Raw genomic sequence first — 51,173 nt, forward strand, 5'->3', positions numbered from 1 at the left:
GGTCTCCGTGAAGCCTCCATCCGCGCGCTGCTCTATGTCGGCTCCGCGCGCGGCATGGTGGACGAGCGCAGCATCGAGGCGCTCCGTCAGGTCAGGCGCGACCATGCCGGCCCCCGGATGACGCTGTCCGAATTCAAGATGCTGGTGCGCGAGCAGTTCTTCATGCTGCTGCTGGACCGGGAGGGCGCGTTGGCGGCCATCCCAAGCCTGTTGCCCGCCGATATGAACCAGCGGCGCGCGGCCTTCGCGGCGATGCGCGAGGTGTTGTCGGCGAGCGAGGAGATCACGGGCGAGCGCGCCAATCGCTTGAGCCGTGTTGCCGGGCTGTTTGGCCTCGACGGGGAGGGCGAGACAATGTCGAACGTCGCCCCTTTCGACTCGCAGGCCCGGGCGTCGTAGCGCGGATTGGCGGAAACGGGAGCGACATGATGTCGGCCAATACGATGCACAAGACCGGCAGCAAGTACGACCGGCTGATCGCGGCGGCGCAGGCGGTGCCGGCGACACCGACCATCGTCGTGCACCCCTGCGACGAGACCTCGCTCCGCGGTGCCGTCGACAGCGCCAGCGCGGGCATCATCCGGCCGATCCTGGTCGGGCCCGAAAAGAAGATCAGGGACACGGCCGCAAAATTCGACCTCGACGTGTCCGGATTCGAGATCGTCGACGCCGCGCACAGCGAGGATGCGGCGGCCAAGGGTGTCGAGCTGATCCATGCCGCCAGGGGCGAGCTGCTGATGAAGGGCAGCCTGCATACGGACGAACTGATGCGCGCCGTCACGGCGAAGACGGGCGGCCTGCGCACCGACAGGCGCATCAGCCATGTCTTCGTCATGGACGTGCCTGCCTACGCCGAGACGATTTTCGTGACCGATGCCGCGATCAACATCTTCCCCGATCTCGATGCCAAGCGCGACATCATCCAGAACGCGATCGATCTCTACAACCAGGCCGGCTTCGGCAAGACGCCGCGGGTTGCAATCCTGTCGGCAGTCGAAACGGTCACCTCGAAGATCCCGTCCACGATCGAGGCCGCGGCGCTCTGCAAGATGGCCGATCGTGGCCAGATCACCGACGGCATGCTCGACGGCCCGCTGGCATTCGACAACGCCATCGACCCGGAGGCGGCGCGGATCAAGGGCATCGTCTCCGAGGTCGCGGGACGAGCCCAGATCCTGATGGTTCCGGACCTCGAAGCCGGCAACATGCTGGCCAAGAACCTCGCTTATTTCGCCAAGGCCGATGGCGCCGGCATCGTGCTGGGCGCACGGGTGCCGGTCGTACTGACCTCGCGCGCGGACTCGCCGCGCGCGCGCATGGCGTCCTGCGCGGTCGCAGCGCTTTACGCATCAGCCCGGCGCCAGCACGCGCCGACAGTCGCCGCGTGACCGCCATGGACACCATCCTCGTCGTCAATGCCGGCTCCTCAAGCGTCAAGTTTCAGGTCTACTCGATCGAAGGCGAGGCCAGGCTGCGCCGGCAGATCAAGGGGCAGATGGACGGCATCGGCAGCCGGCCACGCCTGCGCGCCGGCGACGCCGGCGGGCAGTCCCTGGCCGATCGCGCCTATCCGATCGAGGCCGTGCCCGATGTTCCCTCGGCAATGGCCGTTGCCGGAGACTGGCTGCGCAACGAGCTCCAGGTCACGCCCATCGCGGTCGGTCACCGCGTCGTGCATGGCGGCCCGGACTATTCAAAGCCGGTCCTGATCGACCATGGCGTCGTGTCCCGTCTCGAACGATTTGTTTCTCTGGCGCCGCTGCACCAGCCGCACAATCTCGCACCGATCCGCTCATTGCTGGCGAATTTTCCGGAGCTGCCGCAGGTGGCATGCTTCGACACCGCCTTTCACCGCAACCATGATGCCGTCGCAGATCACTATGCCATTCCGCATCAGCTTCACGCCGAGGGCGTCAGGCGCTACGGATTCCACGGCCTGTCCTACGAGTACATCGCCCGAACGCTGCCGAATGTCGCGCCCGCGATCGCCAAGCAGCGCGTGATCGTCGCCCATCTCGGCAGCGGCGCCTCGATGTGCGCGCTCAAGGAGGGCCGCAGCGTCGAGAGCACCATGGGCTTCACGGCGCTGGACGGCCTGCCGATGGGAACGCGACCCGGACAGATCGATCCCGGCGTGCTGCTTTATCTGATCTCCGAGAAGGGCATGCCGCCAGCGAAAGTGCAGGACTTCCTCTACCGCGAATGTGGCCTGAAGGGCCTTTCCGGCATCAGCAACGACATGCGCGAGCTGGAGGCCAGCAACGATTCGCAAGCAAGGCTCGCGATCGACTATTTCGTCTACCGCATCGCCCTCAACACAGGAATGCTTGCCGCGGCGCTGCAAGGGCTCGATGCCTTCGTGTTCACCGCCGGTATCGGCGAGAACTCCGCATCGATCCGCGCGCGCGTTGCTGCCAGGCTCGAATGGCTCGGCGCGGTGCTCGATGCAGGCGAGAATGCCCGCCATGCGCGCCTCATCTCCCATGCCGACAGCCGCATTCCCGTCTATGTCGTTCCGACCGACGAGGAGCTGATGATCGCCCAGCACACGCTGTCGCTGCTGATGAACGGCCAATCGCACAACACAAGATCTGAGAGGGTGTCATGATCCCCGTATTTCCGGACAGCAAGGTGGCGCTCAAGGGGAAGAAGGGGCTGATCGTCGGCATCGCCAACGACCAGTCGATCGCCTGGGGATGCGCGCGAGCGTTCCGCGCGCTCGGTGCGGATCTCGCCGTGACTTATTTGAACGACCGCGCCAAGAAGCATGTCGAGCCGCTGGCCCAGGCGCTGGAGGCGCCGATCTTCATGCCGATGGACGTGATGGTCGAGGGCCAGACCGAGGCGGTATTCGAGCGCATCGCGACCGAGTGGGGCCAGCTCGATTTCCTGCTCCATTCCATCGCCTTCTCGCCCAAGGAGGCGCTGCATGGCCGCGTCGTCGACGTCGGTCGCGACGGCTTCCTCAAGACCATGGACGTCTCGTGCTGGTCGTTCATGCGGATGGCCCATCTCGCCGAACCCTTGATGAAGAACGGCGGCACGCTGTTCACCATGACCTATTACGGCAGCCAGATGGTGGTGGAGAATTACAACGTGATGGGCGTCGCCAAAGCCGCGCTCGAAGCCTCCGTCCGCTACATCGCGGCCGAGCTGGGTCCGAAGGGCATCCGCGTCCACGCAATCTCGCCGGGACCGCTGGCGACCCGTGCTGCCTCCGGCATTCCTGAATTCGACGAGCTGATGGACAAGGCGCAGTCAAAGGCGCCATCGCGCAGCCTCGTCAGCATCGACGATGTCGGCAATGCCACCGCTTTCCTCGCGCTCGACGGCGCCAAGCTGATCACCGGCGGGGTGCTCTATATCGATGGTGGCTATCACATCATCGATTGAACGCGCTCAACGATAATGCAAGGCGATGAGCTCAGCGACGCAGGCGGGCCTCTTGCCGCCCGCGATCTCAATGACGAGGTGATAGTTGACGCGCAGGCCGTCCGGCGGCACGTCCTCGGCTTCCGCAACGGTGACGCGGCCGCGCAGCTTTGAGCCGGCCGGAACCGGTGCCAGATAACGGATGCGATCGGCGCCGTAATTCAGCGTGTTGCGCAAGCCTTTCAGGCCGATCACGGAGCGGATGAAGAGGGGCGCGAGCGCCAGCGAGAGCAGGCCGTGGGCGATGGTCTTGCCGCCAGGCATTTCCTTAGCCGCGCGTTCCTGATCGACATGGATCCACTGCTCGTCGCAGGTCGCCGCCGCGAACTGGTTGATGCGATCCTGCGACACCTCGACCCAGTCGCTGACGCCGATCTCGGTGCCGACGGCGGATTTGATGTCGTCGAAATCGCTGAATATCCGCATGGCCTGGCCTCGTCAGATCTTCATTTCCGGCACGGTTTCAGGGATCGCCAGCTCGGCTTCGGTCACCGCCAGGACCTCACCGACGGTGACGCCGGGCGCGGTTTCCAGCAGAGTGGCCTTGCCGCCGGGAAAGCCGATCACCGCCATGTCGGTGACGACCAGATCCACGGGCCGCGCCGAGGTCAGCGGCAGCGTGCATTTGGCGACGATCTTGGACTTGCCCTTGGCCGCATGCTGCATGGCGACGACGACGCGCTTGGCACCCGTCACGAGATCCATCGCGCCGCCCATGCCGGGCACCATCTTGCCCGGGATCATCCAGTTGGCGAGATGGCCGGAGCTATCTACCTGGAGGCCTCCGAGCACGGTCACGTCGACATGGCCGCCGCGGATCAGCCCGAACGACATCGCGCTGTCGAAGGTGGCCGCGCCCGGCAGCGCACTGATCGGACGGCCGCCGGCATCGGTGAGCGTCGGGTGCTCCATGCCTTGCTCCGGAATTGGGCCGGTGCCGATCAACCCGTTCTCTGATTGGAAGAAGACTTTGAGATCGGATGGGACGTAGTTTGCGACCAGGGTCGGGATTCCGATGCCGAGATTGACGAGATTGCCGCTTCTCAGTTCCTTGGCGACGCGCCGGGCGATGATGATCTGCGGGTCCATGTGTCACCCGTTGGTGATGAGGTAGTCGACGAGCGGTGCCGGCGTCACGACGTGATCGGGTGCGATGACGCCGACGGGCACGATGTTCTCCGCGGTGACGATGACCGTGTCGGCGGCCATCGCCATGACGGGATTGAAATTGCGCGACGTCAGCGCGTAGGCGAGGTTGCCGAGATAGTCGGCGAGGAATGCATGCACCAGCGCGAACTGCGCTCGCAGCGCGGTCTCCAGCAGGAATGGCTTACCGTGGACCTCGATCTCACGCTTGCCTTCAGCAACCAACGTGCCGACCCCCGTGGGGGTCAGAACCCCGCCGAGACCGCATCCGCCTGCGCGAATGCGCTCGACGAAGGTACCCTGCGGGACGAGATCGACGGCAATCTGGTTCGCCAGCATCTGTTGCTGCGCCTTGGGATTGAGGCCGATATGGGTGGCGGTCAAGCGAGCGACCAGCGCCGCATCGAACAGCTTGCCGACACCCTTTCCCGGGGTGGCTGCATCATTGCAAATCAGGGTCAGCCCGGTCTTCTTCTGCCGCACGAGTTCGTCGAGCAGGCGTTCCGGCGTTCCAACACCCATGAATCCTCCGACCATGAGGCTTGCACCGGCGGGGATCATCGCAACTGCTTCTTCGATGGAAACGGCCTTCATCGATGGAACTCCGATCGGCGGAAGCGGACATGGTGATGGACTGATGTTCCGGGACGACAGATTGCCATCGTTGATCTGCGTCAAGGCTTCCGATCATTCGCGTGGGTCGATGCCGATGCTTGCCAGCATCTCGCGCCAGAGCCTGCGCACCTCATTGTGCCGCTGCTCCAGCGCCGCGCTGACGGCATCGCGGAAGGGCAAGAGCTCAGGCCCTTTCAGGAACAGGATTTGCGCCTGGAGCAAACGACCGCTCTCGAACTCGATGCGCCGCAGCGCCAGGACGAAGGGATCGGCCGGACTGGCCTCGGTCGGCAGCAGCGCTGCCGGGCGAATGGCGGCGTGAACGGCGTGCGCAAGCGTGGCGAGATTGACTGATGGCGCAAGGCTGCGATCCCCAGTCAATCCGGTTGGTGGAGGAAGCCAGGCCGCCTCCCACGAAGCGGCCATGTAGCCCAGGGCGATATCCGGCACCCAAATGGTCGCGCGCTGCAGCAACGAGACGATCTCGGACTCGCGATAGAACTGCGCGTTCAATTCGGTCTGCCAGGCAGCCTCGATCCGCAACGGCAGCGCCAGAGCAAACTGCCGCGCGAGCGCTCCATGCGCCGAGATCAGGAAGGCAGCCACGCGCGTCTGCTGCTGCGGCGGCACCCGACCGTCAGCATCGAGCGGGCCGAGGAAGCCGCTCATGGCGAGGGCCTCTGCACGGGAATCGCGCGCAGGTGGTCGTAGCCGGCCGGAAACGGCGAGAGCTCGCCGCCGGGCTCGCCGGCCGCGATCAAGACGGCCTTGTTGCCCTGCCAGCGCCCGGCCAGCACGTCCTCGGCAAAGCGCGCGAGCAGGTCTGCGGTGAGCGCCCCCTTCTCGAGGGTGAAGGCGTGATAGGCCTCCGGAATGATCACCAGCGCACTGTCGGGGATTTCGACGCGGAGCGTCTCGTGCAGGCAGCGGGGAGTCAGGAAGTCGAATTCGCCATTCAGGATCATGGTCGGGACGGCGATGGACGAGAGCTGCGAGGTGATCGGATGGAAGTCCAGAAAGGACTCCATCAGGTTTTGCAGGGCATAGACGTCGTTGACGAGCCAACCCTGTCGCTTGACGCCGTCGAGCTTGTCCAGCAGCGGCTTCAGCCACCGGTCAGACAGGTTCATTGGCAACAGCAGGTCCTGCAGGTAGCTGGTGCCGCCGAGGATGAGACCGGTACGCAGCGCGTTGCCGATCAAGAGCAGCTGCGGCGACAGCTCGGCAAAACAGCTCATCGGCACCAGCCCGGAGAGACGCTTGCCGTGTTCGATGGCATAGCGCAGCGCAATCAGACCGCCGAAGCTGATACCGCTGAGGAACACGGGTCCGTCGCCGAGCGTGCCGATCAGTCGGTGGAGCACGGCGACATGATCGTCCTGATTGATGAATAGCGCCGGCTTGTCCGAGACGCCCTGGCCGAGCAGGTCGAATGTGGCGACGCGAAAATGCCGGGCCAGCAGCGCATCACGGTAGGCCGCCCACAGCTCGGCATATTGCGTAAGCCCATTCACCAGCACATAGGCGGGGGCGTCTGCCGGTCCGTCAATCTCATAGCGGATCCGGTACGAGCCATGACTGAGGAAGGGCATTGCGTTCGCCAGCAGTTTTCGACTGCGCGATCCTTCATCCGACGGGCCGCATTCCATTGAGTTAGATCAAAGCTCGCCCGATCGAGCTGTCTAGCGTCCCGTCAAAATGCAAGGGAGGCTCCATCATGATCGGGACTGGATTCGTAAGGCGCAGCCTCGTCGGCCTCATCCTGCTGCTCGTCGGCACATCGCTCGCAGTTGCACAACCTTTCACGCGGCGTTCGTCGCAAGTGCAACATGATGGTTTGAAAAAGACCTACGAGATCGCCAACTTCAAGATTGGCGGCAAGTATGATCTGTCCGATCCCTCGAAATTTGAGCTCGGCGGCGAGGGCGGCGTCACGCTGGAATCGCTCGGTGCGGGCAAGCTGCACACCAGCTACATCGCGATCGGCAACGCGCGGCGCAATGCGCAGGGCGAAATCACCAATGCCGTCGTCGTCAATTCCTACTATTCCGGCGACTCCACCGACATGTATGAGCAGTGGGTCAAAGGGGCGCCACTCTCGGGCGGCGTCCCGATCATCGGACCGGGCCGGCCGATCGACACCGATCGCTATTACGTCATTATGGTCGATCCGCTCGGCACCTGGGGCGCCAGCAAGCCGTCCGAGGGTCTCGGCATCAAGTTTCCGCAATACAGCTACTACGACATGGTGCAGGCAAACTATCGCCTGCTCCGCGACGAGCTGAAGGTCGCGCGCGTTGCGCTCGTGACCGGTGTCTCCATGGGCGGCACGCAGACCTATGTCTGGGGCGTGATGCATCCGGAATATGTCAGCGCGATCATGCCGATCGGCGGCACCACGCAGTCCGATGGCGACGACCCCGTCGGCAACTGGACCTTCCAGATGATGACTGCCGCGATCCAGGGCGATCCGGTCTGGCAGGCGACCAAGGGCGACTATTACAACCTGCCCAAGGAGAAACATCCGGTGCCGGGCGTCGCTTTCGGCTGGTCGATCCTCGGCATGACGGGTTACGATTTTGCCTATCGCACGACCCAGAACTGGGCCGCGGTACAGCCTGAAATCTTCTACTGGGATCCGCCGAACGAGAAGGCGGGCCTGAACGTCACCAATCGTGCCAAGCTCTATGACGCCGTCGATCTCGTCTTGCGCAACCGGGTCGGCGAGACCCACAACATCAATCCGTATCTCGGCCGTATTCAGGCGCGCACGCTGGTGATGCACATCACCAATGACCTCTGGCTGAATTTCAAGCTGGCTCAGAAGGCGGTCGATCGCGTGCCGGGCGCGGACCTGATCGCGCAGGAAAGTCCGGTCGCCCATTACGGCGTATTTCCGATCATCAACCAGCGCAAGAACGATCCGAAATTCGTCGCCTTCATGGACGACGTGGCGGCGCTCGATCGTGCCCAGCTGTTCGTCGACAAGAATTATCGTGTTCCTGGAGTCGCCGAGAAGATCGATCCGGGCAAATCCTTCTGGAAGGACTTCGTCACCTATCCCTATCCGGTCAAATACGCCAACGCCAAGGACAAGATCGGCAATACCTGGCAGATCGGCTACATGGATGAGTATGCCGGCACCGACAAGGACCCGAAGGTCCTCGTCATCATCCATGGCAAGGGCGCCTTCGGCGGGCACTACGGCAACATCATGCAATACGCGCTGCGAAGCGGCCTGCGCGTGATCGTGCCTGACTTGCCGGGCTACGGCATGTCGGGGCCGGGCAATCTCGACAAGAGCCCGGCGCGCACCATGCAGGACATGCGCGAGACCATCTACGATCTGGTCGTCAACCAGCTCGGCGTCAAGAAGGCCTATTATCTCGGCCACTCGCTCGGGGGCCAGTTCGTCGTGGGCTATGCGCTGACCTGGCCGGACGCGGTGCAGGGCCTGGCGCTCGAAGCGCCGTCGGGCCTCGAGGAATATCCGCGCGACATCACGATCGCGAAGGACAAGAAGGCACCTTTGTTCCAGGCTGGTCTCGGCCGCGATTTCGACAAATGGAAGCAGATCTGGGACCAGACCGGAATTCTGGCCGCGGAGAAGGCCCGTGACGAGCAGGGCATTCGCGACTTCTTCTACTTCAAGAAGCGTGATCCCGACACCGGCGTGGTGTCGGCGGCGAAGAGTGGCTACTTCTTCAGCGACAGCGAATATGCCCGCTTCCACACCGAACAGCGCGTCGGGCTCACCAAGGGCAATCCGAAAGAGCTCGAGCAATGGTGCAACGTCTTCATCTTCGATATCTACACGATCGGATCAGAGCTCCAGCAGGATGATCCGAAGAACCTTTACGAGCGGGTCACGCAGATCAAGGCGCCGATTTTCCTGGCGTTCGGCGACAAGGAGCCGTTCATCCCGACGCCCGCTTTCAACGGGCTGACCGATCTCGGACGCGACGTCATCACGCCCTTCATGACGCGCATGACCAATGTCGGAAACCGGCCGATGCTCAAGATCTACCCGGAGACCGGACACTTCATCCACACCGACAATCCGGTGGAGTATTCGGCCGATGTCGTCGACTTCGTGACCAGGGGACGAGTGGATACGTCATCGCCACTCGGCACCGACCGCATGATCAAGGGCGCCGTCGCCTCGGCCATCCCCGTGGCGCCGACCCCGCCTGGCGCGGCGCCGACGGCAGGGTTGAACAAATAGGATGATCTGATGCCGCGGGTGCAGGCGGGTGCAGTCCAGCTTGGCTGGCGGGAGTGGGGGCAGGGCGACGTCACCGTCGTCTTCATCCACGGCAATCTCGCCAGCAAGGACTGGATCGAGCTCGCCGCGCCGCTGTTTCCATCGGGTCTTCGCGTCATCGGCATCGACTGGCGCGGCTGCGGCGACAGCGACCGTCCCAGGGCCACGGCGGATTATTCCAATTACTCCATGCAGCAGCATGCCGACGACATGCTCGCCGCGCTCGATACGCTGGGCATCGGCTATTGCCATCTTGCCACGCATTCGACCGGCGGCATCATTGCCGCGCGCATGCTGCTGGCCCAGCCGCAGCGCTTTGGCCGCGTGTTCGCGCTCGATCCGGTGACGCCGCTCGGCATGGCCTTCAATGCCGATCAGATCGGCCTGTTTCGGGCGATGATGGCGAGCAAGGAATTGACGCGGACGATCATGGCGACCGCGGCTTCCTCGCTGTTCGTGCCGGAGAGTATGGCGCCAAACATGATCCCGCAATTTCGCCAAGGTCTGGGAGACATCCAGGCGCTGTTCGATCGCATCATCGAGCAGACCTTCAGCGTCTCCGAAGGCATCTGGATTGGAACGCCGGTGAATCTGACGCGGGAAAAAGAGAGCCGCGAGCTGGAGCGGCGCATGCCGGAGCTGCGCCACCCGCATCTGGTGTTGTGGGGCGAGCGGGACGGCTGGATCGCGCCGGCCGATCTTCGTGCCATGACTGCGGCGATGCCGGATTGCCGTCTCGTGATCGTGCCCGGCGTCGGGCATTCGATGAACCTCGAGGTCCCCGCGCTCTATGCCGGCTATTTCGGCGCCTGCTTCGGCGGACTTGCCGCATAACCAAGGGAGTGACGCATGGCTGACTTCAACCCGTCCGCAGAAACAATCCGAACGATGCTCGGAGAGACGCTCGGACGCTTGCGCAAGGCGAATGCGGAATATTTCGATCTGCTGGAGAAGGGGCTCAGCTCTTCGCCCCTGTCGATTTCGGGCCAGGCAAAAGAGATCTGCGCCCGGATGCAGCATAACGTCTCCGCGACGTTCGATCTCGGCGAGAAGCTGATCCAGGTCCAGGACGTGCAGGAAGCCCTCAAGATTCAGTCCGACTTCTTCCAGGACCAGATGCGCACGCTCACCGACCAGGCCAAGACCATGGGCGAGTCCGCGATGAAGGCGGCGAGTGCCATGTTCGGCACAAAAATCTGAGCTGCATCGCCGGATGGAGAAAGTCATGGCTGAAATCAACAAACTCTCGGTCGAAAAGACGATCGAGAAGCTGCGCGGCGCCGATCAGCGAGTATCCAGGGATCAGCGGCTCGAGGCAAAGACCGACGAGCTGAACGAGGAGATCAGGCGCATGAGGGCTCAGCGAAAACGCCTCGATCGGCGCAGGCAGGATTGAGCTGGCAGCGCCGGGGCGATCAGCTGACATCACCGAAGCGGGGATGTCCTCCGGGGTCACCGGGGTATTGACTGCGCGGGCCGCCGGTCCGCGGCGCCGTTGCGGACCACGGACGGACCCCGTTCCACCGCAGCTACCGGCCGGGGCACCGACAGCGAGAAGCTCTCGAATCCCGACCTTCCGTTTTGGGAAATCGTGGCTAAAAGAAGAAGTTGAATTCGGTAAGCCGCTGAGATCGCGTGGCTATTTGACACTGTCGCGTCTCAGCAACAATGTGGTAGGAATACATCAGTCTCCGCCCAGAGCGGACCCACGTTTTCAGCACCATTGCCGGAATGACCAGCGCAGACACCTCGGCCGCATCCTTTGACACGGCCCCAGCCGAAGAGCCCCGGCGCTGGTCTGCGCGACGCTGGCTGGCACCATTTGCGGTGGCCCTGGCGCTGCTCTCGGCGCTCCTGACTTTCCTGGTCCTGACCGGTCTGGCCAAGATCGAGCCGACGCCGGAAGTGGTGCGCTCGTTCTACCTGATCAATGCCGGCACGATTTTGCTGCTGGTCGGCATCATCGTCCGCGAGCTCTGGCAGCTGATCCTGGCCCGGCGGCGGGGACGGGCGGCGGCGCGCCTTCATGTCCAGATCGTCAGCCTGTTCTCGATCGTTGCCGTGCTGCCGGCGGTGCTGGTCGCCGTCGTCGCCAACGTCACCATCGAGCGCGGTCTCGACCGGCTGTTCTCGGGGCCCACCAAGGAAGTGATCCAGAACTCGCTGACGATCGCGCGGGCCTACATGAACGACCATGCCCAGCTGATCCAGGGCGACATTCTTGGAATGGCCAACGACATAGCTCACGCGCGGCCGCTCTATGATCAGGATCGGCGGTCGTTCCGCGAAATTCTGACGGCCAGCGCCGCGTCCCGCAACTTGCCGGGCGCGATGATCATCGACAAGAGCACCAACATCCTGGAGTCCGCCGACACCGGCATGCGGCTGACCTATTCGCCGCCCGCGCCGGAATTCCTCAGCAACGTCAAAGAGACCGAGCCGGAAATCGCGATCCTTCCGGACGCGAGCTCCGTCGCTGCCGTGATCCGCCTGCGCGCCTTCAACGATACGTTCCTGTATGTCGCCCGTCCGCTCGACCCGAACGTGGTCAGTCAGGTCAACCAGACGGAGATCAGCGTCGCCGAATATGCCCAGATCGAGTCGCGCCGGCTCGGCATCCAGGTCGCGTTCGCGCTGATGTTCGCGGTGATCGCGCTGACCATCCTGATGGCTTCCGTGCTGATCGGCCTCAACTTCGCCAACTCGCTGGTGGCACCGATCAGGCGGCTGATGAATGCGGCTCACACCGTGTCGACCGGCGATCTCCATGTGAAGGTGCCCGTGCATCAATCGGAAGGCGATCTCGCCCAGCTTGGTGAGACGTTCAACAAGATGACGCAGGAATTGCGCAGCCAGCGCGACGAGCTCGTCAATGCCAGCGACCTCATCGACAGCCGCCGCCGCTTCATCGAGGCGGTGCTGTCCTCGGCCAGCGCCGGCATCATCGGCGTCGACACCTCGGGCAGCGTCGGCATCCTCAACCGCTCCGCCGAGAAGCTGATCGGGCATTCCGAGGCCGAGACGCTCGGCCATCCGCTCTCCGACGTGCTGCCCGAGCTCGACGAGATGATGAAGGCGTCGCGGGAAGGCACCCAGCGCCTGGTGCAGGGCCAGATCACGATCACGCGCGACGGCACCGAGCGCAATCTCTCGGTCCGAGTCAGCGCCGAGAAGAACCAGCCGCACGACAGCTACATCATCACGCTCGACGACATCACCGAGCTGGTCTCGGCGCAGCGCACCTCGGCCTGGGGCGATGTCGCCCGCCGCATCGCCCACGAGATCAAGAACCCGCTGACACCGATCCAGCTCTCGGCCGAGCGCATCCGCCGCAAGTTCGGCAAGGACATCACCGAGGCCAAGGACAAGCAGATCTTCGACCAATGCACCGACACCATCGTGCGCCAGGTCGACGACATCAGGCGCATGGTCGACGAATTCTCGCGCTTTGCGCGGATGCCAAAACCCGTGATGGAAGGCGAGGATGTCGCCGACACCGTGCGGCAGGCCGTGTTCCTGATGAAGGTCGCCCATCCCGAGCTCGATATCGAGGCCGAGTTCAAAGAAGATCCGCTGCGCGCCCAGTTCGACCGCCGGCTGATCTCGCAGGCGGTCACCAACATCGTCAAAAACGCCACCGAGGCGATCGAGCAGGTCCCGCCGGAAGAGCTCGGCAAAGGCCGCATCGACGTCGTGGTGTCGCGCGAGGGCGACGACGTCTTGATCGACGTCATCGACAACGGCATTGGCCTGCCCAAGGTTGCGCGCTCGCGGCTGCTCGAGCCCTATGTGACGACGCGCGCCAAGGGCACCGGCCTTGGCCTTGCCATCGTCGGCCGCGTGCTGGAAGACCATGGCGGCCGCATCGAGCTGAAGGACGCCTCCGACTTCCGCGAAGGCCAGCGCGGCGCCTGGATGCGCATGCGCTTTGCGATCTCCGGACAGGCCAAGAAGGCCGAAGGTGCCGAGCCCGGGGCAGCGGTGACGGACACCGCCAAGGGCGCAACCACGCCCGAAATCAGGGAAACGGCCCCAAATTCCGCCAAGGACTCTGCTACGGCGCAGGCAACAAAAGAGCCGGCGGCCGAAACCAAAGAGCCGGCTGAAAAGACCAATGATTCAACGAAAATCGAAGCCTCAACAGGCAGCTGAGAAGACAGGCGCGACCCATGGCAAGTGAAATTCTGATTGTCGATGATGAGGCCGATATTCGGGATCTCGTTGCGGGAATCCTCGAAGACGAGGGTTTTGTCACGCGGACCGCGCGCGACAGCGACTCGGCGCTGGCCGAGATCGCCAACCGGCGGCCGCATCTGGTGTTCCTCGACATCTGGCTGCAGGGCTCCAAGCTCGACGGCTTGCAGCTCCTGGAGCAGGTCAAGAAGGACAATGCCGATCTGCCAGTGGTGATGATCTCCGGTCACGGCAACATCGAGACCGCCGTCGCCGCAATCAAGCGCGGCGCCTATGATTTCATCGAGAAGCCTTTCAAGGCCGACCGTCTCATTCTGGTCGCCACCAGGGCGCTGGAAAACTCGCGCCTCAAGCGCGAGGTCAAGGAGCTGAAGCAGCTCGCGCCGAGCGCAAGCTCGCTGGTCGGCCGCTCGCCGAGCATGAACCAGCTGCGCCAGACCATCGAGCGCGCCGCCAAGGCCAACAGCCGCATCCTGATCGTCGGCCCCGCCGGCGCCGGCAAGGAATTGACCGCGCGCACGCTGCATATGGCCTCGGGCCGCGCCGACGGCCCCTTCGTGGTCATCAACGCCGCGGCGATCACGCCGGAGCGCATGGAGCACGAGCTGTTCGGCGTCGAACAGTCCAACGGCGAGCATCCGCGCAAGCCCGGTGCGCTGGAAGAGGCCCATGGCGGCACGCTGTTCATCGACGAGATCGCGGACATGCCGCGCGAGACCCAGAACAAGATTCTGCGCGTGCTGGTCGAGCAGTCGTTCCAGCGCGTCGGCGGCACCGCCAAGGTGCAGGTCGACGTCCGCATCATCTCCTCGACCGCGCGCAACCTCGAAGAGGAGATCGCGGCCGGCCATTTCCGCGAGGACCTCTATCACCGGCTCTCGGTGGTGCCGATTCGCGTGCCCGCGCTGTCGGAACGGCGCGAGGACATTCCTGAATTGATCGACTATTTCATGGAGCAGATCTCGGCCGGCAGCGGCCTGCCGAAACGGCAGATCGGCCAGGACGCGATGGCGGTGCTGCAATCGCATGTCTGGCCGGGCAATGTGCGTCAGCTCCGCAACAACGTTGAGCGAGTCATGATTCTGGCCGCGGGCGGGCCGGAGGTGATCATCACCGCCGACATGCTGCCCCAGGACGTTGGCTCGATGGTGCCGGCGATGCCGACCAGCAACAATGGCGAGCACATCATGGGCCTGCCGCTGCGCGAGGCACGTGAAGTGTTCGAGCGCGACTATTTGATTGCCCAGATCAGCCGTTTCTCAGGAAATATTTCTCGCACGGCCGAGTTTGTTGGCATGGAACGGTCGGCGCTACACCGGAAGTTGAAGGCGCTCGGGGTCGGCTAAGCTCGACGCCGCGGCCGATATCTGGGAAAAATCATCTATTTCCGTAGTTTTTCGGAGAAATAGGGCGCGTCGTGCCGCGTGAAGCGGCTTGCCTAAAATGTCCACCTGTCCTCTAATCGACCAGCCGTTCCTCCGAGGGGGATCTCATGAGGAGCGGCAACCGGAGGAAGGCCCAATTTGAAAACAGGGTCGCTTCCGGTGCAATAAAAAGAAACTCAAAGCGAGAAAAAAACAATGGCGGCAGACCGCGCACAAAACCTACAGGACACCTTCCTCAATCACGTTCGCAAAACCAAAACGCCACTGACGATCTTTCTGGTCAACGGAGTGAAGCTCCAGGGCATCGTGACCTGGTTCGACAATTTCTGTTTGCTGCTTCGGCGCGACGGTCATTCGCAGCTGGTCTACAAGCACGCGATCTCGACCATCATGCCAGGCGCTCCGATCCAGCTGTTCGAAGGCGGCGAGGATCAGCCGGCTTGAGAGTGATCTGATTGGAACCCCGCAATTTTGACGGGGAGGCCGACCGTCCGCGGTCAGCCGGGGCTAAACAAACGGGGCGGGTGCTTGTCGTCGGCCCCTATTTGCGAGCGCGCGCGGGAAGTGCCGACGCGCAATCGGAGAGTCATGTTCAGCGTGACGCGGAGGCCCGGCTCGACGAAGCCGCAGGCCTCGCGCGCGCGATCGACCTCGTCATTGCCGATGCCATCATCGCGCCGATCAGCCAGATCCGGCCTGCGACCTATATCGGCAAGGGCAAGGTCGAGGAGATCGCCGCGCTCGCCAAGAGCCTTGACGTCGAACTCGTGGTGATGGATTGCGCGCTGGCACCGATCCAGCAGCGCAATCTCGAGAAGGAATTGCAGGCCAAGGTGCTCGATCGCACCGGGCTCATTCTCGAAATCTTCGGCCGCCGCGCCAAGACCAAGGAGGGCGCACTCCAGGTCGAGCTCGCCCATCTCAATTATCAGCGCTCGCGCCTGGTGCGATCCTGGACCCATCTCGAACGCCAGCGTGGCGGCTTCGGCTTCATGGGCGGCCCCGGCGAGACCCAGATCGAGGCCGACCGCCGCCTGATCCAGGAGCGCATCACCAAGCTCGAAAACGAGCTGAAGAAGGTGCAGGCGACGCGCCGCTTGCATCGCGCCGGCCGCCAGCGCGTGCCGTATCGGGTCGTTGCGCTGGTCGGCTACACCAATGCCGGCAAGTCGACGCTGTTCAACCGCCTGACGCGTGCCGACGTGCAGGCGGCCGACATGCTGTTCGCCACGCTCGATCCGACCCTGCGTGCGCTCAACCTGCCGCATGGCGGCAAGGCCATGCTGTCGGACACGGTCGGCTTCATCTCCAATTTGCCGACGCAGCTCGTCGCCGCCTTCCGCGCCACGCTGGAGGAGGTGCTGGAGGCCGATGTCATCCTGCACGTCCGCGACATCTCGCATGAAGACGCCGAGGCCCAGCAGAGCGACGTCGACGCGGTGCTGCGCCAGCTCGGCATCAATCCTGATGACTCAGGCCGCATCATCGAGGTCTGGAACAAGATCGACCGCTACGACGCAGAGCAGCGGGAAGAGCTTCTGAATATCGCCGCGCGCCGGCCGGAAGATCATCCCGCGATGCTGGTCTCGGCCGTGTCAGGCGAGGGGATCGACGCGCTGCTCGCCGCGATCGAAGAACGGCTCGCCGCCAAGCGCACCACGCTCGATCTCTCCATCGACGCCGCCGACGGCGCCGGAATCAGCTGGCTGCACCGCAATTCCGAGGTGCTGGCCAAGGAGCTGCACGACGGCCGCTTCGACATGACCGTGCGCGTGGATGAGACGAAGCGCGACATCGTGGTGAACAGGTTTGATGCGGTGCCACGCCTGTCGGCGTGAGTCGGACGTAGCCCGGATGGAGCGCAGCGAAATCCGGGATATCACCACACGGAGAGACCCCGGATTGCGCTGCGCTCCATCCGGGCTACGCACCGAACATCACCTCGACAGGTCGAGGCTCATGAACTGGTTGTGCGGGCTCGCCTGATAGTCGGCGAACGGCGCACACGAGACGAAGCCGGCGCTGCGGTAAAGCGCGACGGCGGGCGCGTGCAGCGGCGCCGTGCCCGTCTCCAGGCTGAGACGCGCATATCCGCGCTTGCGGGCTTCGGCAATGATGTGGTTCAGAATCGAGCGCCCGGCTCCGGTCCGGCGTGCGGCAGGCGCGGCACGCATCGACTTCACTTCGCCGTGCCTCGCGTCCAGCTGCTTCAGAGCCCCGAAGCCGGCCAGCACGTCGCCTTGCCAGGCCGTCCAGAACGTCACTGATGGAGCCGAGAGACCGCTCGCGTCGAGCGCCTGCGCATGCTCGCCCATGACGCTGCGCAGCTCTTCCAGATGATGCGCCAACAAGTCAGCAACGTGAGGTGCCTTCGGATTGTCCTGTCTGATCTCCACTTGATGTCCTCGCGTCAGGTAGCCATCTTCGCCGCATTCCACAGCGCATCCATCTCCGCCAGCGATGCCTGCTCCAGCGTGCGCCCCTGCGCTTCGAGCGCCCGCTCGATATAGGCAAAGCGCTTTTCGAATTTCGCATTGGTCGCGCGCAGCGCGGCTTCCGGATCGGCGTCGACGTGGCGGGCGAGGTTGACGAGGGCGAACATGAGGTCGCCGGTCTCTTCCGCGATCTCCTGCTTGTCGTTGCGATCGAGAGCGGCCTCGATCTCGTCCGCTTCCTCGCGAATCTTTTGCAGCACCGCGCGCGGATCGTTCCAGTCGAAGCCGACCGTGGAGGCCTTGCGCTGCAGCTCCATGGCGCGGGTCAAGGCCGGCTGGCCGGCTTTCACGCCCGAGAGCAGCGGTTTGTGTTTCGGCGCAGCTTCCGGCGGCCGGCGCGCGGCGCGCTCGGCTTTCTCCTCGGCCTTGATGCGGTCCCAGACTTCCTTGACGTGATGCGGGGCGAGATTGCCGTCCTTGTCGGCGAACACATGGGGATGGCGCCGGATCATTTTTCGCGTGATGGCCTCGACGACGTCTCCAAAGGAGAACGCGTTCTGCTCAGAGGCCATCTGGGCGTGGAACACCACCTGCAACAGGAGGTCGCCGAGCTCCTCGCGGAGATCGTCGAGATCGTTGCGCTCGATGGCGTCGACCACCTCATAGGCTTCCTCGATCGTGTAGGGCGCGATCGTCGAAAAATCCTGCTCGAGGTCCCAGGGGCAGCCGGTCACCGGCGTGCGCAGCGCCGCCATGATCTCGATCAGGCGGGAAATGTCGCGGGAAGGGGTCATTGCGGGGGCAGTCTCCTGGGTCCAAATCCTTATGCCAAAAGCGCGCCGCCGTTCCCAGCGCGGCGGGGCGGAACAGGCCGATTTCCACCGATTGGCTGACACGCCCCGCAAGTGCTAAAGCGCGGCCCATGAGCGACACATTTTCATCCCAAACCGCCCTTGTGCTGTTCTCCGGCGGCCAGGATTCCACCACCTGCCTTGCCTGGGCGCTGAGCCGCTTTGCGCGGGTGGAAACGCTGGGGTTCGAGTACGGTCAGCGCCACGCCGTCGAGCTCGACTGCCGTGACCGGCTATTCGAGGGCATCAACGGCCTTCGCGCCGATTGGGCGGCAAAACTGGGCGAGAGCCACACCCTGTCGATCCCGACGCTGGCGGCCGTGTCCGAGACCGCGCTGACCCGGGACGTTGCGATCGCGATGGGCGCCGACGGCCTGCCCAACACCTTTGTGCCCGGCCGCAACCTGGTGTTTCTGACCTTCGCCGCGGCGCTGGCCTATCGGCGCGGCATCACCCACATCGTCGGCGGCATGTGCGAGACAGACTATTCCGGCTATCCCGACTGCCGCGACGAGACCATTCGGGCCATGCAATCAGCGCTCTCGCTCGGCATGGCGCGTGCCTTCGAGCTGCACACGCCGCTGATGTGGATCGACAAGGCCGCGACGTGGAAGCTCGCGCATGACCTCGGCGGCGACGCGCTGGTCGATCTGATCCGCGAGCAGTCGCACACCTGCTATCTCGGCGAACGCGGCGCCCAGCACGATTGGGGGTACGGCTGCGGCGAGTGCCCGGCGTGCAGCCTGCGGGCGAAGGGTTGGCGCGAGTTCGTGGCAAGCAAGTAGTGGTCTCACTCCGCCGTCATCGCCCGCGAAGGCGGGCGATCCAGTATTCCAGAGGCGGTGCTTGAGCCGAGCGATCGCGGCGTACTGGATTCCCCGCCTGCGCGGGGAATGACAGCGGAGGGCTTGGCGCGAGCGTGCCAATCGCAGCTAGCCGAAATCCTCCGGCCTCAGCTCGATCGGCCTACCATGCGGCGTGCGATCCGCGGCGTGATCCCACGCGTCGCGATAGCGGTGCAGTGTGTCCATCGACGCGACGCCCTTGCTCGCGACGAGGCCCTCCAGCGTGGCGAGCCAGTGCAGATAGTAGGTCTCGCCCGTATCAGGGTCGCCCGCTTCCTGCGCGCGCTTGATCTCGGAGGCCAAGGCCGCAGCCCATTCGGGCCAGGTGAACACGCCGCGGTCGTGCAGCGTCAAGGCCATGGCAAAGGCCTGCGCTTCCCAGGGCGCGCGGAACACCGGGCCGTCGTCGTCACGCGGAATGCTTGGAATCGCCGCGGTCGCGGCGGCAGCAGCTTCACTGCTCATCAGGCCGCCGGGTCCAGATAGGGCTCGAACGCGTCGATCGAGACCTTCAGGGTCGGATCGCCGTCCTCCCCCCAGAGATCATGGCCGTCGAACACGACGGTGTAGAGCCATTGCGGGTTCTCGCCGCGCTCCATCGCCGCCGTATCAGGGAACACGTGGCAGCCGTGGTTGAGCTCGACCACGCCGACATGACCGCGGACATAGCGCGGCAGCCGCGTATGCGTGGTCGGATGAATGTTCTTGGCACGCACGCGGTCGCCGATGTTGAATTTGGCGGGCGCAGGCGCTGGGCGGGCAAACTTGCCGCGTACCATGATGCGCTCGACCTGACCGAGATCGAACTTGCCGTGCTTGAGCGCCTTGCCGGGCTGCATCGCATGGCCGGCGGCGACCTCCTCGCGGGTGAGGTAGCCCTTCTCGATCAGCATCTCCTCGAGGCCGAGGAACCACTTCTTGTAGTAGGAGCTGGAGAGGTAGACATGCGGCGGGATCGTCTCGCGATAGAACCGCGAGGTGTCGATGTTGAAGGCGCCGGCCGCGCCCATCGCGCGCACCATCGCCAGCACCCGGGACTCCCATTCTTCATGGAAGACAGGCTCGTTCGGCTCGGGCTCGACCTTTCCAAAGCCGTCCATGCCGCCCATGTCGTGCACGCCGTTCACGACGGAGCTCCCGGCGTCCTGGGGAAGCCGGTGCCGATCATGGAGTCGCGGGTCACGAGCTCGGCAAGCTGCTCCTCGCTCCAGCCTTCCGTGCCCACGGGGCGCATCGGCAGCACCAGGAAGCGCGTCTCGGCGGTGGAATCCCACACCCGGATCTCAATCTCCTTGGGCACACTCACGCCGAAATCGGCGAGCACGCCGCGCGGATCCTTCACGGCGCGCGAGCGGTAGGGCGAAGCCTTGTACCAGACCGGCGGCAACCCCAGCATTTCCCAGGGGTAGCAGGAGCACAGCGTGCACACGACCATGTTGTGGCGCGTCGGGGTATTCTCGACCACGACGAGATGATCGCCGACGCGACTGACATGGCCGAGCGTGCCGATCGCCTTGCTGCCATCCTCCAGCAGCGCCTGTTTGAACGCCGGATCGGTCCAGGCCTTGGCGACGACGCGTGCACCATTATGCGGGCCGATCTTGGTCTCGTAGGCCTGTATGATGGCGTCGAGCGCAGCCGGCTCGACATAGCCTTTCTCGGTCAGAACAGTCTCGAGCGCGCGCACGCGCAGCTCGGTCTCGGACAGTTCCGAATGGTCGTGATCGTGATCGTGATGATGCTCGCTCATGGCGCGAAGATAGTCCCAGAATCCGGACCTTGTCGAGGCGAAGACTCTGCTAACATCGCACCATGGGCTGGGTTGCACGAACTGGAGAAACCGCCGCAATTGCGGCTCTTGTCGCATTCGGCGCGCAGGATGCGCGCGCGGCGAATGGCGCCTATGCGGTGGATGCCGCCGACATCTCCGAGGTCGGCTCCTGCAAGGTGGAAAGCTGGATGTCGGCCGCCGCCAACACCGATTTCCTGGCGGTCGCCAATCCCTCCTGCGTCGTCGATCCCTTCAGGCCGATTGAGCTGAGCATGCAGACCGTCCGGGCCCGCAGCGATGGCGACTGGAGCACGACGGTTGCGCCGAAAGCCAAGACGAACTTCATCCCGACCGGGATCGGGCGGTGGGGACTGTCGGCCTATGGCGGTGGATCGTTCGATGCGGCGACCGGTGAGGCCCTGTCCGCCTTTGCCGTCATCCCCGCGACTTATCGTCTGTCGGAGACGATGCGCATCAACGTCACCGGCGGCTGGCTCTGGGATCGCACGGTCGATCGCCACTATCTGACCTACGGCATCGGCTTCGACTGGAAGTTCACCGACACGCTGCAGTGGACGATCGAGGCCTTTGGCCAGGCCGGCGCCGCCGATACCGCGAGCGTGGTGCAGCCGCGCTTTCAGACCGGCGTGCGCTACCGGCCCAACGAGATATTCTCCGTCGACGTGATCTACGGCCGCAACATCACCGGCGAGAACGCCAACTGGATCACGATCGGGACCACCATCCGCTTTCCGGTCCGCGACGGTGCGCCGGAGCACCGGCGCACCGGGCATTTGTGAGGCCCGCTGGCAAAATCGGGCACCCGGCCGCAGAACTCGCGTCAGGCCATTGATCATGCCGCAGACAGTCCGTATACGCCGCGCAGGGACCAAAAGCGGCCCTGCCAATGGGCCGGCACACGCGACGAAATGACAGGGGAGGGCTCATGACCGCGGACACGCAGGCACCTGGGACGAAAAGCTTTCGCTGGAAGTTGATCGTACCGCTGGTGGTCTGGCTGGCGATCTATCTGTGGCCGGTGCCAGCGGGTCTCAACGTCAATCAGTGGCACTATTTTGCGATCTTCGCCGCTGTCATCACCGGGCTGATCCTGGAATCGATGCCGGTTGGCGCAGTCGGCCTGATCGGGCTGACGGTCGCGGGTGTCGCCGGCTATATCGATCCCGATCCCGGCAAATCGCTGCGTTGGATGCTGGCGGGCTTTGCCGAGAGCACGGTGTGGCTGATCGTCGGCGCCTTCGTGTTCTCGATCGGCTATCGCAAGAGCCAGCTCGGCCGGCGCATCGCGCTGGTGCTGGTGCGGCGCCTCGGCACCAACACGCTCGGGCTCGGTTATGCGGTTGCGATGTCGGACTTCCTGCTGGCACCGGCAACGCCCTCCAACACCGCACGCAGCGGCGGCATCGTCTATCCCATCATCAGCAACATCCCGCGCATCTATGGTTCCGAGCCGGGGCCGACCGCCGGCAAGATCGGCACGTATGTGATGTGGACCGCGTTCGCGGCAACCGCGATCACGAGTTCGCTGTTCTTCACGGCGCTGGCGCCGAACGCGGCCGCACTGGCGATCGCCAAGAAGACCGTCGGCGTCGACGTGAGCTGGGGCCAATGGTTCATCGGCTTTGCGCCGCTCGGCATTCTCTTGATGGTCCTCGTTCCGCTGCTCAGCTATCTGATCTGCCGTCCGGAGGTGAAGCGCAGTCCCGAGATCTCGGAATGGGCCGCGAAAGAGCTCGCAGAGATGGGCCCGATGTCGCGCAACGAGTGGATCATGCTGGTGCTGATCGTGCTCGCGATGTTCCTGTGGATCGCAGGCTCCAGCCCGGACATTCACATCCCGGTGCTCGGCTCGAACTTCGTCAATGCCACGACCGTCGTGTTCATCGTGATCTCGCTGATGCTGGTCACCGGCGTGATCGAATTTGCCGACATCGCCAGCGAGAAGAGCGTATGGGAGGTGTTCTTCTATTTCACCTCGCTATTGACGCTGGCCTCGGGCCTCAACGAGATCGGCTTCATCAAATGGTTCGCCAATGAATTCGCAAAGCCGCTCATAGGGCTCTCGCCGTCGACCGCGATGATCCTGCTGGTCGCGCTATTCTTCTGGATCCACTATTTCTTCTCGAGCATCACCTCGCACGCGGCGGCGGTGCTGCCCGTCGTGCTCGCGGTCGGCACCGGCATTCCCGGTCTGCCGGTGACGACGCTGGCCATGCTCTGCATGTATTCACTCGGCCTCATGGGCGTGATCTCGCCCTACGCCACCGGGCCGGCGCCGATGTATTACGGCAGCGGCTATATCGGGAAGGGCCAGTTCTGGGGCTTTGGCCTGATCTTCGGGGTGCTCTATTTCGCCGGGCTATTGGTCATCGTCCTGCCCTGGCTGGCCATGGTCCGGTGAGCTTCCTCGCAGACTGATACCCCGCGGCAGGAGAATTTTCTTCCCCGGCGGGGGATTGGGAAAACTTCGCCCAATCCCCCGCAAATATCTGAAATTGCAAGAAAGACTGGAAAAGGCGATGGTCTGCTGCAATGCAGCGTCGCCACCGGGCGCCTGCTTTGGTTCCACCCATGTCGCTCGGATCGCGACTTGGCCCCGCGTGCGCCTTTCGGGCGGGCGGACGGGCTAAATATCCTTCCATGAAAGCCGCTTCCATGAATGCGCACCCATCGCTGCTGATCGGCGAACCGGTCAAAATCCAAGATGGCTCAGCTCAGCCGGACGCGATGGTCCGCTTCGAGACCGTCGCGAAGACCTATCCGGCCTATCGCGGCAAGCCCGGCGTCGTCGCGCTGCAGGGCATCGATTTTTCCATCGCGCGCGGCTCCGTCACCGGGGTGATCGGTCGCTCCGGCGCCGGCAAGTCGAGCCTGGTGCGGCTCATCAACGGGCTGGAGAAGCCGAGCACGGGCCGCGTCGTGGTCGACAACAGAGACATCTCCGCGCTCATGGGCCGCGAGCTGCGGCTGGCGCAGCGCTCGATCGGCATGATCTTCCAGCACTTCAATCTGCTGTCCTCGCGCACCGCCGCGGACAACATCGCGCTGCCGCTGGAGATCGCCGGCTGGTCCAAAGCCGACATCAGGGCACGCGTGACCGAATTGCTCGCGCTGGTCGGCATCGCCGACAAGCACGACCGCTATCCGTCAGAGCTGTCAGGCGGCCAGAAGCAGCGTGTCGGTATTGCCCGCGCATTGGCGACGCGGCCGAGCGTGCTGCTGTCTGATGAGGCGACCTCGGTGCTCGATCCGCAGACCACGCGCGCGATCCTCGATCTGCTCGCAAATATCAACCGCGAGCTCGGGGTGACCATCGTGCTGATCACCCATGAAATGTCCGTGGTGCGTCAGCTCGCCAGGGACGTCGTCGTCCTCGATGCCGGCCGCGTGGTCGAGAGCGGCCATGTCGCCGACATCTTCACCCATCCCAAGCATCCGATCACGCAATCATTCCTGGCTGAGGTCACCGGCGACAGCCTGCCGGTCTCGCTGGCCAGCCGGATCGTGCAGGAGCCGGGGAGCCACGCCGTGATCCGCGTTCAGGTGCGCGGGGCAGGGGCCGGCGATACGCTGATCGCGCGGCTTGCCCGCGAGCTCGGTCTCGACGTCTCCCTGCTGTCGGCGCGTATCGATGAGATCGGCGGCCAGCATGTCGGCTCGCTCGTTCTGGGCATTCCTGTCAGTGATTCCGGCGGCGAGGGCGCGACGACGCGCACGCTGGCCTGGCTGTCTCAATATCAAGTCTCGGCGGAGCGTCTCGGCTATGTCGCCTGAACTCATCAACCTGATCATCCAGGCCACCTTCGAAACCCTGTTCATGGTTGGAATCGCGGCGGCGCTCGGCACTCTGTTCGGCTTGCCGCTGGGCGTATTCCTGGCGACCAGCCGCAAGGGCGAGCTGTTTGCGGCCCCTGCCGTCAACGCAGCCCTTGGCATGGTCGTCAACGCGACCCGCTCCACGCCCTTCATCATCCTGGTCGTGGCCATCATCCCGTTCACGCGTCTCATCGCCGGCACCTCGATCGGATCAACGGCCGCGATCGTGCCGCTGACGATCGCCTCGACGCCGTTCATCGCGCGCCTGGTCGAGGCTGCGATCCGTGAAGTCGATGGCGGCCTGATCGAAACCGCGTCCTCGTTCGGCGCGTCACCGATCCAGATCGTGTTCAAGGTGCTGATCCCCGAGGCGCTGCCCGGCCTGCTGCTGGCGCTCACCCTCGCAGTGGTCAGCCTGCTCGGCTACTCCGCCATGGTCGGCGCGGTCGGTGGCGGGGGTTTGGGCGATCTCGGCATCCGCTACGGCTACCAGCGCTTCATGCCGGAGATGATGCTGGCTGTGGTCGTCGTGCTGGTCGCGCTGGTACAGCTGGTGCAAAGCGCAGGCGACTATCTGGCGCGGCGGGTCAACCGCCGGCTGCGGCACCGCTGATCCAAACACCCTGAAACTGGAGAGATCGATGCGTTTTCTTGCAACCCTTGCGGCTGCAGCCTTGCTTGCGACCGCGGCGAGAGCCGAAACCATCCGCGTCGGCGTGACCGCCGGCCCCCATGCCGAGATCATGGACGTCGTGAAGAAGGTCGGTGCCGAGCGTGGCCTCGACATCAAGGTCGTCGAATTCACCGACTACGTGATTCCGAACCAGGCGCTGGCCTTGAAGGACCTCGAGGCCAACTCGTTCCAGCACGAGCCTTATCTGAAGAACCAGATTGCCAAGACCGGCTGGAAGATCGTCAAGGTCGCCAACACCATCGGCTCGCCCCAGGGCGTCTACTCGCAGAAATACAAGAAACTCGCCGACCTGCCGGAAGGCGCGCGTGTCGCGATCGCCAACGATCCCTCCAATGGCGCGCGCGGCTTGATGATTCTGGCGCTGCACGGCCTGATCAAGCTGAAGGACCCGAACGACGTGTCCTCGACGATCGCAGACATCACCGACAACCCGAAGAAACTGCGCTTTGTCGAACTCGACGCCGCGCAGCTGCCGCGCGCGCTCCAGGACGTTGATCTTGTCTCGATCAACAACAATTACGCCGTTCAGGCCGGTCTCAATCCCGCAACCGACGCGATCGCCCGCGAAAATCCTGATGGACCATGGGTCAACATCCTCGCCGTGCGCGAAGAGGACAAGGACAAGCCCTGGGTGAAGCAGCTGATCGAGGCCTACCACTCAGACCAGGTGAAGGCGTTCCTGGAGACGCGCTTCAAGGGCACCTACCTGCCGACCTGGTAACCAGTGCGAGCGCGTCGGGCAGTCAACCTGGCACGCTTCAGAGCAGGGGTCGGCGCCCTATCAGCCGGCCGCCAGTTCGACGTCGTCAATCGGCGCCGGGCCGGCGACGAGACTGCCGAGGTCAACCAAGAACAGATCAGCCATGTGGGTCAGCTGGTGGAGCGGGATGCTGACGTCGCCGCGCTCGGCGGATGCGACAAATTCGGGCGAGACGCCGACGAGGTTCGCAACCTGGGCCTCGGTGTAGCCACGCGCCTCGCGCGCGCCTTTGACCTGCGCGCCGATGTATCGCCTGTGCAGCGCCTGCTCCTCCTCGGTCATCATCAGGGCCTGCTCGTCCAGGCTCGCGATGCCGTCGGCGAACGCGACGCCGAGCAGCCGTCGTTTCTGCCAGGCCACCCGGCAGGCCTTGCGCAAGCCGTCGGCGAAGATCAGCGTGGCCTCTTTCGGAAACGCCAGCGACCAATCGAGCTTCAGCCGCGCGCCGGTGCCGGAGACGTCCGCGATGGTGCAGGGGATGCTCACGGTTCCCCTGGCGCCTTCGAACTCGATGATCCCGGTTCTCGCCGTGGATTGCCTGGCCGCAGCGCGCAAGTCACTCATCAAGTCGCTCATGGAGCCCCCGAAAGCATTGCAGCGGATTTTACCGCCCGCCTTCCCCGCGCTCAATCGAACCCGCCCGCCATGGTGAAGGATTGGTTCTCCGCCGGAGCAGGGCACGCCGGCACGGATGAACCTTCCGGGCCAACCCGGTCACCAAGACTGAAGATCGCCCTTCAGCCTTCTGGATAATTCGATGAGATCACTTGCCTTGCTCTGCCTGCTTGCCCTCGCCACGCCGGCCCACGCAGCCTCTTCCGAGCAGCACTATCTCGATCTGCGCGACCGCTACATCGCGAAGTTTTCGAAGGCCAAGGAGAGCGAGGAGACCAGCAGGCAACACGATGTGGCGCTGGGCGAACTGACCGGCGTGCTGCGCGGCCTGATCGGACCAGTCACGATCAAGGGGCTGCCCGCGGAGGGCAAGTCGAACGTCGACACGCTGTTCAAGGACGACATCGGCTTTGGCCATCTTGACGGGCTCGCCTTCGCCACAGCGGGCGACAAGCAACAGGCCGTGGTGACGACGACCACGCTGCTCAAGCGCTGGCTTGCCGACCACCGCAAGGATCCGATGCCGCAAGAGATCGACGCGGCGTTCAGGTCCGACACCTTCTACTATGCCGCCATCCAGGACGCCGCCTTCGCCAAATATGCCGAGTTGCCCATCATCAAGCCGGCATCCGCGAGCATCGCGGTCGCGGTGCTCGGCGTGCGCGGCAATGGCGATTTGAAGGGTCCGCCGCACGAGATCGACGTGGTCGCGATCCGTGGCGAGAAGGTGTTCTTCCTCGCCGCGAGCGAGGCTATCAAGACGGCCGAGATTCCGGCCTGCGAGAAGGTCTGGAAGCAGATGATGGCCAGGAAGACGCCGGAGGATGCCATGGCCCGGGAAGACCAGGCGATGGCGGCCTATACCAAGTGCTTCGCCAAAGAGGCGCCCAGCCAGAGCTGGTTCACCGCGGCGGTCAAGACGGCGCAGGGCCAACTGGAATTGCTGCCGTTGCGCTAGCCGCATCGGCTGCAGATCGCAGCCTCGTGCGAGCATGGTGCCGCCCGGACAGGTGGGCGCATTTCAGCGCCGCTGGTCAGCTCGCAATGTCTCCAGATAGGCCACGACGGCTTCGACCTGGGACTCGGTGAGCCTCGGATTCGGCATGGCTTGGTCTGGTCCCAGTCGCCGATGGCCCGACGTCAGGAAATGCCGCAGGCCGTCCGCGGAGAAGGAGGGGCGGCTGATAATCTCCGGGAAAGCTGGTGGGGACGGGCGAAACGCCGGTGCTTCCTTGGCAGCGTCGGCGACGACGTGGCACGTCCCGCAAGTGGCGTTGACAATCGCGCGCCCCTCGGACACCTGGTCGACAAACAATTGATTGGGAACGGGCAGGGTGAGCGGGATCTGCATGACGATCCAGGCATACCCGCTGCTCCGGTGGCAACCGTTGCATTCGTTTGTCAGCCGGGCATACGATGCCATGAACGCGGGGACGTCCTTCGATTGGAGCGCCTGGCGTACCGCCCGAATCTGCTCCCTGGCGCGATCGGCTTGTGACGGGTTCGCGAGCAACCTGCCGGTGGCATCAAGATTGGCCTCGATCTGTTGAATCTCGTAATTCGCCAGACTCCAATTGCTGAGCTTGCCCGCAAACCAAAGCTTTGCGTGCTGAAGTTGAAGTCTGGTCATGAGGTCGGACAGCGCCGCCGACACATCCGAAGGCGCCGCGACGCTGGAGGCGGACAGCGCGACGATGATCGCACCCAACAGAACCGTTCGTAAGCGCATGTTCGAAATGTTCCGATGTCGGTGTTCAGGATGGCATCACGGACCGGACGGGCGTTGATCCGGATCAAGACGTGGTTTGTCACGGCAAATACCTCTTTGTCTTTCGGAGGACGACATGCGCGCGCACCAGATCATGTCCAGACGCGTTGTGACGATACGGCCGGACGCGCCGGTCGCCGATGCCATCAAGGTGATGCTTGCCCATCACATCAGCGGCCTGCCGGTGGTGGATCCGGCCGGGACGCTCGTCGGCATCCTGTGCGAAAGCGATTTCCTCAGGCGGCCTGAAATCGGCACCGCGCACGAACGCAACCGTTTGCTCACGATGTTGCGCGGAGCCGATCGCACTGCAGCCGAATTCGTCAAGGAGCACGGGCGCACGGTCGAACAGGTGATGACCCGCCAGCCGGTGTCGACCACCGAGCAGGCGCCGCTTGTGGAAGTTGCCGACATGATGGAGCGACGGCATCTCAATCACGTTCCGGTCATGCGTGGCGAGCGCATCGTCGGGATCATCACCCGATCCGACTTCCTGTCCGCGGTTGCCGGCCCGCTGACCAGCGCTTCCGGCTACTCCGGGGATGACGGCCAGATTCGTCGCTCCGTCCTCGCAGCGCTGGCCGGGACACCGTGGCAGCCGGTCTGCTTGAACGTCAGCGTGAAGGACGGCACGGTCACGCTGCGTGGCGTGGTCAGGGGGGAAAACGCGCATCGGGCGGTCATCGTGGCCTGCGAGAACGTTGCAGGCGTTCGCGCGGTGGAGGACCGGCTTTATCTCCAGTCCGACCGACCGGATCCCGAGGACGATTACGGCGGAGGCGATTTCGTGTCGCTGCAGGTGGAGCCATCCACGCTGGACGACGAGCCATTGTAGTCAAAGCGCGCACCCGGCAATCGCCGGGTGCCTCCTCATGAATTTACCTGCCGCGCACGCGGCGGTTTCCGGATGGCACGATACGCTTGGCCAATCTGCCGATCGACGAGGAGACGAGTGCGGTCTCAAGCACTCCGTAGAGCGCGAGCACCATCAATGCCTTGATCGCTTCGTTGGTCATTCGGTGCCCTGCGTCAAATGATCTAGATCGGATGCTTCTCTGGTCGGGTCAGTACGGTCAGCGTGTGGTCGGGATAAGGCTTGTAAACGGTCCGGGTCGCCGTCGCTCGGGCACTGACTTCCGGACGAGCCAGGCGCGCAGTCAGCGTGATCGCCATCATGGCGATGCTGCCGACGAGCACCAGGACGACCACCTTCAGATGGGTCGTCTTATCGACGGTGTAGATCGAGTGGTTCACTGCAGGCTCCATCGTCAACGAGCCGAATTCGTGCTGCTGATGAACCTTTAACGCATCCGTCGGAAGGCCGAAATTCGGGCGGTTCACCTAAGGAAATATCCGTAAGGCCGCATGGAAGAGGGCGCTGGGGCTCGCGGCTGCCCGGCGTTGGCGTCGAGCGTGACACTCGGCATCGTGTCAGCCTTGCATCGGTCGGCCCGGGCATCGCCACGGCGACCTGATCCAATCGGATGTTCGCATCGGCGAGGGGCGGTCAGGAGACTGTTTGTGGCCGCTCAGTAGGAGACCTCACTCAGCGATCACGCAGGTTTTAAACGGGTGGGTTGGTTTCAAGGCGGTCTATCGCTTGCGAATGCCGCCGCGCGAGATTTACCTTTGTGATCCAAGACGCTAGCCGGCAACCCATGGGCGTGTATGATGCCTTGCGGCATCCGGTCTGGCGCCAGTTGGGCCGTGCTTGCTGTTTGGCAACGAGCCGGCCTTGACAGCGATGATCACGCAGACCCGCGACCTGAAAGGCGAACGTCATCGACTGACGGTGCTTTTCTCCGACCTCGTCGGGTCCACCGCGCTGGGCCGGGATATCGAATCGGAACACCTCTCCGAACTGTTGGGCCAGCTCAGGGCCATCTGGCATCGCGCCGTGGCCAAGCATGGCGGCCGCGTTATCAGGACCCAGGGAGATGGTGTCCTCGCCGTGTTCGGCTATCCGCGCTCGGGTGAGGACGACGGTCGTCGTGCAGCCGAAGCCGCCATCGATATTCACCGGTGGGTCGGGCTGTTGCGCCACGATAGCGTGCCGCCGGCCCTGATGCCGCTTCGCATGCATTCGGGCATCCACGCCGGCACCTTGCTCTTGATGGAGGGGGATATCGAGTCCGGCCGATATGACCTGGTCGGCGATGTCGTGAACACGGCGGCGCATCTGTCGCGTCGGGCTGCGCCGGGCGAGATCCTCGCCAGTCTTGATTCCCTCGGGCCGCATGCGAATTTTTTCGAGCTCGGCGGCCCGATTCAGGTGCCTGACGCGGGGCCGGAGATGCCCCAGGCGCGCGCGGTGCTGCGACGAAGCATGGTGACCCGGCGGTTTGACGCAACGTCCCTGCGCGGCTTGACGCCCTTCGTTGGGCGCGACGAAGTATTCGATTTTCTGACCGGCTTTCTCAGCGAACCACACCCGGCCTCGCGACGTTGTGCGGTCGTCGTCGGCGGTCCTGGGCTTGGCAAGACGCGGCTGCTGGAGGAGGTGCTGCGAGACTGCGATACCGACCAGTTCAAGCTGCTGCGGGGCAGTTGCGAGAGCTATGTCGGCGCCGAGGTGCTGCAACCGTTTCTGCAGATGCTGCGCGCCTCATTGGGGATACGACCGGACGCATCGATCGCCGATGCAGACGAGACGGCCCGGGACGCCCTGCAGCCATGGCTCGCCCAACTCGGTCCACGCGCGGAGACGATCATCGCACTGGCCTCGACCGGGGCTGATGCGCGCGGCGGCCAGATGACCGTCGATGGCGTGGTCGGTGACCTGCTCGGGTTCTTTACCGTCTTGTCCGCGCAGGGACCATTGGTGCTGGTGATCGACGATTGGCAATGGTCCGACGACGCGAGCCGGCAGTTGCTGGAGAAACTCCTGCAATTGCCCAATGGACCGCGCTTCATCCTCGCCACCCGGCCGCGCGACGACGGCACCGAGTGGATTTCCGGCGCGCCGCACTTGCTGCTGAGGCCGTTTGCGGGAGGAGAAACCGACATCGCCGTACGACGCTGGGTGCCGCAAGCCGACCCCTTCCTCGTGGCCCGTGTTCACGCCTATGCCGGCGGGGTGCCACTGTTCATCGAAGAGCTGTGCCATTCCATAGCTGCCAACGACAATGATTCGTTCGAAATGCGCAGCAAGCAAGGCGGATGGATCGCCACCCTGGTCGCTTCGCGCCTGGCGCGCCTGCCGCCCGATCAGGTGAAGGTGGTCCGCGCCGCCGCGGTGATCGGAAACACGGTACCGAAAAGTCTGCTCATTGCGGCTTGCGGCAGCGAGCCCGACCCGGCGACGTTGCGGGGATTGGCCGACGCAGATTTTCTCTTCGCCGATCCGGCCGGCGACGCCCTTCGCTTCAAGCACGGCATCACGCGGGACGCTGTCTACGACACCATCACCCTGCACGAGCGTCAGGCCTTGCACCGGCGCATTGAAGCCAGTTTGCTGGCACGGTCCGAGCAGGCCGACCGCGAAGACACGCTGGAAGCCCTGGCCTACCATTCGCGCGGCGCAGGCCATTGGGAAAACGCGGCCCATTATGCCGAACGCGCCGGCGACAAGGCCATGGCGGCCTTCGCCTTGGACCTTGCCGGGTCCCAGTACAAGGCTGCTATGGATGCGCTGGATCGCGTGCCGGATCGCTCGCGCGAGCAATCCCTGCGCTGGTGCTTGCTGGCGAATAAGCTCGGCATGGCCAACATCTTCGATCCGCTGTCGTTGACCGACGATACCAGCGTGTTCGAACAGGCGGTCGCCATCGCGTCATCGCTCGGTGACACCGGCGCGACGGCCAACGCCTATCAGTGGCTTGGCTACATGTGTTACGGCTTTGGCCGCTTTCGCGAGGGTGTGACACACACACGAACGGGACTGGAATGGGCACGCAGGCTCGGCGACCCCCGCCTGATCGCCCGGACCGAAGCCGTGCTGGGCCAGATTCTCGCTGCAAGTTGTCAATACGACCAAGCCACCGCCTTGATCGACGCTGCCATCTCGACCACGCGCAGCCGCCGCCATGGCGCCATCGCCGTCGGCTCGGCCTATTCGCTGTCGTGCAAGGGTAGCATCCTGGCCGATCGGGGCGATTTCGAGGGTGCCCACGAGTGCTTCAACGAAGCGATGAGCCTGGTCGAAGGGTCGACCCATCCGGTCGTCAGCTCGGTGCGCAATTGGGTCTCGGTCGCGTTGGTCTGGCAAGGCCGCTGGCAGGAGGCGGAGCAACTGGCCGTGGAGGGCGCCCGCGCCGCCGGGACCATGCGCAGCCTTTTGATGCTGACGGCGTGCCGCGCGGCGTCCGGCTTTGCCCGCTGGTCCATGACCGGCGATGCCGATGGCTTGCAGCAGCTGCGAAACGCCGCGCAATGGATGGAGCGACGCAACTTCCACTTCTACACCTCGGTTCAATATAGCTGGCTGGTCGAAGCGGCGGCGGCCGAAGGCGACGTCGAGACAGCACGACGGTACGCAGCCCATGTGCTGGGCCGCGCGCGCGAGGGCGAGCGGCTGGGCGAGGCGATGGCCTGCCGCGCGCTTGCGAAGCTCGCGGCGCGACGCGGGGATTTTGGACGTAGCCGGCGCTGGTTGCTGCGCGCCGAAACCTCCGCAGGCTGGCGCGGCTCGCTGCGCGATGCCGCTCTGAATCTGGCTGCGCACGCCGAGCTTCTCGCACTGCAAGGGCAGGGCGAGGCGGCGCGAAAGACTGCAACTGAGGCTGCCGAAAAGCTCCGCGCGCTTGGCATGCGCTGGCACGCGGACCAGACGATCCGCGCCTTGGCCGGCGCGCCTTAAGCGTCCTGCATCTCGGGTTCAGCCCTGCTGCTGGGGCGGCACCCTTCCAGTCATGCTCACAGACAGTGGAATAGGGCCGGGGCGCAACGGCAGCGTCGTTTCCACCAGCGCGCTGAAGAAACCGAGCATCACCGCCAGTGCCGGATCTGCTCCGGGACAGGAATGCGTTGGGTGACCTGCGACCCTGCGGTTGCCGCCGAAGGCGTGATAGATGTCCTGACGGCCTTCGACGAGGTTCTGCTGGGTGGCGGAGACCGCGCCGGCGACGACGATGTCCCCGGGCCTGACCTCGACCTGGTGCCCGTCCTTTCCTCGCATGTGCGTGACGATCGCGGTGCGCCAGATCAATTCGGGCACGGCGCGCAGCTGCATGGCCGGGATGAAGTCGTCTCTCAGCCGGTTGAGAGCATCGGTATAGTCGGCCGCCACGGTGCCGGCGTAGCGCGCACGCAAGGCCCACAAATTTCCTTCGCGCAGCCATTCGTTCAATATCCTGCGCATGTTGCCGTCGGTGGTCGGAATGAAGCCCATCATGGCGCCGGCGATCGTGCGCGCCACGAACGGGACGTCGCCCGCAGCGCGCGGGGAATCGAGGACTGCTCGGGTCACGGGAGCCGTGATCGTCGACTTGAACTTGTCGAGAAAATCGATCATGGCGCTGCGTACGGCGGTGCCATGCGCGGCACCGACCGCTTCCACTTCCTTGTTCGGATGGGGCTGGAAGATGTAGCGCGATGGCGACAGGAAATGGCCGGGATAGAAGGGGGGATCGCCCGGCTTCCAGTCCCAGCGGTAGCCGCCGCGACGGAAGTAGCCGCCATTCTCGCTCAAGCCGAACCACTCCTCGCAGAAGGCGCCCAGCAGCGGATTCACGAGTTCGTGCCCCTCGACGGTCAGGTCCCAGCTCGATGCGCCGTCGGCAGCGGCATAGGCAATCGTCTGCTTGACCATGAAGCCAAGCACCTGCTGCGTGACCTTGCGCGCCATCTCGAATGCGCTCCGCTGGTCGAGGGCCATGATCGCGGCGTTGCAGATCTCGGATTCCTGCTCATAGGCATGATCTTCCTGTCCGGCGTCGCGGCCGAGATACAGAATGCCGAATGACCGCTGCATGCGGGGCAGGTAGCCGGTGATCGTCAGCTTGGTGCCTGAATCGGCAAAGACTTGCTGAACCTCCTCCCGGTCGGCCACGAGGACCCCGAACGGCGTGCGGAGGACGCCGCCGTGGCGCTCGCGGATTGCAGCCCAGATCGATGCGTTGACGAAATGCGAGGCCGAATCCGGATCTTCCAGCGCCGTTTTCCATGCCGCCATCGCCGCGGCTTCGCCTAGCTGGCTCTCGATCTCACGCAGCCGTGCGATCGCTTTTTCGCCGTCGTCCACGCTCCACGTCACCAGCGGCTTGCGGCCTTGGGCCGCCGCCCATTGCTGCAGGCTGGCGAGCGCCTTCTTCGATGGCGCGAACAGATAGGTTCCCCATTCCAGGCGGACGAACGGGCGAGGCTCGTCGTGGAGTCGATCGGACCCGTCGAGCGGCATGTGAACCGTCTTGCCGCCATGCTCGAAACGGAAATGTCGGAGCCGGCCCGGCTCGGCAAGGCCGAGGAACGGATCGCTCTCCCCGGAAAAGGCGCCCGAGCTGTTGCCTGCGACGAGCCAGCTCTGCACCACCTCGAACTGCTCGCCGAGGCTGGCGTTGTAGGCCATGAAGACCAGCCCGCGTTCCTGCTGTAGCGCATCCTTGGCGGCTTGCGGGTCATCGCGCTTGATGGGCGGTCCGTAGGACATGCCGCGCCTGACGATGCGGGGCGGCCGGGCGCCGGCATCCGCCGGGGTGATCGTGACCCGGGGATTGGCACGGCGTATATGGGCGTGATAGGGGCACGATTGGGCCTGCGTGTCGCCATCATAGTTGAAGTCATTGCCCTGCGGGTTGGTTGGCGGATTCGGGATGAGGGGCTGGCCAGCCTTTTGATGGCCGGTGGGCCAGCGCCCCATCATCTTGGCGAGAAGCATCTCGCGCGTCAGGGGCGGGGCGGAGCCACCGGCAACAGCCTCGGTTGCCTGGCGCGCGTCGCGAAGGACCTGCTCGAGCTGTTCCACGTCCTGCCGCAGCTTGCGCAGCGCCAGGAAGCTGCCGTCGCGAAGGAACGCATGAATTCGATTGGTTTCGTCGCCGAACGGGGCCTTCTCGTCGGCCAGGTTCGGGTAGCCACACAGGATTTCGCCGAGATGCACCTGGTTGGAATAACGCGAGCCGGCATCGCTTTGCCGCAGCACAGGGTTCGACGTGCCGTCGGTGAAACCGAAATGGTCCTGCACGTTGCCCGCCGCATCGCGCTGGCGCTGCATCCACTGGATCGAGAGCGGCTTGACGCCGGGATCCACGTCGACCAGACGCTTCATCTCGGCCATCAGCGCTGCTCTGGTCTCCGCCATCGGCGTCGCCGTGGACAAGTGGCGCAGCTGGAGCACCGCATGGACGGCGCTCATGTTGATGCGCGGCGCCGGGTCATCCTCGCGCAGGTCCGGCGCCTCAATGCCGAGCGCCCAGTTGCTTGCCGGCAGGCGCCATCGCTGGGGATGATTCCAGCGCACGTCGCCGAGCAAACCGGCGCGTCGTTCCATGCCCTGCACGAATTCCTCGGGCAGTGAGCGGACCTCATCATCGGACAGTCCGGCGTGACGCAGTCCCTCGACCGTGAAGGCGATATTGGTGACGATCTGCCCTGCGGTCGGAACATCCGCTTCGGAGGTCACCTGAAGCACGTTCAGAAACGCCGCCAATGCGGCCGGACTAGCGAACTGCAACAGCAGCAGGCAGCCGTGATCGGAATCGGGGTAGGCGGTCAGGATCCCGCCCTGCACGTTGCCCCGATCCTGCAACGGCGGCTCGGCCGGCAGCGCGAGGGGAAGGTTGCGCCGCGGCGCCGCGACGTTGGGCGGGGTCATCAGCCAGCGCACGGCCTCTTCATAACGCAGGAGGGCGCGCTTGATGCCGTCGCCGTAGGTGGCGCTGTCGTTCAGCATCAGCACCAGTTCCGGCAGCAGCTCATGCGCCGCGCGGTGCAGGGTCTGCCCATCGTGCGTGCCGGGCGGATAGAAATCGGCCAGATGGTACAGCGCGGCCAGCGCGCGTATGCCGTGATAGAAAGCGGGCCGACCGGCAGCCGCAATCGTGAGCGGCTTGCTGAAGCCGGCATTGGTGGGATCAACGCCGATCGCGCCGTCGACCTCGAATATGGAGCGCCGCGCAATGTCTTCAGGGGAGGGAATTCTGATCCGGGTGACGATCTGGTCTGCATCAGTGCCCGATACGCGCCGATAGACGCGCTCCTCCATCCGCAGAAACCGCGTGTCGTCCACGGTCAGGTCGGGCGTGGCGTAGAGGAAGTAGGCCTCCGACTGCCTGCTCTTCAGCCAAATGCCCCAGTCCTCATAGGTGTTCTCATAACCGAGCACATAGCCCTCGGTGTTGCAGAAGATAAGGTCGAGCAGCCGCGCGGCCTTCTGCCAGATGACGCGGACATAGGCTTCCCAGGAGCCGTCGAATGTCGCGGTCAGAAGCACATAGTCGACTGCGTCCACTGCGTCGTCCTCCGGCTCGAGCACTGCGACTCCCACCGAGTGGATGCGCCCGACACGATCCACTGAATCGGACAGGACGCGGGCGAGTTCGTATTCAAACGCGCTTGCCCGGCCGCCATTCAGCGCGCGCAGGACATATTTGGCGCGTGTCTTGTACGTCGTCGCGTCCAGGGACGACACGAACCCCTTCTTGATCGGAGCCAGCACCCTGAAGTCCGAAGTGCCGCTCATGCTGCCGGTCTTGATCGTCAAATCGCGCCGCATGTCCTGCCTCCCTTGGTGGCCAGCGGCCGAACTGTCGGCGGCGGCCGCGCCCAAAAACAATTTTGCGAACTATTTCAGTCGGTACAGCTTGAGATCGCCGTGTCGATGAGATCGCCCGGCCAAGACAACTTGCCCCACGCCTACGGTCGCAAAATCGGCGGCACCTCAACCCAAAGTCGTCTCCCAAATTCCAACTCTGCTGTTCCCGCGCCGACGCTTCTATGAACTGGCCCACACTTTCGAACTTTTGTTGCGGCACGCCGATCCGATCACGTCGTCTCGACGAACCATCTGGTGTCGGGAGTGATGAGGGTGACGTTGCAGTGTGACCGCGTTTGGCTGGCGTGACCTCGGCGGGCGGTCATCATTTTAATAAATAGCTCGGATTTCAAAGATCAATTTTACGAATGACTGGAGCTCGCGGAATATGACGCCATTCCGACGGTCGATGGCGCGTCGGCACGAATGAATGAGCTTGGGGATGACGCCCGCGACCTCGCTTGCGAGGACGATCGCGCATGGGGGGACTATGAAGCAAGTACTGAAGCTTTCCGCAATGATGCTCCTGGTCGGAGCTGCCAACGGGGCAATGGCCGCAGAGAACGGCGTGACCAACTACCCAGCCGGTTCGCCGGGCGTTTTCGTCGGCGCCTTTCCGCCGATCCCGGGTCTCTTTGCGATCAGCCAGACCAGCTACACGAGCGCGAACGGTCTCTACGATGGAAGCGGCAACAAGCTGCCCATTCCATTCCAGCTTTCGGCGGTTTCGGAAACGGCCAGGTTTCTCGCCAGCTATCCCGGCGAGTTCTTTGGCGCTCACGTCTATTCTCAGCTTGTTGTCCCATACGTCCACATCGAGAATTCGAACCCGGGGGGCACGTTCCAGGCCAACGGATTTGCGAACCTGACGATCTCGCCGGTGATCCTGAACTGGGCGCTCTCGCCGCTGCAGAGCGTCACGCTCGGGCTCGACATCATGCCGAACACCGGCACCTACTCTCCCAGCAAGCCCCTCAATGTGGGCACCAACTACACCACGATCTCGCCCGTGTTCGCGTATCGCTACGCCGATCCCAAGGGGTTCGAGTTCGCGATCTCGCCGCGCTTGTTGCTCAACGGAACCAACACGGAATCGGTCAACGTCTTCACGGGAGGCCTGCAGCAGTACAGGAGTGGCGACGCTTTGGCAGTCGACTTCACCTCGGGCTACAATGTCGGCGCTTGGAAACTGGGCGTGGTCGGCGGTTACATTCAGCAATATGCAGATGACACCGTGAACGGGATCAAGGCCTTCAATGCGGCAGGCGTTCAGGATGGCAACCGTCTTCGGTCGCTGAATTTCGGCCCCTCGGTCACCTACAACGCAGGTCCCGTTCAAATCAACCTGAACTACCAGCACACGTTCTACGTGGAGAACGGCACCAAGGCCGACACCGTTTGGGCCAATGTGGCTTTCCCAATCTGGGTGCCCGCACCGCCGCCGGGTGCCGGACCGGGCAAGCACTGATCCGAGTGACCAGCCAAGGATCTGGTCCCAACGAGGCGTTGATAGCGAGCCGGCGCATTTGCGCCGGCTTTCTGCGTGTGGCCTTAGCGCAAGTCGAGAGCGGCTGCCCGCATGGTATCGCGCAACCAGATCAGGCCGGCGTCATTCGAGCGATAGCGGTGCCATTGAGCGCATTGCTGCATGCTTGGCAACGATACCGGCAGTTCGATGATGCGGATCGGTAGGCTTCGCTGCGCAAGTTTCGCAAGCCGACGGTGCAGGGTGGCGATGCGATTGGTTCCCACGACAAGATGCGGGATCGCGGTGAAGGCGTAGGTCGAGATCGCCTCGTTGCGCGTCACTCCGCCTTGTTCCAGGTAGCGCGTCTCCAGGGATTGAGTCGCAATAGCCGGCCGCATCACAACGTGGGATGCCTTGGTGTAGTCGGTGCGCGAAAGCTTTCCCCGAGCGAACTTCCCCTTGCTCCAGGCGATGGCGCAAAAGTCCTCCTCGAAGAGGACCTCCGAAGGGTGAAGTTTCGAGCTGAATTCCTGGGGGATGATGAGCAAGTCGACGTCGCCGCGCTCCAGGGCGCGTTCTGGCGCCTGAACCTGTTGGAGGAAGTCGAAGCGAATGCGGGGAGCGGCCGCCTCGCAGCGCGCGAGCAGTGCCGGCACCAGGGTCGCCATGGTGTAGTCGGACGCCAGGATCTTGAAGCAGCGGTCGGACTGAGCCGGATCGAATTCCGACGTTGAGGCGATCGTCCAGTCGACCCGGACCAGCAAGTCCCTGATGGAATCCTTCAGCGCCTCGGCGCGGGGCGTGAGCTCCATCTTGCGCCCGATCTTCACCAGAAGCTCGTCATCGAAATAGGTGCGCAGGCGAAGCAGCGCGTTGCTCATCGCGGACTGCGTCACATTCATGCGCGCCGCTGCCCCGCTCACGCTGCGCAGGTGCAGCAGATGATCCAGGGCGACGAGAAGGTTGAGATCGAACTTGTTGTTGAAGCGCATCGCGACGCCCGATGATCCATTTATGAAATCAATATCAACGATCTTAATAATCAATTTTTCAGAGGAATAAAAGGGCGCTACCTGAGGATCGGGAAGAACGTCCAGGGCGCGCGTCTTTCGTGCGCCGAGAGTAGGTCAATGTTCAGGTATTTTCCGACGAACTACGTCTGGAATCTCTCGGTCGATCTTGCGATCGAAATGGGGGCCAGGATCGGCGAGATCGAGGAGATGTGCGCGCCTCTGCAGGAGGCCGCGCGCCAGGCTGATGCCGCAGGTACGGCGGCGTTCCGCGAAACCTGGTCGCGCATGGCCGACAAGCTCTGCGGGCTTGCTGCCGAGGATGAGGAGCGCGGACGGCGGCTCTCCGCGGGCGAAAAATACGGACGTGCCGCCACCTATCTGATCACCTGCGAGCGGCTGCAGGCCCACGGTGCGCCGGGCCGCCTCGAACTCTACGGCCGCTTTCTCGATGTGTTCGCCAAGGGCGTCGCCCTGGCGCGGGAGAATTGCGAGCGGGTCGAAATCCCCTATGAGGGTGCCCACATCGCCGGTCTTCTCGTGCGAGCCGATGGCGTCGAAGGTCCGGCTCCGGTCCTGGTGCAAGTCAACGGTCTCGATTCAACCAAGGAGATGAAGTATCGCGTCGGATTGCCGGCCTGGCTTGCCAGGCGGGGCGTTTCCTCGCTCGTGATCGATCAGCCGGGCTCCGGCGAGGCCCTTCGCCTGCATGGAATGACGGCGCGCTATGACAGCGAGCATTGGGCGAGCCGGGTGGTTGACTGGCTCGAGACGCGAGCCGACGTCGATCCCGAACGGATCGGCTTGGAGGGCGTTTCGCTCGGCGGCTATTTTTGTCCGCGCGCCGTTGCCTTCGAGCCGCGCTTTGCTTGCGGAGTCGCCTGGGGCGCCAATCATGACTGGCGCGATGTGCAGAGGAAGCGGCTGCAGAAGGAGGGCAGCTTCCCGGTCCCGCATTACTGGGCGCATGTGCGCTGGGTTTGGGGCGCCAAGGACCAGGCCGATTTCGAACGGATTGCCGAGAACGTTCATCTCGACGGCATCCTTGACCGCATCAGGGTGCCGTTCCTCGTGACCCATGGCGAGAAGGACTCGCAGATTCCGCTGCATTGGGCGGAGCGCACCTACGAGCATCTTGTGAACAGCCCGAAGCGCGAGCTCAAGGTCTTCACCGACCGCGAAGGCGGCGCGCAGCATGCGAGTTTCGACAACAGCATCAACGCGGGCCAGTACATCGCCGATTGGGTGGCCGAGACATTGAGCGGGCGCACCAGTTGAATGCCGGCATTTCCGGAGGGAAGAATGAAAATCGTAGGTCTGGATAGTTTGATCTTCGGCGTGGATGACGTGCCCGGTACCGCGCGCTTCCTCACCGACTATGGGCTGACGCCCGTCGACGTCTCGGATGCTGGAGGACGGTTCGAGGCGATTGACGGCACATCGGTGGTGATCGCGCGCCAAGACAATCCGCGGCTGCCCGCGCCGCCTGCGCCTGGTTGTCGCCTGCGCAAGACCATGATGGGCGTCGCCGACAGCGCGACGCTGCAGGCGATCGCTGCGGAATTGCGCCGGGATCGGGAAGTCCGGGTGCTGCCTGACGGCTCGATCGAATCGGTCGACGATTCGAATTTCGTCATCGGCTTTCGTGTGACCGTGCGCCGGCCGTTCGCATTGCCAGGCGAAATTTCCAACGCCCCCGGTGGCGTGGTCTTCCGTCCCGTCAACAGCCTCGGTGTGCCGCCGCCCGGCACGGTGATCCGCCCGCGCTCGCTATCGCATGTGGTGTATTTTGTGCCCGACGTACTGAAGGCGGAGGCCTTCTACGTCAACCGGCTGGGCTTTCGCTGCACGGATCGTTTCACCTCGACCGGTCCGTTTCTGCAACCGGCGGGGTCGCTCGACCATCACACCCACTTCCTGATCGACGCACCTCCGCATATGCACGGCGTCGAGCACTTCACATTCCATTTCGGCGGTCCGTCGGAGATGATCACCAACGGCTACCGTTTCGTGGAAAAGGGCTATCAGGCGTTCTGGGGGCCCGGCCGCCACATCCTGGGCTCGAACTGGTTCTGGTACTTCAACAGCCCGTTCGCCTGCCACATCGAGATGGATGCGGACATGGATATGCACGACGCCAACTGGACGCCGCGCGAAGCCGCGCTGTCGGCAGATGCGTCACAGACGTTCCTTTTGAAGATGCGCAAGAAATGGGCTCCAGGTCCAGGGATCCACGAAAATGGTGACTACGCTTGAGGTGAAGATTGCAGGGCTACTCCGGGTTGGCCGAGCCGACGAGATCGGCGAAGGTCAATCGCGCGGATTCGATCCGTACGAGTCCGGTGAGGACACGATGTTCGTCGTTCGGTGGGGCGGTGTCCTGCAGGCCTGGCGCAACGCCTGTCCGCATATCGACGGAGCGCCGATGGCCTGGCGCAAGGACGCGTATCTGAATGCCGACGGCACGCGCATCGTGTGTCATGCGCATGGGGCGGAATTCCTGCCGGACAGCGGGATGTGTGTGCAGGGCCCGTGCATGGGCAAAAGACTGACCGCCGTGCCGATCATCGTTGATCTGCGCGGCGATCTCTTGGTGAAAGAAGAATAAGGCAGCCGAAAAGGCGCGAGTTTCAAGAGGAGGGACACCTTGGCGGTGGTTCGTAAAGTATTGGTCATCGGCGGCGGATTTTCCGGCATGGCTGCGGCCATCCAGATGCGCAAAGCCGGCATCGACGTCGATCTCGTCGAGATCGATCCCAATTGGCGTCCTGAAGGGGCCGGCATCACCGTGAATGGTCCGACCTTGCGCGCGCTCGAGACGATCGGCGTCTTCGGCGAATTCGCAAGGCGCGGTTTCACCTCCAGCGGCGTCGATCTGTTCACGCCCACCGGGCACAAGATTGGCGAGATTCCGACGCCCAAAGTCGCGGGCTCGGACGTTCCAGGGGGCGGCGGGATCATGCGGCCTGAACTGGGACGGATCCTCGCAGACGCCACCCGCGCGAGCGACGTCGCGGTTCGCGTCGGATGCACCTATACGGCGATCGAGGAGAGGGGCGATCAGGTCGCCGTCGCGTTCACAGACGGGACGACTGGCACCTACGATCTGGTCGTCGCCGCCGACGGCGTCCACTCGAAAACACGCGAACGTTTCTTTCCGGAGGTCAAGCCGCCGCAATATATCGGACAGGGCGTCTGGCGGGCGGTTTTGCCGAGGCCATCCGATATCGAACGTCCGCGCATGTGGCTGGGTGGCGCAGTAAAGGTCGGCGTGAATCCGGTCTCGCCGACGCACTTGTATATGTTCGTCACCGAGCCGCGGCCGGGAAAGCTCAACGTTGATGCGAAGACCTGGCCGCAGCTTGTCGCGAGCATGATCGAGCCGTTCAGCGACCCGGTTCTCGCCGCGCTTCGCCCCCATCTCCTCGCCCCCGAGGCCGCGATCGACTACCGACCGCTGGCCAACCTCCTCGTGCCGGCACCGTGGAATCGCGGGCGCGTCATTCTGATCGGCGATACGGTCGCGGCGACCACGCCGCATCTGGCGTCCGGCGCCGGCATCGGCATCGAGAGCGGCATCGTTCTTGCGGAGGAGCTGGCCAAGGCTGCGACCCTGCAAGACGCGTTCGACGGCTTCCACGCGCGGCGCTGGGAGCGTTGCCGCATGGTGATCGAGAATTCGGAACGGCTCTGCCGGATCGAGATGGAGAACGGCGACAAAGCCGAGCATGCGAGGATCATGCGGGAGTCGGTCATGGCGCTGACGCAGCCGATTTGATCCGAGGAAAGGCTGCGAGCGCAGCCCGCACCTCGTTGCTTTCGCGCCGAAACACAACACACAAAGAAGAGGGGGAATAGCAATGCAATCGACAACGGAAAACTGGTCAGGCCGTCTTCCATTGATGGTGGCGCACTGCGCCGGCATGGTGGACCTCGTCGCCTTGCCGGTCTGGGTCGGCGCCCTGATCGCGCAGTACAAGTTCGCGCCTCAGCAGGCAGGCGGGCTTGCGACCCTGTTCCTGATCGGCGCGGTGCTCAGCAGCCTGTTCTTTGCACCACGCCTCAACCGCATGAATGCGCGGCTGGCCGTGATCGGCGGCTTCGCGCTTGCCGCGGCAGCCTTCTTCGCCGCAGCATGGGTCACAGAGTTTCCGACGCTGGCCGTCTTGCACGCCTTTGCGGGCGCATCGGCCGCGTGCGGCCTCAGCTTCGCGCATGGGACGATCGCGCGCGGTGCCAATCCGCATCGCCTGTTTGCGATCGTTGGCATGGCGCTGGGCGCCTTCGCCATCGTGTTCCTCGGCGCGACGCCGAACCTGATCGGCGCGTTCGGAGGGCGCGCGCTGTTCGCGGTATTCTCGGTCGTCATGGCGATTGCCGCGATCGTTGCTGCGATCTCTTTTCCTGCCGTCGTCGCGCGTGAGGAAAACTTGATCGCGGACGTCAGCCACCTCTCTCGAGCCGTGTGGTTCGGCGTGGCCGGGGTGAGCTGCATGGCGCTGACCCAGGCGATGATGTTCAGTTTCATCGAGCGCATCGGGGTCGACAGAGGTTACGGCACCGAAGCGGTCACCGGCGTGCTGATCGCGCTTGGCTTCGTCAATCTCCTGCCGGCACCGCTCGCGGCTGCCCTGGAAAAGAAGCTGTCGGCGAGGACCGTGGTAATCGCGGGGCCGATCTGTCAGGCAGTTATCGCATTGGCGATCACCTTCGGCAGCGGCTTTCTTGCCTATGCGATCCCGACGGTGCTGTTCGCCGCGGTGATGATCTTCACGCATACATTCGCCTTCGGCCTGCTGTCGCGGCTCGATCCGACGGCCCGCGCGCTTGCGGGAACGCCGGCGATGCTGATGATCGGAGCCGCGGTCGGTCCGATCCTGGGCGGCACGCTGGTTCAATCCTTCGGCTACCAGGCACTGGGACTTGGCGCGATCGCCATCTCGACCGTCGCTGTCTTGCTGTTCTCCAGGGTGTTTGCCACGAGGGCAGGGGGCGCACGTACGCAATCGCTCGAAGTCGCCTGATGACGAATCAAATTGAGGAATACAAATGTCGCTTGCACCAATTCGTCGTGTCGTGACAGGTCATGATAGGCATGGTGATGCCGTGATCGCAACCGATGGCTCCTTGCCGACGGTGGTCGCGCTCGCCGCAATTCCGGGGACGATGTTCCATGAGGTGTGGAGCACGGCTGCAACGCCTGTCTCCATCGATAACGGACCGGACCCGACGATTGGCCCGCTGTGCCTGCCGCCGCCGGCGCATGGCACTCGCATCCGTTTCGTTGATATTCCGCCCGACACCGAGGACTTCCTCAAGAACGGCGCGGCGCGGATGAAGGATGCGTTCAGCCAGGTCGGCGACGCGCATGCATCGACCGTGCGACCGGACTCGCCGCATCCGTTGATGCATCGCACCGAAACCGTCGACTACGGGATCGTCATCTCCGGGGAGATCACGCTGGTGCTCGACAAGGGCGAAGCGAACCTGAAAGCCGGCGACGTCGTGATCCAGCGTGGCACGAACCACGCGTGGGCCAACCGAAGCGGCCAACCCTGTCGAATGCTGTTCATGCTTGTCGATGGACAATTCAGCGACGAAGTCAGTGCATCGAAGGCTGGCTCATGAGACTTGCGACCTACGATGACGGAACCATCGACGGCAAGCTGGTCGTCGTTTCCAGGGATCTTCAGCGGGCGGTCGGTGCGCGCGTGATCGCGCCGAATCTCCTGACGGCGCTGCGCTGCTGGCCATCGGTGGAGGCGCCATTGCGCCTTCTCGGCGAGCGGCTCGACCACGGCCGCGCCGAGGATGCCGTGCCGTTTGATCCAACTCGCTGCCTCGCGCCGCTGCCGCGCGCGCCGCAATGGTGCGATGGGTCAGCATTTCTCAATCATGGGCGGCTGATGGATCTTGCGTTCGACAAACCGCCAATTCCGGATTTCGACACGATCCCGGTGATGTATCAGGGAGCGAGCGACGATTTTCTTGGTCCGCATGCCGATGTGCCTTTTGTGACCGAGGCTGACGGGATCGATTTCGAGGGCGAGTTCGGGGTGATCGTCGACGAGGTCGCGATGGCGACGCAGACTGCGCAGTGCGGCAAGCACATCCGGCTCGTGGTGCAGATCAACGACTGGAGCCTGCGCACCATTGGAGCGCGCGAGGTGCGAACCGGATTTGGCTTCCTCCAGGCCAAGCCCTCGACGAGCTTCGCGCCAATCGCCGTAACGCCGGACGAGCTCGGCGACGCCTGGCGTGACGAACGCGTCGACATGCAGCTTGGCGTCTGGCGCAACGGGGAGCGGATCGGCGCGGCTTCGGGCCGTGAGATGGCATTCAGCTTTGCGGAGCTGATCGCCCATGCCGCAAAAACGCGCCGCCTCACGGCGGGGACGATCATCGGATCGGGAACCGTGTCGAACGCCGATCGCTCGGTGGGCTCGAGCTGCCTTGCGGAGATACGCGCCATCGAAATGCTCGATCATGGCGCGGCCAGGACGCCGTTCCTGAAATTCGGGGATCGCGTGTCCATGCAGGCGCGCTTCGCCGATGGGCGTGACGGACCATTTGGTCGCGTCGATCAGAAGGTCGTCGGGGCGGGCGGGCGCCCAGAGGCTGCGGCGCGGGCTCACTCGTCCGATCGCGGGGTCGTGTGAGCCGATGCGGATTCTGGTCACCGGGGCGGGGGGATTCATCGGCAGCGCGCTGTTGAAGTCGCTCATGGGCGACCACGCTGTGCAGGAAATCGTCGCCGTCGACCTAGCCGAGCGGCCGGCTTGGGCTGCAGCAGGCATCGTACGCTGGATTTGCGGCGGGATCGACGATCGTGCCGTCATGGACGCGATCTTTCGCGACGAATTCGATCTGGTCTTCCATCTCTCGAGTGTGCCGGGAGCGCTTGCCGAAAAAGATCCGCGGCTCGGACGTCGCGTCAATCTCGACGCCTCGCTCGATCTTCTGGAACGACTGGCGGCGACGTCTCGCTGCCCTCGCGTGGTCTATGCCAGCAGCATTGCGGTCTACGGCCCGAGCTCCGGCCCCGTCAGTTCGCGAACGCCGCCGCGTCCTGCGATTACCTATGGCGCGCACAAGCGCATGGTCGAGATCGCCTTGGCCGACCACACCAGGCGGGGTGAGATGACCGGCATCTCGGTGCGGCTGCCCGGCATTGTGGCCCGCCCAGGCCCGGCGACCGGATTCGGCTCCGCCTTCATGAGTGAGCTCCTGCACTCGCTCTCGGCCGGCGAGCCCTGTTGCTGTCCCGTGTCGCCGAGCGCCACCATGTGGTGGCTATCCGTCGTCGCGGCGGTGAACAACCTCAAGCACGCCGGCGCGATCGCCCATTGCCGTACCGTTCAGCTTCCGGCGCTGCATCTAACCATCGGAGAAGTCGTCGAAGCGGTTGCGGAGGTCGTTGGAACGGGACGAACGTCCCTCGTTCAATATCGTCCGGATCACCGCATCGAGGCGACTTTTGGCCGCTTTCCCGAACTGGACGTTGCCGAGGAGCGCGTGCTTGGCTTCACCGACGACGGCTCGGTCGCGACGCTGATCAGGAATGCGCTCGCCCAAGCAAACTAACCAGCGTCAACGAGGAGGGTGCTCAAAGGCCGAGCAGGGGTGCACTGGCGACCGAACCCTTCGCGATTGGCGATTTCCCGGTCCATGAAGCTCGGTTCCCAAATGCCGGGCCAGACTGATAATCCTATGGGCCCACCCATATCCGTAATTCGCATAAGGTATATTATGGAATATATTTATATCGAATTAGATCAAGTATTTAGGCCGAATTGCTGCCACGCCGCCTTCGCTCCAGCGTCAATTCAGGCCTCGGCTCTCCACGCTTGACGGCTACTGTGCATGGGGTTGTTTTCGCGTTTTGGATCGCGGCTGATCCACATCGAAAGCCGATATTGCCGCGACCCTGTCCGGCTGCAATAAGCGAGCTCCGCGAGATCGCAGATGACTGCCGACCAGACGTCCGTATAGGTTTGCGTCTCACAACAAGAACAAACTTCCGAGGAAGCCCACCCATGAGTTTTTCCCGCCGCACGCTTCTCAAGGCCACCGCCGCGACCGCCGTTTTTGGCGGGGTCAGCGCGCCCTATGTGGCCCGTGCCCAGGCCGCCGCGTTCTCCTACAAATATGCCAACAACCTGCCTGACTCGCATCCGCTGAACGTCCGCGCCAAGGAGATGGCCGCGGCGATCAAGAGCGAGACTGGCGGCAAGTTCGACCTCCAGATCTTTCCGAACAACCAGCTCGGCTCCGACACCGACATGCTGAGCCAGATCCGCTCCGGCGGCGTCGAGTTCTTCACGCTGTCGGGCCTGATCCTGTCGACCCTGGTGCCGGCCGCGTCCATCAATGGCATCGGCTTCGCATTCCCGGACTACGACACGGTCTGGAAGGCCATGGATGGCGAGCTCGGCGCCTTTGTCCGCGGCGAGATCAAGAAGGCCGGCCTCGAGGTCATGGACAAGATCTGGGACAACGGCTTCCGCCAGACCACGTCGTCGACCAAGCCGATCACCGGACCCGATGACTTCAAGGGCTTCAAGATCCGCGTGCCGGTGTCGCCGCTATGGACCTCGATGTTCAAGGCGTTCGACGCCGCCCCCGCCTCGATCAATTTCGCCGAGGTCTATTCCGCACTCCAGACCAAGATCGTCGAGGGCCAGGAGAACCCGCTGGCGATCATCTCGACGGCCAAGCTCTACGAGGTGCAGAAATACTGCTCGCTGACCAACCACATGTGGGACGGATTCTGGTTCCTGGCCAACCGCAGAGCCTGGGCCGCGCTGCCTGACGACATCAAGACCATCGTCGCCAAGAACATCAACGCGGCCGCCCTCAAGGAGCGCGAAGACACCGCCAAGCTGAACGCCAATCTCCAGCAGGAGCTGGCGGGCAAGGGCCTGACCTTCAACCAGCCCACGGTCGCGCCATTCCGCGACAAGCTGCGCTCCGCCGGCTTCTATGCCGAATGGAAGGGCAAATATGGCGAGCAGGCCTGGGAGCTGCTGGAAAAGGCCGTCGGCAAGCTGTCGTAACGCGTTGGGGCCGTCATGGCTCAGGTCGAGGCTCAGGTGACCGAAATGGTGGGCGAGGTGGCTGGTCAGCCCCCTCGCCGATCTCAGTTGCTGGCCTCGCTGGAGCGCATCCTCGGCCTCGCCGTCGAGATCCCCGCGGCGATCCTGGTCGTCGCCGAGATCGTGATCCTGTTCGCCGGCGTGGTCGCGCGCTACGGCTTGCACAGGCCGCTGATCTGGTCGGACGAGCTTGCCTCGATCCTTTTCCTGTGGCTGGCCATGCTTGGCGCGGCAGTGGCGTTCCGCCGCTCCGAGCATATGCGAATGACCGCGATCGTCGCCAGCGCCACGCCTGCGATGCGGGCCTGGCTCGATCTGGTGGCGGTCTCTGCCGCGCTGGCGTTCCTGGCGATGATCGTCTGGCCGGCCTACGACTACGCCTACGAAGAGAGCTTCATTACGACGCCAGCGCTGCAGATTTCGAACATGTGGCGCGCCGTCGCGCTGCCGGTCGGGCTCTGCCTGATGGCGGCATTCGCGCTGCTGCGTCTTTTGCGGGCGGCCGACTACCTGAAGGTGCTGACGGCCGCAATGTCGGTCGCGCTCGTGGTCGGGCTGTTCTGGCTGGCACAGCCCTACCTGCGGCCGCTCGGCAATCTCAACCTCGTCATCTTCTTCGTCGGCGTCGCCGGCTTCTGCGTCTTCGCCGGCGTTCCCATTGCGTTCGGCTTTGGCCTAGCCATCTTCGGCTATCTGGCGCTGACCACGCACACGCCGGTCATGGTGCTGGTCGGACGGATGGACGAAGGCATGAGCCACCTCATCCTGCTGTCCGTGCCGCTGTTCGTGTTCCTGGGGCTCCTGATCGAGATGACCGGCATGGCCCGGGCCATGGTGGCGTTCCTGGCGAGCCTGCTCGGCCATGTCCGCGGCGGCCTGCACTACGTGCTGGTCGGCGCCATGTACCTGGTCTCCGGCATATCAGGCGCCAAGGCCGCCGACATGGCTGCGGTCGCGCCCGTGCTGTTCCCGGAGATGAAGCAGCGTGGCGCCAAGCCCGGCGATCTCGTCGCACTGCTCGCGGCGACCGGCGCCCAGACTGAAACCATTCCGCCGAGCCTGGTGCTGATCACGATCGGCTCGGTCACCGGCGTCTCGATCGCCGCCCTCTTCACCGGCGGCCTGCTGCCAGGCGTCGTGCTCGCGGTCACGCTCTGCATGCTGGTGTGGTGGCGCTACCGCCATGAGGACATGAGCCATGTCCGCCGCGCAACCGCGTCCGAGATCGGCAAGACCTTCGTCATCGCCCTGCCCGCGCTCGCGCTGCCCTTCGTGATCCGCTACGCCGTCGTCGAAGGCATAGCGACCGCCACCGAGGTCTCGACCATCGGCATCGTCTATGGCGCCCTTGTCGGTCTCGTCATCTACCGCCGCTTCGACTGGCAGCGGCTGTTTCCGATGCTGGTCGAGACGGCAGCGCTGTCGGGTGCGATCCTGCTGATCATCGGCACGGCTACCGGCATGGCCTGGGGCCTGACGCAATCAGGCTTCTCGCGCTCGCTGGCCTCCGCCATGACCGGATTGCCAGGGGGAGCTGCGAGCTTCATCGCCGTATCGATCCTGGCCTTCACCATTCTCGGCAGCGTGCTGGAGGGCATCCCGGCGATCGTGCTGTTCGGGCCGCTGCTGTTTCCGATCGCCCGCGCCGTTGGCGTGCACGAGGTGCACTACGCCATGATCATCATTCTTGCGATGGGTATCGGGCTATTCGCGCCGCCGTTCGGCGTCGGTTATTATGCTGCCTGTGCCATCGGACGCGTTGAGCCTGCCGAGGGCATCAGGCCGATCTGGGGTTATCTGCTGGCGCTGCTGGTGGGATTGATCGTCGTCGCGGTGTTCCCCTGGATCTCGATCGGATTCCTGTAACGCATGGCGTCAAGGAGGGTGTCGATGAGTGAGCGGCAGAACCAGTACAATATCGGCCTCGACAAGACCGCCGCCAATTATGTGCCGCTGTCGCCGCTGAGCTTCCTCGCGCGCAGCGCCGGCGTCTATCCCGATCACATCAGCACGGTCTATGAAGGCCGCAGCTTCACGTGGCGGCAGACGCATGAGCGCTGCAAGCGCTTTGCCTCCTATCTTGCCAGCAAAGGCATCGGCGTCGGCGACACCGTCGCTGCGATGCTGCCGAACACTCCGGCAATGAACGAGGCGCATTTCGCAATTCCCATGACCGGCGCTGTGCTCAACGCTCTCAACATCCGCCTCGATCCGCCCTCCATCGCCTTCCAGCTCGACCATGGCGGCGCCAAGATCATCCTGGTCGACCCGGAATTCGCCGGTGTCATCACCGATGCGT

The 51,173-nt window shown here is 64.0% G+C and carries 49 protein-coding genes (1 of these 49 only partly in view); 33 read left to right on the forward strand and 16 right to left on the reverse strand.

The window, feature by feature from the left end:
- The 4 genes in view from XH98_RS12610 to fabI are tightly spaced (at most 26 nt apart) and all read left to right on the forward strand, a layout consistent with a single transcriptional unit that may run on beyond the window.
- Positions 1-399 carry the 3' portion of a DUF3141 domain-containing protein gene (locus XH98_RS12610; RefSeq protein ID WP_271618757.1) on the forward strand. It extends 1,824 nt beyond the left edge of the window, so 399 of the gene's 2,223 nt are visible here — the last part of the coding sequence; its start codon lies beyond the left edge, outside the window; its stop codon occupies positions 397-399.
- Positions 400-425: 26 nt separating this feature from the next.
- Positions 426-1,388, forward strand: a complete 963-nt coding sequence (locus tag XH98_RS12615; RefSeq protein WP_442868570.1) for a phosphate acetyltransferase — start codon at positions 426-428, stop codon at positions 1,386-1,388.
- A 5-nt stretch (positions 1,389-1,393) separates the two neighbouring features.
- Positions 1,394-2,608: an acetate/propionate family kinase gene (locus XH98_RS12620; RefSeq protein WP_271618758.1), complete on the forward strand. Its 1,215-nt coding sequence runs from the start codon at positions 1,394-1,396 to the stop codon at positions 2,606-2,608.
- Complete coding sequence (gene fabI / locus XH98_RS12625; protein ID WP_271598792.1) at positions 2,605-3,393, forward strand: enoyl-ACP reductase FabI; 789 nt, start codon at positions 2,605-2,607, stop codon at positions 3,391-3,393. Before XH98_RS12620 ends, fabI begins: the two co-directional genes overlap by 4 nt.
- 6 nt (positions 3,394-3,399) lie before the next feature.
- Here fabI and XH98_RS12630 read toward each other — a convergent pair whose 3' ends face one another.
- From XH98_RS12630 to XH98_RS12650, 5 genes are all read right to left on the reverse strand, one after another.
- Positions 3,400-3,858: a MaoC family dehydratase gene (locus XH98_RS12630; protein WP_271618759.1), complete on the reverse strand. Its 459-nt coding sequence runs from the start codon at positions 3,856-3,858 to the stop codon at positions 3,400-3,402.
- A gap of 12 nt (positions 3,859-3,870) precedes the next feature.
- Positions 3,871-4,521: a 3-oxoacid CoA-transferase subunit B gene (locus XH98_RS12635; RefSeq protein ID WP_271598793.1), complete on the reverse strand. Its 651-nt coding sequence runs from the start codon at positions 4,519-4,521 to the stop codon at positions 3,871-3,873.
- 3 nt (positions 4,522-4,524) lie between these two features.
- Complete coding sequence (locus tag XH98_RS12640) at positions 4,525-5,172, reverse strand: CoA transferase subunit A (RefSeq protein ID WP_220006516.1); 648 nt, start codon at positions 5,170-5,172, stop codon at positions 4,525-4,527.
- A 93-nt stretch (positions 5,173-5,265) separates the two neighbouring features.
- Positions 5,266-5,862 carry a hypothetical protein gene (locus XH98_RS12645; protein ID WP_271598794.1) on the reverse strand — a complete coding sequence of 199 codons (597 nt, stop codon included), beginning with the start codon at positions 5,860-5,862 and terminating at the stop codon, positions 5,266-5,268.
- Entirely contained in the window at positions 5,859-6,785 is a 927-nt protein-coding gene (locus XH98_RS12650) for an alpha/beta fold hydrolase (protein WP_271598795.1), read from the reverse strand. Before XH98_RS12650 ends, XH98_RS12645 begins: the two co-directional genes overlap by 4 nt.
- A 125-nt stretch (positions 6,786-6,910) precedes the next feature.
- Here XH98_RS12650 and XH98_RS12655 point away from each other — a divergent pair, with 125 nt between their 5' ends.
- From XH98_RS12655 to hflX, 8 genes are all read left to right on the forward strand, one after another.
- Positions 6,911-9,418: an alpha/beta hydrolase gene (locus tag XH98_RS12655; protein ID WP_271598796.1), complete on the forward strand. Its 2,508-nt coding sequence runs from the start codon at positions 6,911-6,913 to the stop codon at positions 9,416-9,418.
- A 9-nt stretch (positions 9,419-9,427) separates the two neighbouring features.
- A complete protein-coding gene (locus XH98_RS12660; protein ID WP_271598797.1) occupies positions 9,428-10,291 on the forward strand; it encodes an alpha/beta fold hydrolase in 864 nt (287 codons plus the stop codon).
- A gap of 15 nt (positions 10,292-10,306) precedes the next feature.
- On the forward strand, positions 10,307-10,657 hold the full coding sequence (locus XH98_RS12665; protein WP_271618760.1) for a phasin: 351 nt from the start codon (positions 10,307-10,309) through the stop codon (positions 10,655-10,657).
- A gap of 25 nt (positions 10,658-10,682) precedes the next feature.
- Entirely contained in the window at positions 10,683-10,853 is a 171-nt protein-coding gene (locus XH98_RS12670) for a hypothetical protein (protein WP_271618761.1), read from the forward strand.
- A gap of 335 nt (positions 10,854-11,188) precedes the next feature.
- A complete protein-coding gene (locus XH98_RS12675) occupies positions 11,189-13,609 on the forward strand; it encodes a sensor histidine kinase (protein WP_271598800.1) in 2,421 nt (806 codons plus the stop codon).
- A 17-nt stretch (positions 13,610-13,626) separates the two neighbouring features.
- Positions 13,627-14,997: a nitrogen assimilation response regulator NtrX gene (ntrX, locus tag XH98_RS12680; protein WP_057754991.1), complete on the forward strand. Its 1,371-nt coding sequence runs from the start codon at positions 13,627-13,629 to the stop codon at positions 14,995-14,997.
- A gap of 234 nt (positions 14,998-15,231) precedes the next feature.
- Positions 15,232-15,480, forward strand: coding sequence for an RNA chaperone Hfq (gene hfq, locus XH98_RS12685; protein WP_007591126.1), 249 nt, complete (start codon positions 15,232-15,234; stop codon positions 15,478-15,480).
- A gap of 11 nt (positions 15,481-15,491) precedes the next feature.
- Positions 15,492-16,874: a GTPase HflX gene (hflX, locus tag XH98_RS12690; protein ID WP_271618762.1), complete on the forward strand. Its 1,383-nt coding sequence runs from the start codon at positions 15,492-15,494 to the stop codon at positions 16,872-16,874.
- Positions 16,875-16,973: 99 nt separating this feature from the next.
- Here hflX and XH98_RS12695 read toward each other — a convergent pair whose 3' ends face one another.
- Entirely contained in the window at positions 16,974-17,432 is a 459-nt protein-coding gene (locus XH98_RS12695; protein WP_271598802.1) for a GNAT family N-acetyltransferase, read from the reverse strand.
- A gap of 14 nt (positions 17,433-17,446) precedes the next feature.
- Positions 17,447-18,265, reverse strand: coding sequence for a nucleoside triphosphate pyrophosphohydrolase (gene mazG, locus XH98_RS12700; RefSeq protein WP_271618763.1), 819 nt, complete (start codon positions 18,263-18,265; stop codon positions 17,447-17,449).
- A gap of 128 nt (positions 18,266-18,393) precedes the next feature.
- Between mazG and queC the strand changes: the two genes are divergently transcribed.
- Positions 18,394-19,107 (forward strand): 7-cyano-7-deazaguanine synthase QueC, encoded by a 714-nt coding sequence (gene queC / locus XH98_RS12705; RefSeq protein WP_271618764.1) that lies wholly within the window; start codon positions 18,394-18,396, stop codon positions 19,105-19,107.
- A gap of 147 nt (positions 19,108-19,254) precedes the next feature.
- Here the strand turns inward: queC and XH98_RS12710 are convergent, their stop codons facing one another.
- From XH98_RS12710 to nthA, 3 genes are read right to left on the reverse strand one after another with little or no spacing between them, the layout of a single operon-like run.
- Complete coding sequence (locus tag XH98_RS12710) at positions 19,255-19,632, reverse strand: nitrile hydratase accessory protein (RefSeq protein WP_271598805.1); 378 nt, start codon at positions 19,630-19,632, stop codon at positions 19,255-19,257.
- Positions 19,632-20,294 carry a nitrile hydratase subunit beta gene (gene nthB, locus XH98_RS12715; protein WP_271618765.1) on the reverse strand — a complete coding sequence of 221 codons (663 nt, stop codon included), beginning with the start codon at positions 20,292-20,294 and terminating at the stop codon, positions 19,632-19,634. The genes XH98_RS12710 and nthB overlap by 1 nt, the downstream gene beginning before the upstream one ends.
- Positions 20,291-20,917, reverse strand: coding sequence for a nitrile hydratase subunit alpha (gene nthA / locus XH98_RS12720; RefSeq protein ID WP_271618766.1), 627 nt, complete (start codon positions 20,915-20,917; stop codon positions 20,291-20,293). Before nthA ends, nthB begins: the two co-directional genes overlap by 4 nt.
- Before the next feature lie 62 nt (positions 20,918-20,979).
- Here nthA and XH98_RS12725 point away from each other — a divergent pair, with 62 nt between their 5' ends.
- The 5 genes from XH98_RS12725 (at position 20,980) to XH98_RS12745 (ending at position 26,190) form a co-directional block, all read left to right on the forward strand.
- Positions 20,980-21,738, forward strand: coding sequence for a hypothetical protein (locus tag XH98_RS12725; RefSeq protein WP_271598807.1), 759 nt, complete (start codon positions 20,980-20,982; stop codon positions 21,736-21,738).
- Between the two features lie 146 nt (positions 21,739-21,884).
- Positions 21,885-23,360, forward strand: a complete 1,476-nt coding sequence (locus XH98_RS12730) for a DASS family sodium-coupled anion symporter (protein WP_271618767.1) — start codon at positions 21,885-21,887, stop codon at positions 23,358-23,360.
- A gap of 254 nt (positions 23,361-23,614) precedes the next feature.
- Positions 23,615-24,733 (forward strand): methionine ABC transporter ATP-binding protein, encoded by a 1,119-nt coding sequence (locus XH98_RS12735; RefSeq protein WP_271618768.1) that lies wholly within the window; start codon positions 23,615-23,617, stop codon positions 24,731-24,733.
- Positions 24,723-25,388 (forward strand): methionine ABC transporter permease, encoded by a 666-nt coding sequence (locus XH98_RS12740; RefSeq protein ID WP_271618769.1) that lies wholly within the window; start codon positions 24,723-24,725, stop codon positions 25,386-25,388. The genes XH98_RS12735 and XH98_RS12740 overlap by 11 nt, the downstream gene beginning before the upstream one ends.
- A 28-nt stretch (positions 25,389-25,416) precedes the next feature.
- Entirely contained in the window at positions 25,417-26,190 is a 774-nt protein-coding gene (locus tag XH98_RS12745) for a MetQ/NlpA family ABC transporter substrate-binding protein (RefSeq protein WP_271618770.1), read from the forward strand.
- 60 nt (positions 26,191-26,250) lie between these two features.
- Here the strand turns inward: XH98_RS12745 and XH98_RS12750 are convergent, their stop codons facing one another.
- Entirely contained in the window at positions 26,251-26,793 is a 543-nt protein-coding gene (locus tag XH98_RS12750; RefSeq protein ID WP_271618771.1) for a helix-turn-helix domain-containing protein, read from the reverse strand.
- A 193-nt stretch (positions 26,794-26,986) separates the two neighbouring features.
- Here XH98_RS12750 and XH98_RS12755 point away from each other — a divergent pair, with 193 nt between their 5' ends.
- A complete protein-coding gene (locus XH98_RS12755) occupies positions 26,987-27,802 on the forward strand; it encodes a hypothetical protein (protein WP_271618772.1) in 816 nt (271 codons plus the stop codon).
- Positions 27,803-27,865: 63 nt separating this feature from the next.
- On the opposite strand, the gene XH98_RS12760 is transcribed toward XH98_RS12755, so the two are convergent.
- Positions 27,866-28,552 carry a c-type cytochrome gene (locus XH98_RS12760; RefSeq protein WP_271618773.1) on the reverse strand — a complete coding sequence of 229 codons (687 nt, stop codon included), beginning with the start codon at positions 28,550-28,552 and terminating at the stop codon, positions 27,866-27,868.
- A 136-nt stretch (positions 28,553-28,688) separates the two neighbouring features.
- Between XH98_RS12760 and XH98_RS12765 the strand changes: the two genes are divergently transcribed.
- Complete coding sequence (locus XH98_RS12765; protein ID WP_271598815.1) at positions 28,689-29,447, forward strand: CBS domain-containing protein; 759 nt, start codon at positions 28,689-28,691, stop codon at positions 29,445-29,447.
- 43 nt (positions 29,448-29,490) lie between these two features.
- On the opposite strand, the gene XH98_RS12770 is transcribed toward XH98_RS12765, so the two are convergent.
- The gene (locus XH98_RS12770) at positions 29,491-29,628 is read right to left on the reverse strand and encodes a hypothetical protein (RefSeq protein ID WP_157083700.1); all 138 of its coding nucleotides are present in this window, start codon (positions 29,626-29,628) and stop codon (positions 29,491-29,493) included.
- A gap of 22 nt (positions 29,629-29,650) precedes the next feature.
- Entirely contained in the window at positions 29,651-29,953 is a 303-nt protein-coding gene (locus XH98_RS12775) for a hypothetical protein (RefSeq protein ID WP_271598816.1), read from the reverse strand.
- Between the two features lie 403 nt (positions 29,954-30,356).
- Here XH98_RS12775 and XH98_RS12780 point away from each other — a divergent pair, with 403 nt between their 5' ends.
- Positions 30,357-33,410: an ATP-binding protein gene (locus tag XH98_RS12780; RefSeq protein ID WP_271618792.1), complete on the forward strand. Its 3,054-nt coding sequence runs from the start codon at positions 30,357-30,359 to the stop codon at positions 33,408-33,410.
- Positions 33,411-33,428: 18 nt separating this feature from the next.
- Here XH98_RS12780 and XH98_RS12785 read toward each other — a convergent pair whose 3' ends face one another.
- Positions 33,429-37,262 (reverse strand): Dyp-type peroxidase, encoded by a 3,834-nt coding sequence (locus XH98_RS12785; RefSeq protein ID WP_271618774.1) that lies wholly within the window; start codon positions 37,260-37,262, stop codon positions 33,429-33,431.
- A 529-nt stretch (positions 37,263-37,791) separates the two neighbouring features.
- On the opposite strand from XH98_RS12785, the gene XH98_RS12790 reads away from it, so the two are divergent.
- A complete protein-coding gene (locus XH98_RS12790; RefSeq protein WP_271618793.1) occupies positions 37,792-38,769 on the forward strand; it encodes a SphA family protein in 978 nt (325 codons plus the stop codon).
- Positions 38,770-38,852: 83 nt separating this feature from the next.
- Here XH98_RS12790 and XH98_RS12795 read toward each other — a convergent pair whose 3' ends face one another.
- On the reverse strand, positions 38,853-39,761 hold the full coding sequence (locus XH98_RS12795; protein ID WP_271598819.1) for a LysR family transcriptional regulator: 909 nt from the start codon (positions 39,759-39,761) through the stop codon (positions 38,853-38,855).
- A gap of 138 nt (positions 39,762-39,899) precedes the next feature.
- Between XH98_RS12795 and XH98_RS12800 the strand changes: the two genes are divergently transcribed.
- From XH98_RS12800 to XH98_RS12850, 11 genes are all read left to right on the forward strand, one after another.
- Complete coding sequence (locus XH98_RS12800; RefSeq protein ID WP_271598820.1) at positions 39,900-41,057, forward strand: alpha/beta hydrolase family protein; 1,158 nt, start codon at positions 39,900-39,902, stop codon at positions 41,055-41,057.
- A gap of 24 nt (positions 41,058-41,081) precedes the next feature.
- Positions 41,082-42,035, forward strand: coding sequence for a VOC family protein (locus XH98_RS12805; RefSeq protein ID WP_271598821.1), 954 nt, complete (start codon positions 41,082-41,084; stop codon positions 42,033-42,035).
- Entirely contained in the window at positions 42,019-42,387 is a 369-nt protein-coding gene (locus XH98_RS12810) for a Rieske (2Fe-2S) protein (protein WP_271618775.1), read from the forward strand. The genes XH98_RS12805 and XH98_RS12810 overlap by 17 nt, the downstream gene beginning before the upstream one ends.
- 39 nt (positions 42,388-42,426) lie before the next feature.
- Positions 42,427-43,557: an FAD-dependent oxidoreductase gene (locus tag XH98_RS12815; protein WP_333931828.1), complete on the forward strand. Its 1,131-nt coding sequence runs from the start codon at positions 42,427-42,429 to the stop codon at positions 43,555-43,557.
- A gap of 82 nt (positions 43,558-43,639) precedes the next feature.
- Positions 43,640-44,803: an MFS transporter gene (locus tag XH98_RS12820; RefSeq protein WP_271598823.1), complete on the forward strand. Its 1,164-nt coding sequence runs from the start codon at positions 43,640-43,642 to the stop codon at positions 44,801-44,803.
- A 25-nt stretch (positions 44,804-44,828) separates the two neighbouring features.
- Entirely contained in the window at positions 44,829-45,407 is a 579-nt protein-coding gene (locus XH98_RS12825) for a cupin domain-containing protein (protein ID WP_271618776.1), read from the forward strand.
- The gene (locus XH98_RS12830) at positions 45,404-46,438 is read left to right on the forward strand and encodes a fumarylacetoacetate hydrolase family protein (RefSeq protein WP_271618777.1); all 1,035 of its coding nucleotides are present in this window, start codon (positions 45,404-45,406) and stop codon (positions 46,436-46,438) included. The genes XH98_RS12825 and XH98_RS12830 overlap by 4 nt, the downstream gene beginning before the upstream one ends.
- A 4-nt stretch (positions 46,439-46,442) precedes the next feature.
- Positions 46,443-47,363 carry an NAD-dependent epimerase/dehydratase family protein gene (locus XH98_RS12835; protein ID WP_271618778.1) on the forward strand — a complete coding sequence of 307 codons (921 nt, stop codon included), beginning with the start codon at positions 46,443-46,445 and terminating at the stop codon, positions 47,361-47,363.
- 452 nt (positions 47,364-47,815) lie between these two features.
- Entirely contained in the window at positions 47,816-48,835 is a 1,020-nt protein-coding gene (locus XH98_RS12840; protein WP_271618779.1) for a TRAP transporter substrate-binding protein, read from the forward strand.
- A gap of 15 nt (positions 48,836-48,850) precedes the next feature.
- A complete protein-coding gene (locus XH98_RS12845; RefSeq protein ID WP_271598828.1) occupies positions 48,851-50,740 on the forward strand; it encodes a TRAP transporter large permease in 1,890 nt (629 codons plus the stop codon).
- 24 nt (positions 50,741-50,764) lie between these two features.
- The coding region (locus XH98_RS12850) for an AMP-binding protein (RefSeq protein ID WP_271618780.1) at positions 50,765-51,173 on the forward strand (409 nt) is incomplete at its 3' end.

This window comes from Bradyrhizobium sp. CCBAU 51745 (assembly GCF_028128715.1).
Taxonomy (GTDB): Bacteria; Pseudomonadota; Alphaproteobacteria; order Rhizobiales; family Xanthobacteraceae; genus Bradyrhizobium; species Bradyrhizobium manausense.

Coding starts and splice junctions, on each gene's coding strand:
- XH98_RS12615 (WP_442868570.1), top strand. CDS start 426: ATGATGTCGGCCAATACGATGCACAAGACCGGCAGCAAGTACGACCGG.
- XH98_RS12620 (WP_271618758.1), top strand. CDS start 1,394: ATGGACACCATCCTCGTCGTCAATGCCGGCTCCTCAAGCGTCAAGTTT.
- fabI (WP_271598792.1), top strand. CDS start 2,605: ATGATCCCCGTATTTCCGGACAGCAAGGTGGCGCTCAAGGGGAAGAAG.
- XH98_RS12630 (WP_271618759.1), bottom strand. CDS start 3,858: ATGCGGATATTCAGCGATTTCGACGACATCAAATCCGCCGTCGGCACC.
- XH98_RS12635 (WP_271598793.1), bottom strand. CDS start 4,521: ATGGACCCGCAGATCATCATCGCCCGGCGCGTCGCCAAGGAACTGAGA.
- XH98_RS12640 (WP_220006516.1), bottom strand. CDS start 5,172: ATGAAGGCCGTTTCCATCGAAGAAGCAGTTGCGATGATCCCCGCCGGT.
- XH98_RS12645 (WP_271598794.1), bottom strand. CDS start 5,862: ATGAGCGGCTTCCTCGGCCCGCTCGATGCTGACGGTCGGGTGCCGCCG.
- XH98_RS12650 (WP_271598795.1), bottom strand. CDS start 6,785: ATGCCCTTCCTCAGTCATGGCTCGTACCGGATCCGCTATGAGATTGAC.
- XH98_RS12655 (WP_271598796.1), top strand. CDS start 6,911: ATGATCGGGACTGGATTCGTAAGGCGCAGCCTCGTCGGCCTCATCCTG.
- XH98_RS12660 (WP_271598797.1), top strand. CDS start 9,428: ATGCCGCGGGTGCAGGCGGGTGCAGTCCAGCTTGGCTGGCGGGAGTGG.
- XH98_RS12665 (WP_271618760.1), top strand. CDS start 10,307: ATGGCTGACTTCAACCCGTCCGCAGAAACAATCCGAACGATGCTCGGA.
- XH98_RS12670 (WP_271618761.1), top strand. CDS start 10,683: ATGGCTGAAATCAACAAACTCTCGGTCGAAAAGACGATCGAGAAGCTG.
- XH98_RS12675 (WP_271598800.1), top strand. CDS start 11,189: ATGACCAGCGCAGACACCTCGGCCGCATCCTTTGACACGGCCCCAGCC.
- ntrX (WP_057754991.1), top strand. CDS start 13,627: ATGGCAAGTGAAATTCTGATTGTCGATGATGAGGCCGATATTCGGGAT.
- hfq (WP_007591126.1), top strand. CDS start 15,232: ATGGCGGCAGACCGCGCACAAAACCTACAGGACACCTTCCTCAATCAC.
- mazG (WP_271618763.1), bottom strand. CDS start 18,265: ATGACCCCTTCCCGCGACATTTCCCGCCTGATCGAGATCATGGCGGCG.
- queC (WP_271618764.1), top strand. CDS start 18,394: ATGAGCGACACATTTTCATCCCAAACCGCCCTTGTGCTGTTCTCCGGC.
- XH98_RS12710 (WP_271598805.1), bottom strand. CDS start 19,632: ATGAGCAGTGAAGCTGCTGCCGCCGCGACCGCGGCGATTCCAAGCATT.
- nthA (WP_271618766.1), bottom strand. CDS start 20,917: ATGAGCGAGCATCATCACGATCACGATCACGACCATTCGGAACTGTCC.
- XH98_RS12725 (WP_271598807.1), top strand. CDS start 20,980: ATGGGCTGGGTTGCACGAACTGGAGAAACCGCCGCAATTGCGGCTCTT.
- XH98_RS12730 (WP_271618767.1), top strand. CDS start 21,885: ATGACCGCGGACACGCAGGCACCTGGGACGAAAAGCTTTCGCTGGAAG.
- XH98_RS12735 (WP_271618768.1), top strand. CDS start 23,615: ATGAATGCGCACCCATCGCTGCTGATCGGCGAACCGGTCAAAATCCAA.
- XH98_RS12740 (WP_271618769.1), top strand. CDS start 24,723: ATGTCGCCTGAACTCATCAACCTGATCATCCAGGCCACCTTCGAAACC.
- XH98_RS12745 (WP_271618770.1), top strand. CDS start 25,417: ATGCGTTTTCTTGCAACCCTTGCGGCTGCAGCCTTGCTTGCGACCGCG.
- XH98_RS12750 (WP_271618771.1), bottom strand. CDS start 26,793: ATGAGTGACTTGCGCGCTGCGGCCAGGCAATCCACGGCGAGAACCGGG.
- XH98_RS12755 (WP_271618772.1), top strand. CDS start 26,987: ATGAGATCACTTGCCTTGCTCTGCCTGCTTGCCCTCGCCACGCCGGCC.
- XH98_RS12765 (WP_271598815.1), top strand. CDS start 28,689: ATGCGCGCGCACCAGATCATGTCCAGACGCGTTGTGACGATACGGCCG.
- XH98_RS12770 (WP_157083700.1), bottom strand. CDS start 29,628: ATGACCAACGAAGCGATCAAGGCATTGATGGTGCTCGCGCTCTACGGA.
- XH98_RS12780 (WP_271618792.1), top strand. CDS start 30,357: ATGATCACGCAGACCCGCGACCTGAAAGGCGAACGTCATCGACTGACG.
- XH98_RS12785 (WP_271618774.1), bottom strand. CDS start 37,262: ATGCGGCGCGATTTGACGATCAAGACCGGCAGCATGAGCGGCACTTCG.
- XH98_RS12790 (WP_271618793.1), top strand. CDS start 37,792: ATGAAGCAAGTACTGAAGCTTTCCGCAATGATGCTCCTGGTCGGAGCT.
- XH98_RS12795 (WP_271598819.1), bottom strand. CDS start 39,761: ATGCGCTTCAACAACAAGTTCGATCTCAACCTTCTCGTCGCCCTGGAT.
- XH98_RS12800 (WP_271598820.1), top strand. CDS start 39,900: ATGTTCAGGTATTTTCCGACGAACTACGTCTGGAATCTCTCGGTCGAT.
- XH98_RS12805 (WP_271598821.1), top strand. CDS start 41,082: ATGAAAATCGTAGGTCTGGATAGTTTGATCTTCGGCGTGGATGACGTG.
- XH98_RS12810 (WP_271618775.1), top strand. CDS start 42,019: ATGGTGACTACGCTTGAGGTGAAGATTGCAGGGCTACTCCGGGTTGGC.
- XH98_RS12820 (WP_271598823.1), top strand. CDS start 43,640: ATGCAATCGACAACGGAAAACTGGTCAGGCCGTCTTCCATTGATGGTG.
- XH98_RS12825 (WP_271618776.1), top strand. CDS start 44,829: ATGTCGCTTGCACCAATTCGTCGTGTCGTGACAGGTCATGATAGGCAT.
- XH98_RS12830 (WP_271618777.1), top strand. CDS start 45,404: ATGAGACTTGCGACCTACGATGACGGAACCATCGACGGCAAGCTGGTC.
- XH98_RS12835 (WP_271618778.1), top strand. CDS start 46,443: ATGCGGATTCTGGTCACCGGGGCGGGGGGATTCATCGGCAGCGCGCTG.
- XH98_RS12840 (WP_271618779.1), top strand. CDS start 47,816: ATGAGTTTTTCCCGCCGCACGCTTCTCAAGGCCACCGCCGCGACCGCC.
- XH98_RS12845 (WP_271598828.1), top strand. CDS start 48,851: ATGGCTCAGGTCGAGGCTCAGGTGACCGAAATGGTGGGCGAGGTGGCT.